We start from the raw sequence: 57,671 nt of genomic DNA on the forward strand, positions 1-57,671 counted from the left end.
GGTTCGGCGTCACTCCATCCCTAGAGGGTAAGGCTTTCACTTACATCCCATCACAGTTATCTGTTGAGCTATTTATCAGGCGACCTCAACAGACTCTAGGCTATGGATTTACCTAGAAACGAGTCGCACGCTTCCATCCTCAACTTACCTAATGTTTCTAAATATCGTTGTTTTAGATTCTCTCCTTATTTCTTCTGGTTGTTCTGGTGTTGGTTGTTCTGGTGTAGTTTCTTTTGGCGTTAGTTTTTCTAGCATATTTCCCCCCAATTTTAGCGATCGCACAAAATTTAGCATTTATATTAGACTATAGTCCTTGCCCTGTAATTAATTCCGGAGTTAAAACTTAGTAAAATTCTTCATCAGCATACACAGCAAATCGAGCAAAGTTTGTGTTAGAGACTTTCACTGGCTCAAAATCATTAAGCAAAAATGATAGCGTCACATCATCTTCTTCCAATGTAAAACCATAGATATTTTCATATTTATTTCCGGTTTCCCAACAAAGATCCTCAGCATTTTTTACTAGGTATTCTCTAATATCCAAATCTTCATATACCTGTATTTTTGCATATAACATATCTGGTGTTACCCGCTCTAGCAAATTATTTTCATTATTTTGTGGTTCGGCAAAAATGAAGACTTGTTGACCGATGACTTCATCTAATCTGGATTTGAAACAATAATTATGGCAGCGATTATTATTGGAAGACTCCAAGCACCAATAAAGCTCCATGCACCAGCGAACATTTTTGTATGAGAAAAGACTCTGGGTATGAGTGTAACAGGAATAGCTTTTAACGCACCGGCGCAAAGGTATCGACAAGCATTTGCTCCTGTACTGCCGAGGACTTTTAGAGCAGTTGCGGTTGTTGCATAGGCGAGCGCACTTACCCCAGCGGTTGATAATCCTGACAAGCTAAATGAGGATAGAAGCATGGTAGCGATCGCCTTTATCATAGCAACTGTTCCCATAACAGAAGGAATAACAGAAGTTGCTACGGTCGGAACCAAAACAATTGCACGCGAATGAACTAAACTTTCTATGTTTGCAAATTGTGTAGATCTTCCACTTCTTGATTGTCCTAAAACGTTAGTAATATTTCTTATTAGCCTTTGTGTTTTTCGTTTAATTCTTCCTGTTTCGTTTTCGACTCTACTTCTTGCTTATTGCAGCATTTGATTCAAACGATTAACTGCATTTTCTTCCCATTGCGCCATTTGCTCTCTTGCGCTTATAATTCCTTGCATTGCTGGTAAAATTATCTGTTAAAATATTGATAATTTTCTACCGATTTTTAGAGAATCTTTGTTGTTAAATCCTAAAGTTTTTCTATAAATTATTACTTCATCATTACTAACTCGCAAGCGTGTTAGTTGACTATTTCCAGTGCCGGTTGGATTTGGGTGAACCTTTGAATTAAATGCTCTATTTATGGCGTGCGCTGTTTCAATAAAACTTTTAAGCGTATCTAAAATTGTTCCGCTCATTCCCAAGAGTTCTTGACCACTTTCTGTAGCGTGAACCCGAAGGTCTTCAAAAGCATGTCTGATCCCAACAACGCTCTCAATTAAATCTCTAACTACTGGTATTCCCAAAAACCACTGTTCAGGGCTTCCAGTTGCATTAAGCAGCCACTGTGGAAGCTGAAATACATCCTTTCCTACCCATGTTCCGTGTTGAATTTGTTGTAAAAAACTCATATGTAAGTCGGGAATAATTTTCCAATACTATAGTAACATCGCTAAATGTTTAACTCGCATCAGAGCGATCGCAGCTTGTAGCGGTACAATCGACCTTGCAGTTAAATTGATCGCCTCTCTTCTACCATTTAATTTCATTCCAACTCCCGAAGAACGCGGAGCTAAATTTCGTTTCCACCACTCTGAAAAAGACAATCCAGCCAGGTATCTGGAAAGGCCATCATCCAAAGACAAAGCTTGGGATTTAGTTTGGCTTGGGTACTCAAGCGACCTTGCGATCGCAATGTGGTTTCTAATTTGGTCAGACCACTCGCACCACCCTTTCCGCTGCTTAATGCATAAGTTGTCGGCGTAGGCAATAATAAAAATTCGGTTTCTTCTATGGGGCGCTCCAAGCTCCGCCGCCGAGATAATTTCAATTTCTGTTTGATATCCTGCCAAGTGGAGTCCGGCAACAACCGCTCGAAGTCCTCGGTTGACAATACCTTCAGGTTGTTCCACAACCACAAACTTTGGCCTTCCAAAAATGATGCATCGCAGTGATTCATACCATAAATTTGATTCTGGATGTTCGAGGCCATTTCGCTTTCCTGCGATCGATGTACCTGTGCAAGGAAAGGAAATTAAATAGATGTCTGCTTCACTTGGTACTGGTTGGTAGTTTCTGATATCTGAGTGAATTGGAATGTCGGGGTAATGCGATCGCAATACATGAAATGCAAAAGGGTTAATTTCAATAAACTTAATTGTGTTAAATTGAACAAGATAATTTATGTTTACTAAATCAATAGCTAATTCCCACGCTCCTATCCCAGCCAAATAATCTATGCATCTTAGTTTCATTTTTAATGGGTAATGGGTAATGGGTAATTAGTAATTGTTAATTAGTAATTGGTAATTGGTAATTGGTAATTGGTAATTGGTAATTGGTAACGGGTAATGGGTAATTAGTAACAGGTAATTGGTAATAGTTAACTGGTAATTGGTAATTAGTATTAACAGGCCACGAGTGCGGGCCGAGTTCAATCGCGGCTGTTACGACACCCCAGGAGAACCTGGGAATGCCTTCAACTACCTTGGATAAATTTGTCCGTGCGGGTATTGATACCTGATGGCATTTACGGTTTCAGGTGGTAGCGATGGCGTTTGTCGTATCGGCTGACCCCAAAGAGCGCGATCGCCCCAATTATCCCAATGTGTGTTTGGCCTTTCAATGGGTGGGGTAGCAATTGTGCTTGTAATGCCTGAATAGACTACTTCTAGTTCAAAAGTTGGTGATTCCATGATCGTTGGGATAAAGAGTAAAAGTTGCGCGCGCTATTGGTTGCGCGCTTTTATAAGGAGCGATCGCGTAACAAACCTGCGTTTTATCGCAAATGGTTAAGCAATTCTGAAAGCGATACTACGAGCGTTACGAATATTCACCCAAACTTCAGAATTTATTTCGTGTTGAGCAAGTTGTCCCATACCACCTGCCGCCAAAACACCAATATCTGAACTTGATTCCGCTGCTACTCCGCCATCTCTGGAACAAATTATGCGTTTAACTAAATCTCTTGTTCCACCGAAGTTTACGCCATTTGGAAAGCCTTCTGGGAAAAAGGAGAAGTCAGCGAAAGAGGGGCCATAAGAATTTCCTGGCAAACACCGCAAGCTATTAACATCCGTTCCGGTTGCTGCAAAAGCAAACAAAGATGTTTCGTTCCACCACTGAGATTTTTTAGCTGGGAATATAAACCCAGCGTTTCCTAATCCCTGCTGATTGTCTGCGCGATGCCAAGCCACTAGCTTAACTTCCGGCGATGAAAGTGAAACAAACTTAATTGGGAATGACTCATTTGAACCATATCCAATATTGTTTGTCGAACCGTGTGCGTCGGACATTACACTAGCCGAGCCCTTGCAAATTATTTCCGTTTACTTCATCCCCCTGCCACACTTGGGTTTTGATATTTGTGCCGCTTGATTGTTCTACCAACAGTCTCAAAAGTGCCGAGTCTTTTTGTGTTGAACTGTTTGGCGCTTTTATGCTGAATATTAAATCGTTGCCTGCTGCTACTACTTGAGAGTATCCGACATTAATTAATCGCGATACTAGGGCGGATCTGAATTTATCTGCGTTCCAGTTATCTGCTACTATTTCTTCCTTGAATCCTACTGGCATACATTCTCCTTTTGTGGTTGGAACTGTGAGATTTTTGTATGGACTGTGCTGGTGGTTGAGAGCTTCACCTCACACAGCGATCGCCTATTTGATTATAAACCAACGATCGCCAAATTTATCGGTGAACTATCCATCGATAAATCATCAACTTGCAAAAACATTTTTTGCTTTGATGTTACTACTTGAGGCGTTAATGAAAAATCCAAATCAGATTTTTTATTTACTCCCAATACCAGATAAAATAAAATTCCTCCACCGTTGTATTCGCTTTGAACTGGGTATACAAATGTGGGTCGATTTGCATCTTCTAACCGACTTTTGGCTGAAAGGTATCCTCTAATTCTGGCTGGTTTATTGATCGAAATTCTTTGAACCACAATTAAAGGATTTTCTAGATCAACTTCTCCTCCAGAAACCATTTGGTGTAATATTACTTTTTCCTCAATACTCCCGCCAAGGGTTCCTGGTTCACCGCGATCGCCCTTTTCACCCTTGGAGCCTGGTTCACCTTTTTCGCCGCTTAAGCCTTTTAAGTTAGTGGAAACACCCCACGTCCCATCTGGGTTTTTGAATTGTAAAGATGTTCCGTCCCACCGATGCTCTGGGATTGGGGAGTCGTCGTTAACTATAACTAAAGAAGCTGTGGTTATATTTCCTGGAGCCGCACCACCTGTATAGCTTCCCAAAGATAGCGGAATAAATTCATTCCCTTCTACTAAATCATCGTTAAGAATTCTAAATTCGCAAAATTTTATTCCCGATTCCCCTGATGCCCAATTCAAAACCTGACCCGTTCCTGTTGAAGAAGTTGGGTTAATTGGTTCAAAGTCTAATTTTCTAGTTGCTCGTCCTGGAGTTGAACTGTTTGAGGAATTGGTTACCCTGACGCTTACTGCACCAGTTGTTCCCTCAGTCCGTATTACACCTACTTTTTGGGTTAACCATTCTCCTGATTCTCTTACCCTATATTCCGTTGATCTAAAGCTTAGTTTTCCTGCGGACATATTTTCCCCTGGTTTTTCGGCTTTGTTCCAGTTAATTACCCGACTGCAAGTGCGAGTATGATGAAAGTTTTAACCCTTAAATGTTACCAGGTTTTACCAAATATTATCAACGATTAAGCGGATTTTTTGAGCCTTTGATAAAGATTTTTTGGCTTGCAGTATTGGTATAGGAATAAAGCCTTCTGGCGGTATTGCCCACCATTCATGATTTATCAACTCTGGATCTGTGTAGCCGTTTTTTTGACACCAGTTTTCAACAAATTCCCTTGACAGCATTAGACCTCTTAAAAGTTTGTTTTATCCGAAAGGATTGGACGCTACCGCTATTTGAAGTTGATGTTTCCAACGGATTCGATATGAAACTCGCAACTTCTGTTTCTTTGACCGTAGAGCAAATTAATGCAATTCTCATGGAATCGAGAATTTTCAGCATTCATTCAATCTCACGCGATGGAAATATCATCGTTCTTTGTGACGATGATTTGCTACGCGCCGTTACTTTTCAAGGATATACCTTGATTTGGCTTGATAGTTAGACGTTGCGTAACGTCAAAACACTAACGAAAAAACCTTGGAATAACCAAGGTTTTTTTACTTAACCGTTCTTCCGTTTAACCCAATTTTACCATGAACATTAACTTCTGCGGCCTTGAAGGAAAAATAATTGAAAGTTCCCCCCACGGCAATTACCTTGTTGTTGAATTGAGCGATCGCATTACCATTTGCGGGACTTTTAGCAACCAGTTTTACTGGCAAGAATCACCGGATGAGGATTCTGGATTCATTAGCTTTATCACTTACATTGGATTGCGATCGCATAGCGAAGCCAATAAGTTTCGCCAATGGATTGCTAGCAACGGTGGTTACTTTCACAAAGGGGAAGGTAATCCACGTCGTACCAAGCGCGTTACTAAGTTTCCTTTGGAAATCAAAATCAGGGGGCTTAGTCCTGACTCTGTTCTTGAACTTCTGACTCTCCAATAGCAGATACCTTAATAAATAGCGCTACTCCAAAATAACGGAAATAGCGCTATTTGTTATCAATGAATGCAGTTGGTGGAAGACAAGAACAATTTTAACAAAACCAATAATGTTTTGGTTTACTTTTTTAATTAAATTGGATGCTATCGCTTTTAGAATTTGATGTACTTGGAAGAGATAAAAATGAGAGCTAACGGAATTAATATTTGGTCTGGCTGCAAAGAAATGAAGGGTTTAGGCGCAGCGTTAACAAACCCAACTGAACTGAGTTATCTTAAAAGGTCTGTTAAAAACCTTTATCCCGTCACATTTCGCGGCAGTGTTTTCGCTGATGCCGAGGAAGCCTATCAGGCGTTCAAATCAAACCATCTCAAGCACGATATGCAATTGATGATAGAAATTTTAACAGCAAAACTCTTTCAGTATCCAACACTGTTTAATGCAATCGCAAACAATGGCGGTGTTGCTTGGTTAGAAAAATGTCAACACATTGTTACAGGAAATCCGGGATCAAGGTGGGAAGGAGTGGGCAGAAAGAGCAATTTTATTCTCTGTCTAATAGGTGCTTTTGAATTAGTTTCAAAAATTAAGCAAATAGACAGTTAGCGCAACCTTTCCCATTTACGCGATCGCGTGGACGGCTGCGATACGCCAAGGGCTAGCTGCGCGAACGCCCTTTAGTCCAACATAGTTGGTTGCTAACGCATATTGAAGTTGATGTTTATGAAAATCTTAGTTATGAAAAAAACTGGATCGATTAGCGTTGCCAATGGCAAAAAAATAGGATTTATTGCCTCTGATGCGATTTATGTAGGTAGAAAACACGTTGGCTACAGATTATCCCAAAGTCCTTTAGCTAACCCTTATGTGATTGGTAAGGATGGCTCACGCTCTGAAGTGATTGAACTTTACCGGAAATGGCTGTGGCAACAGATCAAGTCTTGGCAAGAAGAGGGAACGGTTAATCCAGTAGTTGGTGAACTGCTAGCTATTCGCGATCGCCTTAACAAAGGAAAACATCTTGTTTTGACTTGTTGGTGTCATCCTCTGCCTTGCCATGCCGATGTAATTGTACGTTGCGTTAAATGGATAATGGAAAAAGAAAGATAGCGCTAAAGCCTCAGCAATAATGCTCTTGCTCTATTTTTTTGGGATGATCGTTAACATCACAGCCTTTTGGACGCTACCGCGTATTGAAGATGATGTTAAGAGGAAAATCCCATGATCCTTATCCAAAATGTCAAAGATCTTCACATTGGTATTAACAGCCAAACCGGATCGATCTTTGTTGATGGAAAACCATTAACTTTTGAACAGCAGCAACTGTTTATCAAGCTGAATAAGGTTATTGGTTATTGTGAAAGTAATATCCAATTAGCAAGCTGGGCTCGCAAGCAGTCCAAAGGTATATCTCCTTATAACCTTCCCGGTGAATCTGTAGAAGAAAAACGGAGGCTTCTTTGGCAATCCGTCCAGGAAAATGAGATCGATCGCTACTTGCTTAGTTTGATCAACACTGTCAAAGATGGCAACGAGGTCACTCTTTGGTATTTATCCAAGCATGATAAGCCGGTAGCAGAACTCATTAAGCGGTTTGTTGATTGGTATATTGCCAACAGTTAGTGGTTAAAGATCCTCAAATCTGCTAAAGATCTGGGGTTTTTTTATTTCTATTTGTGGCGATCGTTCACCGTTACAGAAAAAAAGGTTTGTAAGCAACAATCTCGATCGCTACCGCGTACTGAAACTGACGAGTTTGAATTCTCTATGAAGTACGGTTACTCCGATCGTCTTAAACTGGTAGGCCGAGTTGCAGAAAAGAAGATCTGCGGCAGTGGTGTAGGGATCGAGTTGCTAGCATGAATCCCGATGTTAGCAATTATGCTAAAGGCAGATACCGTCTTTGGTTATTTCACGAATGTAATTTAAAGACTGGTGAAATAACTAAAGCATACTACGACTCACGCATTTATCAGTTTAGCCAAAGGGTTTTTCCCGGCTGTAATATCGGATTGCTTACCTTTGGCGGCAAGCACAATGGTTTCACCAGTCATGGAAAGATCCTTCCTCACCGCGATCATAGTTATGCCATGCCGATCGCTAAAAATGTCAATTTGGGTAAAGCGATCTTTGGTTATGGCGATCGCGACCACAAGCAATACGAACTTAGTGATGGCGATATCGTTGAGTTTAACTGCAAAGTTTTTCACTCTGTTCCAAAGATACTAAGTCAAGAAATTAGTATTGTATTTTGGAAGTTGAACGAAGCAAAAGGTTATTTTCCTAAGCGATAGTTGTTTCCCCCAGATGCGCGGATCTGGGGGTTTTTTAATGCTTTGGTTAATAGCGTGCCTTTGGCATATCGCGGATCTTGGCGAACTATTGCGTTAAAGGGGATTCACAATTCAACCCTAATCAGAGATTTTGGTCGCTACCGCGATTTGAATTTGATGTTTTTTGGTTTCCTAACATGGCTATCAATATCCCTTCCAAAAAGGCTAAGCAAGAATCTCAAATTCGTGATGCACTGCGAATTCTTGCTTGGCAAGCGTACAAGGCGGAAAATCAGAATATTCGTGGGCTTGAAGGCTACGAACAATTTCTGGTAGAGTGGAACGAACATGAAGTTCAGAAGATGGATTTGCCAAAACTCACTAAACTAATTGGTGAGTTGGGGTACACTGTCAACGAACTTATTAACATTCGGAATGAGTATTATTCCGTCCGTCGTAGTCGTGATAACGGAGATAATGGGTTTGTTGAACAGTCTGATACGAATTCACCCGTTGTATTCTAGTTAAAAAAATCCCAGATCCTTTTAAGGATCTGGGATTTTTTTTATTGATTCAGGCTGCGTTCGCGCAGCTAGCCCTTGGCATATCGCTCAGCTATTCCTTGGCATATCGCGCACTTAGAGTCGAGTTCAATCGCATTAAAAAAAAGATCCCAAATCCTTTATGGATCTGGGATCTTTTGTCTAAAAGTCTACTTCTGGAAACTCATCAGGAAGAGCTAGAAGATTTATTTCTTCTAATGGCCCGTACTGAGCGATGAAATTATTAATCCAAGCGATCGCTAACGCAGTGGTTTCTCCCAAATCTTTTGTACCGGGAATCTGCATCTCGTCCACATCAAAGCAATAATGCCAAATCTTTTCATCACTCCAGGACTCCTGCCAAAAGTAAGCAGTAACCCCTTGGTATGAAAACGTTGCTTTCATGGCGAATAGTTGAACTCATCAACTTCAATACGCGGTAGCGTCCTTGATCTTTAATAAAAGAAAACAAAACAAAAGCTAACAAACAACTGTTAAACAATGCTATCGCTTTTTGAATTTGACCTTTCACCGTTTTTCTGTTATGCCATACAAAATAAATCAATGGGTTCAATGGGGCAACGCTTCTTATCCGGAATACATTTATGAGGAGGACGAAGTAGCAATGAATTCAACCCAAAAGCATGAAACAACCCCATTGCAAAATAAGCTAGCGATCGCTTACTCCAATTTACTAAGCGCACAATATCAGCTTAAAAACCTGAAAAACAATGTTGTGCCAAAAGAACAGCGGCTGAAATTTGCTGAATCCTTTTTAGAAAAGGCAATAGAAATTTTGAATGACGTCAGAAAAGAAATCTAGCTGACTCTTGAATAAACTGATGCCCGTTTGTTTAGTCAAACGGGCTTTTTTTGTCAACTTAAATTGAGTCAACCATGAAGGCGTTTTTTACTGGTCACAGATACCTTGTTAATTTATCTTCTAATCTTCAAGGAATTAACAACTTAATAGATCTAGCATTGGATAAAAACACCACAAACTTTCTGATTGGCATGGCACTAGGAGCAGATCAAATAGCTGCTGAAATATTGACTAAGCGCCATCTAAAATGGACTGCGATTGTCCCCTGTTTAGATCAATCAGAATTATGGAAACGTTGCGAGAAAGCCAAATACAAAAAGCTTTTAGATAAAGCCGACTCGGTTAAAGTGCTTTATCCAAAGTATTTTCCAGGCGTAATGAATCAACGAAATTTGTACATGGTTAAACACTCCGCTCTTTGTCTTGCCGTGTACAACGGGTCCAAAACTGGGGGAACTTTTCATGCAGTAAGTTTAGCGATCGCTCATAACTTACCCACAGTTATCTTCAATCCCAAAACCAAAAAGTTTTGCCTTAAACAACGCTATCAACAATTAAGTTTGTTTTAATCGGGGGCATCATGAAACCTAAAAAAGTAATCACTTCTCACATTCACTCTCGCATTACTTTGTTGGCAGCAGAGGCCATTAAACAAGGATTGGTTGTTCAGTGCGATCGCACCAACCAAAATACCTACTTAATTCGTAAACCAAACGAATCTGTAGCCACAGAGTTTACTCCAATTAGTGCTGGTACTTTCTTGCTGACACTATTAGGCAAAATAGAATAGCAGTTTTTGCACTGCTATTCACAGCAATTACCGGATAGCGCTATTTCAAAAATGCTATCTGGTAATTGGTGCTGTCGCTTGATGGTTTTGATCTTGAGATAAAATTTCATGAACAACGAAACAATTGCACTTTTTTTAGCATTGCTAAGTAAGGCTTACTGGGAAATCGATTATTATCGGTTTCTGGAAATTACAGGCTTTGTTGATGATTTGTATGCAATTGAAAAGTTTAAAACTTTTCAACTGGCTGTAAAACAACTGAACCAGTTTGATCCAGAAATAACGATCAGAATTATTTCCTCAGTTGCTACAGTTGCAGACTGCGCCAGCAGAAACTAAATAAAACAGCAGCTTTCATACACCCTCCTGAAAACTGCTGTAACGCCCAAATGGAAACAATAATCACCCTTCAAAGCATATCATAATGAGCTACCTTGAACAATTAGCCCTTTTGCGAGAAAAAATTTAGTTACTAATGGACGAAATTGAGGTAATTACGCCTGATGCGATCGCTATTGAAGTAAAATCCAACGGCAAGAAGAAAAACCAAATTGTTTACAACAACGGAAAAGCCAAAATTGTCCTGCATTTTCGCAAACGTTATAACGAGGATGAAACACTTTCTAGACTAGACCAGGAAATTCTAGGACTAACGGCTGAATTGGCTCGTAAAAATGCGATCGCTATTGCAGAAATTGAAACTGAAATCGATTTACATACCAACGCGATCGCACTCTTAGAATCAAAACAAGATAGTTTACTATCTTCACCACAGACAGATAAACTAAAAAGCGATTACGACAAGCACCGTGAGGAAAACTCTGAATTGGTTCCTGGTTTATCTGTGTATCTAAATCAGGTAAAATTAAATCAATCATCTGTTGATTGATCCAAGTGCTATCGCCCTTTGAATTTGAGAATTTAGGGAAGATAGAAATGAAGTTAAAACGTTACAGATTCAATCGAAAATATGGAAGGGTTTACCTAGAAAAGAAAAACGGATTAGTTGATGTTGGTGACTCGTTAAAGGTAATTCTTCTTTGGGCATCAACACCAACTTGGGGAAAGCCCTTTGCTCACATGCCAGCCCAACTGTGGGTTCAACTGTGCTTTCTAGATCAATCGGGAGACTGGTGCTATTCTGTACTCAACAATGGCACAACAAATGCCCTTTACCCGTGGACAGAATACAGAAAAAACATTGAGTCTGCCAAGCTGGAACTATTTGAGGTTATTACCACAATTAGTTTAGTTTCAGCAGACTTAAATCACGATTGCTTTGATTACTCTTTTTCCGGAATCAAAGGAAAACCTGGAATGGCGGACAGAATGCGTAATGCGATCGCTGAAAAAAATTACTCACTGATTGATTTGGATTTAGATTTGGATCTTTAACTTAATAAAAGGAAACCAGTGCTATCGCTTGTTGAAGTTGGTTTCCTTTTCAGGAGATAACCATGAAACCAAAGCAAAAAACTGAACTCACTGAAATAACTGAAACAACTGCACTAACCGGAGAAAGTGAAATGTCAAACACAATCAACGAAGAAATAACCTCTGAGTTTGAAATCGACCCTGAACTTTTGGGAGAAGAATTTAATGCACCGCGAATTCCCCGGTTGCCCTATGCGATCGTCATTAACGACAATCCTGCTGGAATATTTATTCCAGAGAAAAACCTGGTAAAGGCAGTCTGGATCGGCGAGCAAGAAATTGTTGAATTTGAATTGCCAAGTGGCAAAGAGAAAGGTATTTTCTTGAGCCAGGTACGAATGGTAATTCTTGGTTGTGTTCGCCCCTATATTCGGTACAAAAGTGCAGATGAATTGGGGGATTTAGCCCTATCAGCCATTGGCTGGTACGATGAAAATAAGCATCTGTTGGAAAAGAAAACAATGGATGCTGTTTCCGAGCATTTAGTAGTTTTTCTAAGCGATCGCAATGAACCACTGCACCAGCGCCCAATCCGAATTCGGTTCAAGAATGTAGCTCTTTGGAGCATCAAGGAAGCGCTTGATGAATTTTACAGCGCTATTGAATTAGTGTTTGCGAAATTCACTTCGAGTCGTGCAAGTGGAAAGAGCGATCGCTGGCGTAGTTTATGCGTGTTCGCCTGCGAATTCAAAGCAGTCAAAGAAGGTGAAGGTAGCAACAAATCATATTGCTGTAAAGTTGGTTCTTATGTACAGCCAACAGTTGAAAACTTCACGAGTTTGTTTCTCGGAAGCAAACATCAAAAGGATACAATTTGGGAACTGTTTGACATGAATAGTTCCTTCGCAATGTTAACTGCTGTGCCGGATGAACCGATAAAATCTGCACTGCCACCAGGTGAAGAACCTCAACTTTTACCACCAGCTAAAAGCTCGTTACTGAAGCCGAAACATTAGGCTATTAAAGAGTCAGGAGAAATCCTGGCTCTTTTTTTATGCTATCGCTTTTTGATGTTGAACTTTTGAACCCAAGGATTCGTATGAATTCAAAATTTACAGGTGAGATTGTTGTAGTTAGTCTCACAAAATCATTGGTAACGGTAATTTATCCGCTAGAAGCAAAAGGGTTAAGTGTTTCGCGAACGCAGTTTTACAGTCAGTTTATATCACCCAATACAAAGGAAGAAATGCTTGAAAAACTGAAGGCAATATCTGTTTGTCTAGAGCAACTTATAAATTATACACACTGGAAAAATATAATACAAGAAGCTTTAGATGATGGTGAACTTACTTTAGGAGATGCACTTCAAGCAATTAACTGGGTATTAAACACATTTAACGAATAGGAGAAAAAATCAATGAGTTTAATTCAATGGACGGATATGACAAGTAATCCAATTCACCTGGTTAAAAAAGACGGTTCACACGGTGGACATTGGTGTCGGAAAATCTCTGCTGGCTGCCAAAAATGTTATGCAGAAACACAGAACCAAAGTAATTACTTCAGTTTTGCTAGCCACTTGCCTTATACAGGTTCTGTTCCGAATAATCTAATACTTGATCGAGGTGTATTGGAATCATGGGTGAAACTAAAAAAGCCACATAAAATTTTTGTTTGTTCCATGACTGATTTATTCGGTGAATGGGTTAGCGATCGCTGGCTAGATGAAGTATTTGCTTATATGGCGATCGCAAAACAACACACTTTTCAAATCCTGACTAAACGCCCACAAAGAATGTTGGAATATTGCGCGAAGCCAAAAACAAAAATGAGAATCAATTTACTTGTACACAATCTTACCTGGCCTTTACCTAACGTTTGGTTAGGAACCACAGTCGAAAACCAATCAGCCGCTAATCAACGAATACCTTTGTTACTAGAAACCCCAGCCGCAATGCGATTTTTAAGCTGTGAACCAATGCTGGAACAAATCGATATTGAATCGTACTTGTACGAAGACCCAGAAGGTAAATTGTCACCCGGTATCAATTGGGTAATTGCAGGCGGCGAGTCAGGAAACAATGCTCGTCCATGTCATATTGAGTGGTTGCGATCGCTTGTCCATCAATGCGAAAATGCAAAAGTTCCTGTGTTTATCAAACAATTGGGAACTAATGCGTTCGCGCAGCGTGCGCGCCCTAGCATATCGCATCGAGACAACATCAATGGCGTAGCTGAATGCCATTACAAACTAAAACTTAAAAGCCGTAAAGGTGGTGCGATCGAAGAATTTCCTGACGATTTGAAACTTAGACAATTTCCACTTTAAACCATAAAGATCTACTATTATTTAACATCATAGTAGATCTTTACTTCACAAATTCTAGGAGGGTTTTTATGAAAGGTGTTCCAGTTAAAATAGAACTTGACTCAATCTTTGATTCAAACGATCCCCAAGAAGTAGGTAAAAAGCTAAGAGTTATTGTAAAGCATTCAATTTACTTTCACTCATTCAATCAACGCAGATTTCACAATCCCAGAAATTATTTACCTTGGGATGACTTTGTTACCTCAATGGCTCTTGACATCCTCCCCACCCTGTAGAGGGATGGGGATTCTTAAGAATCACTTCTTAGGCTTTCTGGTTACTCCCTTACGGGCTTTCGGCACTTGCCTAGACGTTTCCGCCCCCGGTAGTTCGCCTGCACAGACAGTTTCCATTCCCCGATTGTCCACGGGTACTAAATTGAGTCCACGCAATAACACCATCTCAGCCGCAGCATGATCTCGATGAGTTTGATAGCCACATTCAGGACAATGATGGTCTCTGACATCCAGAGACTTACGCACCGTTGCGCCGCAATGTGGGCAAGTTTGGGACGTACCGTTGGGGTTGACGCGCATAAAGAACGCGCCACGCTTCCAGCACACCCATTCGAGCAAATCGAGAAAAGCTCCGAACGACGCATCAATACAATCCTTGCGAAGCATTCCTCGATTCAGTCCAACTGTATTGAGGTCTTCTGCAAAGATTGTCTCTGCCTGGTCACAGAGTTTATGTGCCGTTTTGAGATGGAAGTCTTTACGGGTGTTGGCAATGTGATGATGCAACCGGGCTACCTTGATTTGTGCTTTTTCCCAATTGGCAGAACGCTTTTGTTTTCTAGCCGCTCGACCTTGCAGCAATTTCAGCTTGCGATGTTGAGACTTGAGAAACTTTGGGCGTTCAAAAAAGCTGCCATCAGAAACCGTTGCAAATCGCTCCAGTCCGAGGTCAATGCCGATAGCTCTCCCATGAAAGGGGACATCGGGAACGGACACATCAGACTGAATCGAAACCACCACATACCATTGCGTTCCACGAGCTTTCGACAAGACCCGAACTTGCTTCACCTTGAATCCATCAGGAATGGGACGAGACAAACTCATGGGGACTTTCCCAATCTTCGGCAGATTGATGATGTCACCCATGATGGGATCTGTTTTGAACTGTGGAAACACAAGCATACTTGAATTGTCCAACCTTTTTGAATCGTGGGAATCCATGCCCTCGTTCTTGAAAGGCTTCCCAAGTATCATGCAAGCGTCGAATCGTCGTTTGAAGTACTTGATAATGTACATTCTTAAGATCCGTCCAAGACTCTTTCAGTTTGGGCAGATCATTTTGCTGACGATGGTACGACGGAAACGGGACATCTGCTGGAATGATGTATTCCCGCTCGATAGAACACCGATCCGCCAGACACTTACGCGAACCCGTCCAATCCTTCAGTTCACGCAACGCACGGTTATAAACTTTGCGCGACGTTTCGAGCCATTGGAGCATGATTGCCGATTGGTGAAGGTCCAGATAAATGCGGTAGGTGTAGTTCATTGTCAGCATATCCATATTCTACCACAACTATTTGCAAGTGGTAGACGCTTACCCGAAAAGAGATTAGGGCTTACGCCCTGTCGCTATTCTCAAACTTTTAAATTATCGCAAGAGCATCAAACTCGATGCAGTCCGAGAACGCATTGGAGACGGGGACATTGGCGATCGCAACGAATCGGTGCCAATCAATCTCAAATTAAATCTAGTTGGATTGAACCAACTTTAATTAACGGGTAACATTCTTTGCCCAATAGCAAAAAACAAATTCTGCTATTCGATAGCGTAGCAGAATAACGCTATCTCCTCTGGAAAAAAGCCTCGCTCTAAGGCACTCTTAGTACTGCATCCAAAAAAAGTATTCCCAATCAAACCAAAAAGTTTCTAATAGCCGAAATAGATTACCCTTTTATTGGGACGGCGATCGCGGTGAATAAAGCCCCGATGACGCCCATCTCCAATACCGCCAGTAACTGCAACTGCTTTAATAATCTCATAAAGCTTGTTGAGAGAAATAGTACCAGGTTTTGGACATACATCAATTGCTAGCCCGTGAACATGCTGAGAAAACCTTGCTCCTCCAACAGCCCGATTGACAGCTGCTGGACGATAACCAGAAGTGATAACAAGTGGCACGCCAGCTTTATCCCTAATCTCACCAAATTCTTTAGTAATAACTTCAATATTGAAGACAATTTCTTTGGTAGCAGGAAAGCGGGTGCAATTTTTGGTCATCTCTCCCCAAGTAAGGGGGATTGATTCAATAATCAGTTGATTGGCATAAACAGTTTCGCCTGTTGGTAAGCGCATTGAATTGCCTGTATTAGATCCTTTTACGGTTAAAGAATCTGTTTTTACTGCTTCTTCCGTATCTTTGGGGTGATTTACTCCCGCAGCATCCAATAATTCTTGTGCAGTTGATGCCCCTAGAGTCAAGGGAAACTCTAAGTAATTATCTATTTTGAATCCTTGAAAAGCTATTGAAGTGCGATCGCCTAAAACTCCATCAACTTCATCGATCTTCAAATATCCAGCTTTAACTAAAACCGTCTGAATTTCTTTAATCCCGATCCCTGGGATTTCTTCTAATCGGTAAGACTTTTCAGAATTTAGGACTTCGCTGAGATATGGATACATAATAACCCCCAAATTAATGAACTAAACGGTAAAAGGAATTTGTCTAACAAACCTGTTGTTTCTTGAGCCAAACAGAAAGTAATTTGGTGACTGGCGACGTGGTAACTTAGCAGCGAGCGCATTTCTAAACTGCCGATAAGTTCCTCTGTAAGATCCTTGATTCCAAACTTCAATTAGTTTGGAAGTAAAAAGCCCGTTTTTTCCCACTTCCCATGCAACCTGATTATCTTTACACGCGGATATTAAAATACCAGAAGCCTGTACTTCTAACATTGACTTTTCTGCTATTCCTCTCGAAACCTTCTGCCTGGAAACACTTTCATTGACCTGATTAAATCTGGCTACAGTTCCGCTGTGGCAGGAATCAGAAATTACTAGGATTCTGACTCCGGGTGCAAATTTAGACCATAGCCTGTATAGTTCATCGTCGATCAATTGATCGTCGTACAGTACCCAAGTTTCATCTAAGCGATCGCTTTCATCACCATTTACATCAAACAACTGCGATCCATGACCGCTATAGGTTAGCAGAAAAATATCCCCCGATTTAAGCTGACTTGCGATATCCGCGATCGCACTGGTAACACACTGGTAAGTTGCACTTTCACTTTTCAGTACTACGGATTTGTACCCAACCTTTTTTGCGATCACCTGCATAGCTACGGCATCATTTTCACAAGCAAACAAATCTGGTACTTTTATGGGATAATAAGATTGTTGATTGACTTTATTAATCCCAATATGTAACGATATTCCCTTAAACATAACCATCATTTGGGCTTTATTAATCCAATTCTAATCCAACCAAAACCCCCTATTAAAACGGAAAAATATGGAAGTTATTGAAGTAAAGGTTAATTATGTTTTTGACGGAGATACTATTTTAGTTGTGCGGGAAAATGGTAGCAGCTTTAAATCACGGGCTAGGTGGATAGACGCACCTGAAATACGGAAACCCAGACAAAGATCTAACAACCCAGAATTAGTTAAGCATTGGGAATGGGGCGTGCTGTCGCGTCACTTTTTAACTAATTTAATTGGTGGCAAAAAGATTATTGTAGCTCAAAACGAACTAGATGCATTTGGTCGTAGAATCGGCGATTGGTATTTTGATTCACCAGATGTCGGAAACTCTATTGCAGTAATTCTCGCCAAAAATGGATTAGTAGCTAATTCACTACCTTTTCAGCAGTACGATTTTCCAAACAACGATTTAGATTTGTACATTGGTATTTTATCTGCATGTGCTGAGGCCAAAAAGCATAAGCTTGGCTTTTGGGCAGAAACCAATTTTTTGCTTCCTTACAAACTGAAAAAAAGCCAGCGCTCCTAGTTTTTATCAACTCAGTAGGCGAGATTTTTCTCAGAACACTGTTGTTTTTACTGAACATTTAACCGGACTTAATCAAAACTTTAGAATTAAAATCGGTATTTTTTACGATGCTAACAATAGGAAACTATACATAGTTTAAAAATAGTTAGTTTTAAGATGAAGGAATACAGTAATGGATCTTAAAGAAAAAATAGCGGAAGTTGAAACAATCGCTAATGAAAATTCATCAAAAATTAAGCAAATAGAAGACGCGATTGCGGCTAAAGAAACTTTGCTTTCTAGAATAATGACACTAGAAGTTAACCAAGATCGCTGTCTAAAAGATTTGTCAGAAGTTGAGGAAAAAATCGAGGTTTTAGATCGAGCCTACCAAAAAATTGAAATCATTGGAAAGGTTTGTGAAACGAGCGCAACTCCAACAATGATGAGATTGTTGATAGCGATCGCAATTTTTTTGCTGTTCCCAAAAGCAGAACCTTTAGTTAAAGAGATAATTCAAGAGATTGAACCAAGTCCTACTCCTAAAGAACAAGCGCTACTTTGACTGCCTGGTTTTTTTGGGTGCATCTATGCAACTTGTTACAATAGTAGCTTGTCAAGTAAGTTTTTTCGATGCCTAAAATTTTGGCTCGTGAGGTTTTATCAAATAAAAATCGTACTAAGGAAGAAGTGGATAAAGCGATAGATTTGCTCCAAAAAGATGTGGATTATGCAATTAAATCTCTAAGGTGGAATTTAGCCGCTGAAATCCAACCCTCAATTAGAGAATCCTTTAAACTTCTCGATCAGCTTAAAGACCTCCGCCGTTCTTATGAAAGTACGATGAAACCGCGATCGCAGAACTGATCGATGAAAAGCGTCAAACCATCCGCTTGCACTGGCATTCTCGAATTTATTCATTGATATTCGTTCCACTGTCTTAACCTGTCCTTTTGCTCGTGGTCTGGCACGAGGTCTTCCACGTCACGCAGTAAGCGGAAGGTATACGCACCCAAGCAAATCAACGCGCCACAGCCAGCTAATAAAGTATACTGAAGTGCCATCCCGGCTCCGGCTCCAGTACCGAACATGCCGCCCAATATTCCAGCTAGACTGCCGCCAGACATCATTGCTGGCTCGAAAATACGATCGGCTAATGGTCCGGCGATCGCCAGTCCCAGTGGTGAAGTAATCTGGGCAATCAGGTAGCGGCAGGCAAAAACTCGCCCCTGGACATGGGGTTCTACTTTCGATAACCAGATGGCTTGATTGCAGCTACCGAAAAAAGGTGAAAAGAATGCTTCAAAAAAGCCAGCTAGCATCCAAATTGATGGTATCCGCCCCAAACCTAGCATCACGCCGCTAATATCTCCTAATGCGCCGCCAAGCAATAGCCCGTGGATGCGACGACTTGGACCACCCCAAACGCTCAATACGGCGGCACCAACTAACCCACCTACACCAATGGCAAATTGCACGCTGGCAAACGCTGCTGCATCGTTGCCGCTCTTGGCTAAAATCATAGGCGCTGCGATCGCACCACCTGCGTTGGTGACTAAGTTAGAACTCAGCAAGAAAACAAGAATTGCCAGAAGGCTAGGACGCTTGATTATGTAGCGGAAACCAAAAGTTAGCTCTTGCCAAATATTGCCGCTGTTGATGTCTTTAATTTCGGTTGCTGTTGGTTGGGGAATATGCACAAATGAGATTGTACCCAGAGCGATCGCAAAGGTGACAATATCAATAACTAAAATTCCTTGCAAGCCAATAATGTAGTAGAGCGTCCCGGCTAATGCTGGTGCAACAATTGCAGAACCAGAATAGGAAATGTAGGATTCCATCGCGGTGGCTCGCGCGTAATGTTGCTTGGGAACGATCGTAGACATCGAGGCTGAGTAAGCCAATTCTTGGAAGTAACCAAACAGCCCTTTAATCGCTCCACTCACATATAAGTGCCATATTTCTAACTGGTTGGTTGCTAACAGTAAAAGGATGGCAATCGTAGAAATACCGGCTGCCATATCGCCGATCATCATCAACTGCTTGCGATTCCAACGATCGACTAACGGCCCCGCAAAGGCAGCAGCAATGACTCTGGGTGTCTGGACAAAAAAAACGATTAAAGCTAAAGGCGTTGCGTGACCTGTGAATTGCCAAGCCCAAATGGTCATGGCAAAATTCGTCATCTCTGAGCCTAAAATCGAAGCTACCTGTCCGCTCCAAATAATCAAGAAATTGTGCAGGTTGGTCGATTTGGTCATTATCTTTGGAACTTACTCGCTCGGTATTGGCTTGTCAAGGCGAATAACTTTGCCTTTCCTTAAGCGCAGAGCTTTAGCCTTTTTATGTCTGTACAGGTTAGTCACTTACGACAAACAAAGTAGAGATGACCAGCACTTTGCTCTACTGCCAAATCCCGTTCGGCATCATAGACACTAACTTCTGTGAAACCTACTGTTTCTAAAGCCGACTGAACTTCGGCGATCGCATAACATCTTTCTTCTACAGAAATGTCAGAACGCTGCCAGTTTCCTTCTACCAATTGGAATACCGTGAAATTAAGTCTGCCTATTTTCTCTTCGGGGTGATAGTTCGTTTGAACAGCCCAGGCATATTCCTGTTTGACATCGCCAGAAAGGCTACCGTTCCAATCTGACTGATACTCTTCTTCAGAATACATGTTGAATACGAACAGGCCGTTTTCTAGCAGCGCCGCATACACATTACGGAAAGCACAGGTTAATTCCTCAATTTTTATGAGATGGGCAAGAGAACCAGATATCGAAACAACTGCATTAAACGTAGGTGGCAACTCAAAGAAGCGTGCATCACTCAAAATAAATTCACTGCCTAGTGCATTCTCGCGAGCATAACCTAACATAGTTTCTGAGCCATCTAGTCCAGTCACTTGGTAACCTTTTGTTAGCAGATGTTGTGCCAGTTCTCCTGAACCACAACAGAGGTCGAGAATGTGCGCTTTTTCAGGAAGATGTGATAGCAGCAATTTTTCTAAAGGTGATAGTGCTTTCTCAAGCTGCTGATGACCAAAGTATTCTTTGTATACCCAAGCAATAGAATCGTAGTTGGAATAGCGAGGTGCTGAAGACATGAAATATTTCTCCTGGCTTGACTAACTGTTTTGAAATTACTTCGGTTAAACCAACCGATGATTTGGCTCTCTATACCCGAAACTGAGGGCTATTTAGTATGATTTATCTTTGCTCTTGCATTTGAGGAATTAGAAGAAAGGGCGGGCAAAAAACCTGCTGCTCGTAGTTCTGCTACGCTATCCTTCACAGCTTGAATGATGCAATCGATGTCTTCATTTGTATGAGCTGTGGATAAGTAACCACCTCCACCAAGTAGGAGAACTCCTCTGTACATCAAGTGGTATCGTAGTAAGTTTATACTCTGGGAGATAGCAGAATTCCCCGCTACACCGGAATGCCCTAATGTAGCGGGACCGAATAGGGAACCAAAATTCGCCATCCGAATTGGTACTTCATCTTCTTCAAAGTAAGCATTCAATGCTGCGACAAATTGTGATGTGCGGTGATTCAACTGTTGCTGAAGAGCGGGACCAGTAGTTTTTAAATGTTTAACTACTGCGCGTGAAGCAGCGATCGCTAACGGATGCTTGCAGAAAGTTCCGGCAAAAAATGTTGTTTTCGCTTCAGGATAGGATGCATCTCCATAATTCCACATACCGCCATCGATCGCATCCATATAAAGAGCCTTACCAGCGATGACTCCTATCGGCATTCCACCACCAACAATCTTTCCATAAGTTGCTATATCTGCCTCAACCTCAAACCATGCTTGCGCCCCACCTGGATGTATGCGGAAGCCAATCACCATTTCATCAAAAATCAATGTAATTCCTGACTCTTTTGTCAATTGCCTGAGTTGGTGAAGAAACATTTTAGGCTGTAAGTCGGGTCGCATTGTTTGCACGGGTACAACCAAAATAGCCGCTAATTCTTGCCGATGAGCTTCTATTATTTCTAGGGATTGAGGATTCCCGTAATCTAAAACTAAAACATCTTCAACAATATTTGGCGGTATTCCAGGTGCGATCGCTACACCACGAGGATTTCCATCTCCTGTTTGTGCTTTAACTAAAGTTCCATCAAAATGCCCGTGATAAGAACCTGAAAATAAGGCAATTTTGTTGCGACCTGTTGCAGTTCGTGCTAAACGGATTGCAGTCATCACGGCTTCTGTGCCTGTATTAGAAAAAGCTACTCGTTCCATTCCCGTCAGTTCGCAAATTAACTGAGCAACCTCACCAGCAAATTCAGATTGCGGCCCTAGTTGTATACCTTGCTCAAGTTGTTCTGCTAACGCTGCTTTAATAAAAGGCGGATTGTGACCAAAAAGATTTACTCCAAACCCCATCATCAGGTCTATATATTCGTTACCATCTATGTCCCATATCCTAGACCCCTGAGAACGCTTGCCAACGATGGGATAGCACATTTCCTTAAAAGGAAGATTGAATCCTTCTGAAACTCTTGGATCGGCTAGCACTGGGCGATAAGTTTGCGCGAGTTGTTTTGATGTTTTGGTTCGGTTGTTGTAGCTTGCAATGAAAGATTCCAGATACTGCTGGCAGGAATTTTCACTTTGGTTCGATTGGGTTTGAGCTTTTTGTAAGCTAGTTTCTGTGTGGTTCATAAAATTTATTTTTCCTTTTTTTGCGTGAATTCAGTCAACTCAGGACTTACGGATCGATCCCCCAACCCTATTTGTAGGGTGCTCTCTTCGATAGCGTCAACACCATCCACCATATCTATTTGTAGGGTGCGTTAGCTTTCTTCGTAACGCACCAACGACCATATCTATTTTTTAGGTATATCCAGGCTGGTGGCTAGGCTGGGGTGAATCTAGAAAACCACTTTGAATCAGGTATGAGAAGTAAGTACGAAGCAGCTTATCATCTATGGCTGGACAAACAATCGAGGTATTTGCAAGTCCATTAAGAGTATTTTGGCAGTCGATCTGTGGCTCTGGCAAGTTGGAATTTGAATCCTTGGGATTTTTTACCAAAAGAAGCACAAGTGAATGTAAGGCACTTTTAGCATTAAACTCAGTTTCATCAAGCGTTTTTGTTTGCCACTTATCCATCAGCATTGATTCCCAACTATTATAGGACATATGCTGAATATTGTAGCCAAAAGAGCGCATCCAACTGACAATTTCGCGCCAAGGGATAGGGTTAGGGTTGAATAGGTGAAAAGCTTTTCCTAGAGATTCTTTTTGCATCGATAGATGAGCGATCGCACGACTCACGAAGTCTACAGGAGTCATGTCTACCATCGTGTCGGAGTCTGGCGTACTTCCAAGTTCGATACAGCCTTTTAGCACTCGGTGAATGAAGTCATCTGTATTAGAAATGCCTGTTTTGCTATTCCCTGACATACGTCCAAGCCTGTAAATAGCAATTGGAATTCCTCGTTCCCGTGCGGTTGTTACTAACTTTTCTGCTACCCATTTACTTTGAACGTAGCCAATCTCAGGTACGGGAATATTATCCAGATTATTCACTTCCGGAATTTTCTCGACCACAGAGCGGTCAACTGATTCAAAAACGCTCAAGGTAGACATAAAATGCACGGGTTTCACTTTGACAAGACTTGCCAACCTTAAAATTTCCTGCGTTCCTAAAACGTTGGCAGCTTTGACTACAGAGTAGGGATAGACAAGATTTATGAATGCAGCATTGTGATAGATAACATCGATTTTATTTGCCAATACTTGAAACTGGTCATCGGAAAGACCTAACAGCGGCTGCGATAAATCTCCTACAACTGGAATAATTCGGTGGCTTAAAGATTCATTCCAGAGTAAATAAGATTCAAGGTGACTTTGCAGCCTTTTCTTTGCAGCCTCTATATTAGAAGCACGTACCAAGCAATAAATATCAGCAGTAGTTTGTTGCAAAAGTTCGTGGAGTAAAAAGGCTCCCACAAAGCCTGTTGCTCCTGTTACAAAGATAGCAGTTGGTTCGGTTTTAGGCTCGATAGGTATGTTGGGAGGACGAATTGTGGGGTCGAGAATAGAGTCAGCGTTCAGAGTGGCGATAAGTTCTGTACTGTTAGTGTTATCTTCCCTTGAGAAAGATTGAGAGCGAGAGATGAGCGTTTCCAGTTTATTGATAAAACTTTCAGCCAGTTTCTCAATTGTGGCTTGACGATGAATAGCCTTGCTGTACGTCCAACTGATTTCTAACTGACCTTTAACTACAATTGCGTTAATATCTAGCAGATAGCGGCGGTTTTCTCGCAAACTGTGGGTGAGTCCGCTAGATTCTTGGGCTGGTGCAAATAGAGACGCCTGGTGAAATATTTGGTCAGATTGTCCCAGGTAGTTAAATAACACCTCGGCTTGAGGTAAAGTTTGCATATTTTGGCTTAAATAGCGCAGCACACCATAGCCAATACCTCGATTGGGGATGTTACGCAATTGCTGTTTTACTGCGTTTAAAACAGCGCTTGGATCGGGTGTTTTTTCTAGTTTTAATATCACTGTAAAAATGGTGGTGAACCAGCCTACAGTACGCGATAAATCTACATCATCGAAGATTTCTTCCCGTCCGTGTCCTTCTAAATCTACTAGCAACAACGGTTGTTTTGTCCACTCGGCAAAAGCTTGTAATAGGGCTGCCAATAAGACATCGTTGATCTGGGTGTTAAAAGTCTTAGGAACTTGTTGTAGGAGGATTTGGGTTTGTTTCTGATTCAACGAGACGGATATGGTATTTGCCGTTGCGATCGCATTTTCTCCCCCACAATAGTCTACGGGTAGCCGAAAAACATGCGATCGCTCTTGTTCTAACCAATAATTCCGCTCTTGTTGCAATGCGGCTGACTGTGCGTACTCCTGCAAGCGCAACGCCCATTGTTTGAACGAAGTTGTTTTTGGCGGTAGCTGTATCGCCTCACCACGACAAAGTTGTTCGTAAATTGTCTGAAAATCTTCCAACAAAATTCGCCAAGAAACACCATCAACGGCAAGGTGGTGAATCACAATCAACAGGCGGCTTGTTTTTTGCGCTCCTAAATCAAATAAAGCAACCCGCACCAACGGCCCTTCTGATAAGTTTAAACTAACTTGTAGTTGACTTGCGGCTGCTTCAATTGCTGCTTTTTGTTCAATTTCTGGTAGCGCTGAAAAATCGAACCTAGTAAATGGTACAACTTCGTTGGGGCTAACGCTTATTTGCTCCCAGCTTGATTGATTTTGAATAAAACGCAGGCGGAGAGCATCGTGATGTTCGATTAAATGCTGCACCACTTTCTCCAACAACTTAGGATCGCATACTTGCCGCAATTCCAATAATAAAGCTTGATTCCAGTGGTGGGTATCTGGTTGATTCAACTCAAAAAACCAGTGTTGAATCGGAGTCAAAGGTAGCGTTCCAGTTACTAACCCTTGTTCGCCTTGAATAATGCGAATTGTGCTAGCTACGGCTGCCAATTCCGCAATCGTTTGATGAGCAAAAATTTGCTTGGGAGCGATCTGCAAACCAGCTTTGTTAGCTTTGGCTACAATCTGAATGCTCAGAATAGAATCCCCACCTAACTCAAAGAAGTTATCGTGGATACCTACGCGATCAATTTGCAATACTTCAGCCCAAATTTCTGCCAATACTTTCTCTATTGGGGTGTTTGGATCCACAAAAGTTTCTGATAATTCAGATCTGACTGTCTCTGGTGCTGGAAGTTTTTTGATGTCTACTTTGCCGTTGGGCATTAGCGGTAGGGCTTTCAGCCGAATAAAAACTGAAGGCACCATATACTCTGGCAATTTTTCCTGAAGGAATTCGCGCAACTCGCTAGATTTTGGATTAGTAATTTGCTCGTTATGTACGATGTAGGCTACCAGGCGCTTGTTGTCTGATTCATCCGATCTGGCTAAGATAACGACTTGCCGAATGGCTGGATGTTGACTCAGCACTGCTTCAATTTCGCCCAATTCGATCCGGAAACCGCGAATTTTTACTTGGTGGTCAATTCTGCCTAAAAACTCAATGTTTCCGTCGAGCAAATAGCGGCCTAAATCTCCGGTTTTGTACAGGCGATCTGAAGGATTAAAAGGATTGGGTATGAATTTTTCCGCAGTTAGATCGGGGCGATTGAGATATCCTCGTGCTAAGCCGTCGCCGCTAATATATAACTCGCCAGACACGCCTATGGGAACTGGACGTAAATGAGAGTCGAGTATATAGATTTGGGTGTTAGAAATAGGACGCCCGATAGGAACTTGCGATCTTCCCGCTTCCAGCGATTGGCAATTGTAAACGCTGCTCCAAACTGTTGCTTCTGTCGGCCCATATTCGTTAAAAAGAGATGTTTTTGCCAGCATTTTAAGGTGACGTGCAACTAATTCTCTCTTACAAGGCTCACCGGCTACGATGACAGTACGAAGTGAAGCTAGCTGTTCTGGTGCGGCTTGTTCTAATAGAAGAGCATACAGGGAGGGAAGGCTTAATAAATGGGAAATAGGATTGCGTTCGAGCAATTCTATAAGTTGTGGTATGTCTTTTTGTAGACCATCTTGAGGCAGAAAAAGAATTCCGCCAGAGCATAGCGTCCAAAAGATACCCGCTACTGAACTATCGAAAGCAAAGGACGAGAGCAATAAGAAGCTAGTAACAGGTTCTTGATAGTAATTAATCCGAGCGTAAGTTGAATGAACCAAGTTTTGATGGGTTACTAGCACTCCCTTTGGTTTACCAGTGGAGCCAGAGGTATAAATTAGGTAGGCTAAATTTTCAGCAGCGTTAGCATTGGCAGGATTTTCTCTACTTTGCCGAGCGATCGTTTCCCATTCTGTGTCTAAGCAGATGATATTTGCGTTAGATTCGGGTAAACTTTCTACCAATCGCTTCTGGGTTAATAATATGGGTGTTTGGGTATCCTCTAACATGAAGGATAATCGCTCTTTTGGATAAAGGGGGTCAAGGGGTACATAGGCTCCCCCTGCTTTCAAAATGCCCAAGATACCGATGACCATTTCAAGCGATCGCTCTACGCACAACCCCACGAATACTTCTGGTTTTACTCCCAAGTTTTGTAGGTAGTTCGCCAGTTGATTGGCGCGATCGTTTAGTTCAGTATAGGTCAACTGCTGCTCTGCAAAAACAACGGCTATTTTGTCTGGATTTTGTTTAACTTTTTCCTCAAATATGTGGTGAATGCACTGAGATTTTGGGTAATCGCTTCTGGTGCTATTGAAGTCAATTATTAGTCGATTTAATTCTTGGCTATCGAGTATTTCTAACTCGTCAATTGATGCTTCCGGTTGGGCGAGGGCGCTGTGGAACAATGTTTCAAATTGTCTCGCCAAACGCTTGATATACTCGGCTTCAAATAAATTAGCATCGTAGTGAAGCTCTACATCCAAACCATCCTGTTTTTGAATACAAGATAGTTTAACTTTGAACCGAGTAATGCAGGCGTAATGCTTAAAAATTGAGAAAGATACGTCACCCGCTGTTTCTTTGGCAATATCTGTCTCAAAATCAAAGCAGAAAGGGAAAAAATTAGCCTGGGTTTCTTCAGTATTATTACCAACAATTTGTTCCCAACTAAAACTTTCTTGCCATTTGTATACCTCGCGGAGAGATTCATTAACCTGTTCTAATATTTCGCTGAATTTACACCGATTTTCTAAATGTATTTTCAGCGGTAGATATTTGACAAATAGCCCTATTGCTGGCTCTAACTCCTCATATTTACGACCATCGCAGGCTGTAGCGATCGCTATCTCAGACTGTTCTGTAATCCGCCACAGTAGAACCTGCCAGCAAGTTAGCAAGAATGTATTGATAAAAGTCTTCGTTTTTGTAGCTAACGAATCGCTTTTAATCGTAAATTTCAAAGATTGAGGTTGAAATTCAAGCTTGACTTCAGGCCGATTTTCTAAAGGAAGATTTAAGTTCAAAATACTATCAATATCCAGTTTGCGCCAGTATTTTCTGCCAATTTCTGTCTCTTCTCCTTCTAGCAATTCATTCTGCCATTCAGCGATATCTGCATATTGCAGCAGTTCGTCATCTAGTTCTTCACCGCGCCTGCTAGCTGCGTAGCAACGGCTAATTTCGCCCATAATATTTTTCAGCGCAACCGTATCTGCAAGCATCGCAGGCAAGCTAATAATTAGCACAAACTTGTCAGGTGATAAGGTTATCAAAAATACCTGAAAAAGTGGCCCCTCCTCAAAGTTGAAAGGCATCTGGCTAACTTGAGCAAAAATTTCCTCAATTTTAGCTTTTTGTAGCTCCGGATTAACATCGCTAAAATTATGTTCGGAAAGCCACGCTAGATTGCCGTTAGTTATTACCTGAACTGGAATGTCCATCCCAGGTAAACACTCAAAGGTAGTGCGAAGAATTTCTTGTCGATTAACGACATTCTCTAAAGCTGTTTTGAGAATAGCTTTATTGAGATTTCCTTCGATCCCGATAGCGCACTGTACGCGATAAGGCTGCTTTTTCTCATCTCGCTGTAACAGCCACAGATCTTTTTGTTGCGGAGAAAGTCGAATCCCTTCAAGAGTAGCTTTTTGCATTTTTTTGTCCTATGGTGTTTTAGTTGACAAGTTGCTAATTGGTAATTGCTAATTGCTAATTGCTAATTGCTAATTGCGCTCGGAACGGTAATATAGTATTTTTCCTTTGATTAGCCATTAGCCATTAACCATTAGCCATTAGCCATTAACTATTAGCCGCACCTTCGAGATAAGTATTTGAGTTACTAAACGGTTCTGCCATTCCTACTACAACTTTTCGCGCTCCTACAAATGACTCGCGTCCGTGAGCAATTGACATATTATCGAGCAGCAATACATCTCCCAATTGCCAAGGGAAAGTTATTTTTTCTTGTTGATAAGCTGCGCGAAGTTCGTCTAAAACTGAGGGTTCAATCGGAGAGCCATCACCATAATAAGTGTTGTTGGGCAGATCTTCTTCTTTGAATTCTGCTAACAATGCCGATTTCATGGGTTCTTCTAGCGTTGAAATATGGAAAAAAGTAGCGTGATTGAACCAAATCATTTCCCCGGTTTTAGGGTGTTTGGCAACAGCTTGGCGAATTTGACGAGTTTTCAAGCGTTCGTTCTCTTTCCACTCAAAATCAATTTGATTGCGGCGGCAATATTCGTCTACAACATTTTTATCCTCTGTTTGAAATACTGTTTGCCAGGTTAGTCCAAATCCGTCGTTGTAGTTTCGCACATACAAAACTTTTTTTTCCATGAAACGCTCTCTAATTTTGGGGTCAATGCGTTGAAAAATATTTCGACAGTCAGCGATTGGCGTTTCCCCTCCCTGAGACGCTGCTGTTAGACAGCCAAAATAGATTTTTAAAGGCCAAGTTAGCCAGTATGTCCCCTCATTGTGTAAAAAGATTCTTTGTTCGGCAGGGTAATCGGTAGAGGTATAAATTTTGTTGCTAATCTCGTGGCGCGGCGATGAGCGATCGCGGTATTCCAGCAACTCCCCCGTAGAAGTGACTTTGATAAACTCGTTGAACAGATCTGTCGTATTGATGTGGAAATCGCGGAAAAGTAAGGATCTGTATTGTAACAAAAGTGTCTCTATCGTCTCTTGATTGTTCTGCGCCCACTTTAAAAGATTTAACCCCTCTACAACGGGTTTGATTACCACAGGGATATTTTTTCCTGGAAGTAGAGGCTGAACTTCAATCAATTCTGATTGGGAAACTTTAACTGTTTTGCGCTTAATTTTTCCCAAGTCTCCAAGGCTTTGTTTTTGGGTGATATTGTTCATAGCTTTTGAGATTTGCGTTTCAGGTTAGTTAATTTATGGCGCACGGTATTTTGATACTCTTGCTCTTTCATCAACTGTTGTTGCCTGTTTGATTCGTGGAAATTTTCTACAATCTGGTTGAGGGTAAGATCGGGATCTGCAACAACGGATTGCAAAAGCATTTTAAACCGTTCTGCCATAGATAAAATCGTCGAGGCTGCAAACAAATCTGTTTTGTACTCAAAGCAACCGCTGATGCCTTCGGGCTTTTCTGAAAGCAGAAGCGCTAAATCGAACGGAACAGTCGTCTTTTTAACCTCGAACGAGTTAAGAGTTAAATCGGGTAGAGAAACATCCACCGTCGAACTATTTTGCAGGGTGAACCAGACTTGAAACAGCGGGTTACTGTCTAAGTCTCGTTCTATTTGCAATTCCCCTACCAACTTCTCGAAAGGTAAATCTTGGTGTGCATAAGCTCCTAACGTGACTTGACGCACCCGACTGAGTAACTCTCGAAAACTGGGGTTGCCGGAAAGGTCAGTTCGCAGAACTAAAGTATTGATAAAAAATCCAATTAGTCCTTCAATTTCACGTCGATTTCGGTTGGCAATTGGCGAACCTACAAGAATGTCATCCTGCTGGGTATAGCAGTAAAGCAGCGCATTAAAAGCCGCTAGCAAACTCATAAAAATAGTAACGCCCTCGCGCTGGCTTAATGACTTCAGCGCCTCGCTCAATTCTTTGGGCAACACCAACGGCAGCATTTTCCCCTCAGAAGTTGGCTGCAAAGGTCGAGGTTTGTCGGCGGGTAATTTGAGTACGGTCAAAGCGCCGCTTAGCTGTTGCTTCCAATAAGTTTGCTCAGTTGCAAGTACCTCACCTTGCATCCATTGCCGCTGCCAAACTGCAAAGTCTGCGTACTGGATGGGCAGTTCCGACAGCGGTGAAGGCAAGTTATTGCAAAAAGCTTGATAAAGCGCTGCCAGTTCGCGGATGAGTATTGCCGCTGACCAGAGATCGGAGACGATATGGTGCATCGTCAACAGCAGTACGTATTCTGTCTCGTCAAGTTGCAACAAAACGATTCGTAACAATGGCCCTCGTGCTAGGTCGAAGGGTTTTTCAGCTTCCTCAACAGCCAAGTTTTGTGCTTTTTGTTCTCGTTGCACAGACGGCAACTCGCGCAGGTCAACGATGGGGAGGGTGAAAGTTGCAGGGGGAGCAATTTTTTGCATCGGCTGTCCGTCTAGTTCAACAAAGTAGGTTCGTAAGGCTTCGTGACGCCTAAAAACTTCGTTGAGGCTGCGTTCAAGTGCGGTCAAATTGAGCGACCCGGTTAACCTAACTGCACTGGGAATATTGTAGGTAATGTTGCCCGGATTTAAGCGATCGAGAAACCAAAGTCGCTGTTGGGCAAAGGAGAGAGGCAGGTTTTCATCCCGCGCTACAGGCACTATGGGTGGAGCGATTAATCCCAATCCAGCCTTCATTTTCGCTTCAATTTTAGAGGCTAGTTTGGCAATTGTTGGCGACTCAAATAAATAAGAGAGCGGGATTTCTACTTTAAAGGCTTCCCGTAAGCGGGAAATGACTTGAGTTGCTAGCAGCGAGTGTCCCCCCAACTCGAAGAAGTTGTCGTCGATACTAACTTGATTTAGACCAAGTATTTGAGTCCAAATTCCTGCCACTACTTCTTCAACTGGTGTACGCAAAGCTGGATAAACTTGTTTGGAAGTAGAGCGATCGCTTATCTTCAGTGGTCTGACTTTTGGGATTTGGTCTGTCGGTATTTTATCTAAAAGCATTCCTAGTTCCAAATGGCACTTACTACCGCGAGGCGGAGCCTCTACTATCTCGTTTAAGCGAGCCGGAGCCTCTACTATCTCGTTTAAGCGAGGCGGAGCCTCTAGGATCTCGTTCCCAGGCTGAGCCTGGGAACGAGGAGTAGGAGGCAGAGCCTCCGGTCTAAAGTAGGTGCTATTCATTCCTAGTTCAAACTCGGAAACAATGGTATTAAGCAAAACTAAAAAATGCTCCAGAATCAACTTGATGTCAGCACTCTCAAAGCGGCGGCGGTCGTAGACAAATTTCAATTGCACCGTTGAGTCAGCAGTTACCAGTAAGGTAAGGGCATATTTGGTTTGCGCCCCAATAGAGCGAGAATTACTGATATTGATGCTGAAATCTTCCGCTTGGAGTATCGCTAAATCGACCGGATAATTCTCGAACACTAAAATGCTTTCAAACAGTGGTAAAAAACCAGGCACTCCGCTCCATTCGTGAATTTGCCCTCCGTGGCTGTGTTCGTATTGCCGAAGAGCAAAGTTATCAGTTTGAATATCTTGGAGCCAGAACAATAGCTTTGTTTGAGGAGCGATTTTGACTCTTAGAGGTAAGGTATTAATAAATAGCCCTACCATCGATTCAATACCGGGTAAATCTGGCGGACGCCCGGAGACAGTAATCCCAAAAACTACATCTTTTTCACCGCTATAGCGGCTCAGAAGCAGCGCCCATATTCCTTGAACGATGGTGTTCAAAGTTAGGCGGTTAGCTTTGGCTAAAGACTTTAAAGCTGCTGTAATTTGTGCTGGTAAAAACCTACTTTCTTCCCCATACCGCTCTTTCTCGTTCCCAGGCTCAGCCTGGGAATGAGGAGTAGGAGGCTCAGCCTCCAAACAAGGAGTAGGAAACTCAGCCTCCAAAGCAGAAGTAGGAAACTCAGCCTGCTGATTTATTTTACCCAGGGGGGTTGGTTTGACGAAACCCTGTAGCGTTTTTTGCCAAAATGTTTCTATTTGAGATAAATCCTGTTTTTTCAGCCATGCGATGTACTTACTGTAGGAACAAACAGGCTCTAGCTGTAGAGGGCGATTTTTACTAAAAGCTTGGTAAAAAGAAAGGAATTCTTTAATTACTAAAGCGCCGCACCAACCGTCCATTAGGATATGATGGTGAGTCCAAACAAATTGATAGGTATCTAAAGCTAGATGAAAAAGTGCCAGACGCATCAGGGGTGGCTGGGATAGATTAAAATTGCGAGTGCGATCGCTCCTCAAATAACCTGCTAATTGCTCCTGTTGTTCAAGCAATTGATATCCGCGCCAATCTTGCTGCTCAAAAGGTACTTCCACTCGCCGCAGCACAACTTGCAGTGGCTGCTGTTGCTCTTTCCAAACAAAACCTGTTCTCAAAACAGAATGCCGTTCCACAATCCGTTCCCAGCCCTGCTTAAACGCCGAAATATTAATATTTCCGCGTAAAGTGCAGGTAAACTGCTCAACGTGCATTCCTGACTCTAAACCGTATAAAGTCTCGAACAGCATCCCCTGTTGCGGCGCAGAAAGCGGATAAATAGCTTCAATGTTTTTATTCTTCATCACATACTCCCGTTAACTAGCGCCTATTTCTGCAAGCAGATTTTCAAGTTGTTCTTGGTTAAGATCGACATCAGGAAAATCTGAAGGAGTGTAACCACCCGCATCGGGTGATTGACAGTGAACAATCAATTCCCGCAACACTTCCAGATAGGTTTGAGCTAAGTACTCAACTGTGGCTTTTTGGTAAAGATTTTTGCTGTACGTCCACGACAGCGATAGCTGTCCCCCATTCACCAATCCGTCAATTTCAAATAAATGACTCCGCGTACCTTGCAAACTGCGGCTATTACCAGTAGATTCCCTCGCAAAGCTAAACAAAGAAGACTCAGAAAGTGTCCGATCAAACTGACCTAAATAGTTGAAAATAACTTCAGCTTGGGGCAAATTTTTCAGTTGTTCGGCAATTTTATTATCGCCGAGATAGCGCAAAATTCCATAACCAATTCCCCGATTGGGAACGCCGCGCAGTTGTTCTTTAACTGCTTTCAAAGTTTCTCTCGGATTGGATTCTTGGTTTAAAATTATGGGAAACACACTTGTAAACCAACCTACGGTGCGCGATAAGTCTAGATTGTCAAAAATTTGTTCCCGTCCGTGACTTTCCAGGTCTACTAAAAGAGAGCGATCGCCCGTCCATTTAGCAAAAGCCATAACCAGCGCTGCAAGTAACACATCGTTAATCTGGGTGTTATAAGCTTTGGGAACTTCTTGTAGTAAGGCTTGGGTTTGTTCTGCGTTGAGTGCGATCGCTACTCGATCCGCAGAAGCAACGGTATTATCGCCCTCTGGATAGTCCACAGGTAAACGAGAAACTAAACTGCGAGACTCGGTTAGCCAATAGTTTTGCTCTTGTTGTAAACTGGCTGAGCGTGCATATTCTTGAAGACAGTTAGACCACTGCTGGAAGGAAGTTGTCTTGGGTGGTAAATCGATCGCCTCACCCCGACTCAAGTCTTCTAATAAAATTCGCCAAGAAACGCCATCAATTGCTAAGTGGTGAATGACGAACAGCAGGCGACTCGGTTTGTCAACACCAAAGTCGAAATAAGCAACTCGGATCAACGGTCCAACTGACAAGTTAAGACTCGACTGCAATTCATTAATAGCTGCTTCTAAGGCTGCTATTTGTTCTACCTCTGGTAGTGCGGAAAAATCCAACCGCGTCAATGGCACTTCTGCATCAGGATTGGCGATCTCCTGCTTCCAACCAAACTCTGTTTGCACAAAGCGCAGGCGAAGTGCATCGTGGTGTAATACCAACTGCTGTATTGTCTGCTGTAACAAAGCCAAGTCGCAATTTTGCTCGACTTGCAACAGCACAGCTTGGTTAAAATGATGCGGTTGTGGCAGATTTTGTTGGAAAAACCAGTGCTGAATCGGCGTTAGATGTACCTCTCCCGTCACCAAACCTTGTTGTGCCTCTGTAGTCTGGATTGTGCTTGCTACGGCTGCCAATTCAGCAATAGTTTGATGCTCGAATAGTTGCTTGGGAGTTAGCCGCAAACCTGCTTTGTTGGCTCTAGCGATCGCTTGAATGCTGAGAATCGAATCTCCACCCAATTCAAAGAAATTATCGTGAATTCCTACCTGTTCAATGCGAAGAACTTCAGCCCATATTTTCGCTAACACCCCCTCGATGGTTGTGGAAGGTTCGACAAATTTTGTTTCCGGTTCATGCGGCGTCAAATTCAAATGCAACAGAGCGTTCCTATCCACCTTACCGTTGGGTAACAGCGGTAAGATCTCCAGGATTACAAAACCGGACGGCACCATGTAATTGGGCAGTTTTTTTGTTAATAAATCTCGCATTTCAACCGTTGTGGTTGCTGTTTCTTTGGCGACAATATAAGCTACCAACCGTTTATGATTCGGCTTTTCGCTTTCTTCTTGGGCTAAAACTACCGCATCTCGAACCGCAGGATGTTGTTTTAAAATTGTTTCAATCTCTCCTAATTCAATGCGGAAGCCACGAATTTTCACTTGCGAGTCGATGCGTCCGATCAACTGGATATTTCCATCGGGAAGATAGCGAGCCAAATCCCCGGTTTTGTACAAGCGACTTGGTTTTAGAGATTGGGAATTAGCTCTCTCAAAGGGGTTTAATATAAACTTTTCGGCTGTCAGATACGGACGATTGAGATACCCTCTAGATAAGCTATCGCCGCCGATATAAATTTCACCAGTGACGCCGATGGGAACTGGTTGCAAATGAGAGTCGAGGATATAAATTTGCGTGTTAGCAATAGGACGACCAATAGGCACGCAGGAAAGTTGTCGATCCGAGGTAGTTAATTCATAAAGCGTGACACCGATTGTCGCTTCGGTTGGGCCGTAAGCATTAATCCAGCGAACGCGATTCCCTACCTGTTTTTCCCAAATAACCAGTTGTTCTGGTTGTACGGCTTCGGTTCCTACAATCGCTAAACGAAGTGTGGGAGGTAATTCGGTTTTTGAATCGACAAGATAAGACACCCACTCGTGCCAATAGGTAGTTGGTAAATTGACAACGGTAACTTTTTCTTGCGCCAAAAATTGCCCGAAGTTGGCAAAATCTAGAATTTCTTCTGGTCGGATAACAACTGTCGCGCCGCTTAACCAGGAGGGAAAAATTTCTTCTGCCGAAACATCGAAGCTAATAGAACCGAATTGGAGAATGCGATCGCTACTTTGAAGTTGATACGCTTTGGCAACGGCAATACTATGGTTTGTTAAGTCTTGGTGGGTGATTTCAACGCCTTTGGGTGTCCCTGTAGAACCCGAAGTATAGATAACATAAGCTAGGTTTTCCGCAGTTACATTGGTATGAGGATTCTCTTGGCTGTGCTGAGAAATTTCTTCCCAATCTGTATCCAAACACGCGATTTTCACTCTTGATTGAGGCAGTTTTTCTATTAAGTGCTGTTGAGTCAGCAGTATACCTATCCGAGCATCCTCCAACATAAAGGCTAACCTTTCTGAAGGGTAGGAAGAATCTAAGGGTAAGTAAGCCCCACCAGCTTTTAGGATGCCAAGAATTCCTACCATCATTTCTAGCGATCGCTCTACACACACCCCCACCAGTTGTTCTGGTTTCACTCCCAAGGAACGCAGATAGTGCGCCAATTGATTTGCCTTAGCATTTAGCTGGCAATAAGTCAAGGTTTGGGCATCAAAGATTGCAGCAACAGCGTCGGGCGTCTGCTCTACTTGGGCTTCAAATAACTGATGAATGCAGCAGTCTTTGGGATAATCTGCAAACGTGTCATTCCAATCTACCAGCAATTGTTGTCGTTCTGACGCAGTTAAAATTGGTAAATCTGATAAACACCGATCCGGATTAGCAACAATACCTTCTAGCAAGGTTTCAAAATGCTTTAGCATTCGGGCAATCGTGGCGGCTTCAAACAAATCGGTGCTGTATTCTACCTCCGCGATCGCTCCTTGTGAATTCTCCACGATTGCCAAGCTTAAATCGAACTGCGCCCTGTTAGTTTCAACGTTTAAAGTATCGATAGTCAATCCTTCTAACGCAATCTCTGGCATGGGGGCATTCTGAAGCGCGAACATCACCTGAAACAGTGGATTTCGACTCAAATCCCGTTGCGGCTGTAATTCCTCTACTAGCTTCTCAAACGGTAAATCTTGGTGACTATAAGCTGCTAATGCAACTTCGCGCACTCGACCCAGCAGTTCCCGAAAAGTGGGATTACCCGCAAGATCGGTACGCAGCACCAAAGTGTTTACAAATACCCCGAGAGACCCCTCAATTTCAACTCGGTTGCGATTAGCAATTGGCGAACCGACGCAGATATCTGCTTGATTTGTATATCGGTATAACAATGTTTGGAACGCTGCTAGTAGCGTTACGAACAAGGTAGCGTTTTCCTGCTGGCTGAGTTTTTTCAGCGCTGGGGTTAAATTTTTGGTTAATAATAAAGATTGCCGCGCTCCTTTAAAGGTTTGAACTGGGGGTCGAGGTCGGTCTGTGGGAAGTTGGAGAACGGGTAAATTGCCGCTTAATTGTTGTTTCCAATAAGTTATTTGAGAAGCGATCGCTTCCTTTTGCGATCGCTGCCAAACAGCAAAGTCTGCATACTGAATCGTCACTTCCGCAAGCGGTGAAGGTTTTCCAGCGCCATAAGCTTTATAAAGCGCTACCATCTCGCGGATCAATACCCCCATTGACCAACCATCCGAAATGATATGGTGCATTACGAGCAGCATTACGTATTCTGATTCGCCCACATGCAGTAAGCTAACCCGCAGCAACGGCAACTGCGTTAAATCAAACGGTTGGTTGGCTGACTGGGCGATTAATTGCTGTACCGTTTGTTGCTGCTCAATTGGGGGAAGTTGTCGCAAATCTTGCACGTTCAAAGTCAATTTTAAGTTTGGCTCAATCACCTGAACGGGTTGTCCATCTACTGTGGCAAAGCTAGTCCTTAAAATTTCATGCCGCCTGATAACCTCGTTGAGACTTTGTTCAAGTGCCGCAAGATTGAGACTGCCTTTTAGTAGCAAAGCACTGGAAATGTTATAGAAAGGTTTGCCCGGTTCTAACTGGTCGAGAAACCACAACCTAGCTTGTGCAAAAGATAAGGGAAAACAGTTAACGTCTCGATTTTGGGGTGTAATTGGCGATGTGCCATTTGGCACGCTGCGCGATCGCGTGACTTTTGCTGTTTTCTGATAAAGCTGTTGTACAAGCATCTGGCGTTTTTCGGGAGAAAGTGCGGCGATGCGTTCGTTATTGTTGCTCATTGATTTACTTGGTGAATTTCTTGTTCGGATAGCTGCTCTAGTTCTGCTAACATCTGAGTCAGCATTTCATCATCAGCTTGCTCGATCAGGTTTTGTGCGATCGCTACAGCTAATTCGGCTACAGTAGGAGATTCAAACAGTTGGCGTAAGGGCAACTCAACATTGAATGCAGCCCGTAGCCGAGAAATTGCTTGGGTGGCTAGTAGCGAATGTCCTCCCAAATCAAAAAAGTTGTCGTGGATGCCTACTTGCTCGATATTAAGAACTTCAGCCCAGATTTTGGCTATTTCTTCTTCTACTGCTGTGCGGGGAGGCGCAAATAGTTTTTCTAACTCAGGTCTACTTGTTTCAGGTGTCGGAAGACTGCGCCTATCCACTTTACCATTAGGCGTTAAAGGTAAAACTTCCAGCATCACAAACGCATTTGGCACCATATAATCGGGCAGCAATTCTTCTAAGTAACGGCGCAATTCCCCCGATTTTAAATTCACCGATTTAGAGACAATATACGCCACTAAACGCTTATTACCCGGCTCATCCTCTCTCAGTACAACCACGCTCTCACCCACCTCTGGATGAGTATTAAGTTTCGCCTCAATCTCTAATAATTCAATCCTCCTTCCCCGCAATTTTACCTGAAAATCTCTCCGCCCCAAATACTCGATTCTGCCATCAGGAAGATAACGCGCCAAATCTCCAGTTTTGTATACTCGACTATCACCGACTTCAAACGGATGGGAAATAAAACGCTCAACTGTTAAATCAGGCCGATTGAGATATCCTTTTGCTACACCTGCACCACCAATGTAAAGTTCTCCTATTACTCCCACTGGCACTGGTTTTAAATCTGGGTCGAGGATATAAATTTGCGTATTGGCAATTGGACGACCAATCGAAATTACACTATCCGACGGTGAAACTCGATCGATAACTGACCAAATTGTTGTTTCTGTTGGGCCGTATAAATTCCACACTTGCTCGCCCCTCAAGAGCAATTCATTAGCGAGTTTTGGCTCGATCGCTTCCCCACCACAAAGTATTTTTAACCCCGGACTATTTTGCCATCCGGCTGCTAATAGTAGCCTCCATGTAGCGGGTGTGGCTTGCATTACTGTCACGCCCAAATCTTGCAGTTGCTTTAATAACTCAGTACCATCGGTAGCAACTTGGCGGCTGGCGATCGCTAAACGCGCTCCTACTATCAACGGTAAGAATATCTCCAACGCGGCAATATCAAACGATAAAGTAGTCACACTCAGCAGAATATCTTTTTCGCTCAATCCTGGCGATTGACGCATCGCAGTTAAAAAGTTAACTAATGCGCTATGGGGTATTTGCACGCCTTTGGGTGTTCCTGTCGAACCCGAGGTATAAATTACATAGGCTAAGTTGTCTGGGGTAACGGTACTGTTGGGATTGTGGGCGTCGTTCTGGTTAATTTGTTCGGAGTCGGTATCCAAACAGACAGCGATCGCATTATGTAAAGGTAATGCTGGGACTAATTGCGATTGAGTTACTAAAAGGGATACTTGGGCATCTTCTAGCATGAAGGCAATGCGCGATTTTGGGTAGGCTGGATCTAGGGGGACATAGGCCGAACCTGCTTTGAGAATGCCCAGCAGTGCTATTACCATGTCGAGCGATCGCTCTACACAAATGCCGACCAAACTATTAGGCTTGACTCCTAATTTTATCAGATGATGTGCTAAAAGATTAGCTTTTTGATTAAGTTGGCTATAAGTGAGTTGTTGGTCTTCAAACACCACCGCCACAGAATCGGGAGTGCGTTCCACCTGCGCCTCAAATAGCTGATGCAGGCATAAATGCGGGTAATCTATTTTGGTGTTATTCCAATCAACTAATACCTGTTGTCGCTCAGATTCTGTTAACAGGGGCAATTGCGACAGACGCCGATCCAGATCGGTCATCATGCCTTCTAGCAAAGTTTGGAAATGACCCAGCATTCGGCTAATCGTAGCGCTATCAAAGCGGGTGCGATCGCACAAAATTTGTAGCGACACTTGCGAACCTACTTCGACTATCAGCGTCAAAGGATAATTTGTTTGTTCAACAACTGCAATCTCGCGCACTCCCAGAATCTCTCTGTATTGGGGTAAAGAAGAATCTACAGGATAGTTCTCAAAGATGACGAGAGTCTCGAACAAAGGCACGCCTCGCGGTACGTCACTCCATCGGTGAACTTCCACTAAAGGACTATATTCATATTGCCGTGCCTCAGATTGTTGAGCCTGAATTTCGCGCAGCCAAGGTATTAAAAATTGATCGCGATCGACTTGTACGCGCACGGGTAGAGTATTGATAAAAAGTCCTACCATAGATTCGGTTTCTGCTAATTCCGCCGGACGACCAGAAACAGTGGCTCCAAAAACAACATCTGATTCCCCGCTATAACGACTTAAAAGCAGCGCCCACGTCCCCTGTATCAGGGTATTAAGCGTCAGTTGATGCTTTCGAGCTAAAGAATAAAGTGCTGTTGTTGTTGTTTCCGATAGCTGGATTTGCTGCTTACCGTTACCCTTTACTTCATCGCCCAAATTTCCGCCTACATTAGAGTTCGACCATATCTCTTGTGGGATAGGCGTCTCGCCTGTCAAAGAGTTTGTTTTTTGCAGAAGTCCATTTAACATTGTGGGAGCAGTAAAACCTTTAAGTAACTGTCTCCAGAATGTTTCGGCAACAGATAAATCTTGCTGCTGTAGCCAAGCAATATAGTCTCCGTAGGAACGACAACGAACTGAGAGAAAATCTTGACCTTGAGACAGCGCTGTGTAAGCATCCAGCACTTCTTTAAGAATTAATGCGGTAGACCAACCATCTAAAATTAAATGGTGTTTGCTCCAGACAAATTGGTAGGTATTATCGTCTAGGCGGATCAGCGTCAAGCGCATCAGCGGTGCTTGGGAAAAATCGAAGTCTTGCTCTCGATCTGCCTGTAGAAACGCTTCGATTTGCTGTTGTTGTTCGCTGGGTGTAATTAAGCGCCAATCGTACTGTTCTAGAGGTAGTTGGACTTGCCGATAAACTATTTGTAGCGATCGATCCAGGTTTTCCCAATGGAAAGAAGTCCGCAAAACCGCATGTCGATCTATAATTTGCTGCCAAGCTTGCTCAAAGGCAGAAACATTCAGATTGCAATGCAAGACATAGCTCATTTGTACGAAATACATCCCTGCTTTGGGATCGTACAAACTGTGAAATAAAATGCCTTGCTGTGCTGGCGATAGGGGATAAATATCTTCGATGTTTTGCGGTTGAGATTTGATTTGGGTAAGCAGCAAATTGAGGGCTGTTTGGCTTAAGCGTGCTTTCGGGAAATCAGTTGTGGTGTAGCTTGCTGCATCGGGGGAATGAGATTGGAGAATGAGCGATCGCATTACCGCCACAAACTCCAAGGCTAAATTCTCAATCCTATCTCGACTATGAATTTGTTCGCTGTACGTCCAATCGAATTGCAGCCGACCTGCGACAACAATGGCGTTAATATCTAACAGATAGCTGCGATTTCCCCGCAAGCTACGATCGGCGCCGATAGATTCTGGCGCCAGTTGGAATAAAGACGAATTCTGAAATACCTGGTCTGATTGACCCAAATAATTAAATCTTACCTCTGCCTTTGGCAAGGTTTGCAGTTGTTCGGCATTGCTGAGATAGCGCAGCACAGAGTAGCCGATACCTCGATGGGGAATAGCACGCAATTGCTCTTTTACTGCTTTTAATACCTCTTCTTTCCGAGTAGATTCGCCCAACTTTAATACCACTGGGAAGATAGTAGTAAACCAGCCGACTGTACGCGACAAATCTACATTTTCCACAACGTCTTCCCGCCCGTGACCCTCTAAATCTACCAGCAACATTTGCGAACCTGTCCACCGGGAAAAAACTTGCAATAGGGCGGCGAGCGATGCGTCTTCGATCCCGCCTCGCAGCAAGGCGCGGGTTTCTTCCACACTAAGATTAACCGACACGGTGCGAGCCGACGCAACCGTATTAATTCCGTTTGCCAAGTCCACTGGTAAGCGGGTTTCTTGCTGACAGAAACAACTAACCCAGTACTTTTGCTCTCGATCCAATTGTGCTGAGAGAGCATACTGGTGCAAACTTTCAGACCACTGCTTAAACGAGGTTGTTTTGGGCGATAACTTAATAGTTTCACCCCGGCTGAGTTGTTGGTAAGCGATCTCAAAGTCTTCCAACAAAATCCGCCAAGAAACGCCATCTACAGCCAAGTGGTGAATTGTTAAAAGCAGGCGAGTAGGCTTGCGATCGCCTAAATTAAACAAAGCTACCCGCACCAGCGGCCCTTGTGATAAATTCAAACTTGCTTGCAATTGGGATGCCGTTGCTTCCATTGCAGCTTTTTGTTGAGTTTCTGGCAATGCCGATAAATCTACATAGGAAAATGGTATTTCTTCCCCATCAGCGTTGCTCAGAAATTGCTGCCAGCCAGACTCAATTTGCACAAATCGCAGACGCAGTGCATCGTGGTGTTGCAATAAATGCTCTACTACTCGTTCTAATAACTTTGGATCGAGAGATTGTCGCACTTCTAGCACAATAGTTTGGTTCCAGTGATGAACATCGGGAAGATTTTGCTCAAAGAACCAATGTTGAATCGGTGTCAGGGATACTTCTCCTGTGACCAAATCTTGCTCAGCTTGAACCACAGTTGCATTCGGCGAAGTTGTGGTGCGGGCATTTGCTGCTAATTGTGCGATCGTTGGGTACTCAAACATCTGCTTGGGAGTGAGTTGCACGCCTGCTTGATTGGCTCTAGCAACGATCTGCATACTGAAAATAGAGTCTCCGCCCAACTCGAAAAAATTATCGTGAATGCCGACTTGTTTGAGTCCTAAAACTTGCGCCCAAATCTTAGCTAATACTTCCTCAACGGGGGTACGAGGTGCGACAAAAGTTTCTTCATCGGATCTCGATGTGTCTGGTGCTGGTAGTGCTTGAATATCCACCTTACCGTTAGGCGACAGCGGCAAAGTTTTTAGCCGCACAAACGCAGACGGTATCATGTACTCTGGCAACTTCTCCTGAAGGAATTGACGCAATTGGTTAGTTGTAGCAAATGTATTTTGGTTGAAAACTATATAAGCAACCAAACGCTTGTTACCCGCTTCATCTTCTCGCCCTAAAATAACAGCTTCCCGAATCGCTGGATGCTCGCGTAGTACAACTTCAATTTCAGTAAGTTCGATGCGGAAACCGCGAATTTTTACTTGATGATCGATCCGCCCCAAAAACTCAATGTTTCCGTCTGGCATGTAGCGAGCTAAATCGCCTGTTTTGTAGAGGCGACCTGATTTTAAATTATTAGGTTGTTCTTGAAGAGGACGCGGGGACACGGGGACACCCAGACGCGGGGATGGCTTTACAAAACTCTCCGCTCTCCCTTGTCTCCCCCTCTCCGCGTCCTCCCCAGCCGCGTCTTCTTGGTCAGAATTCGTACCCCCCAAATTAAAATCTAATACCTTAAATTTCTCGGCAGTTAGTTCGGGCTGATTTAAATAACCTCTAGCTACGCTAGCACCACCAATGTGCAATTCCCCCGGTACGCCAATCGGAACTGGCTGTCCGTACCGATCGAGCAAGTAAATCTGTGCGTTAGCAATTGGACGACCGATGGGAACCGTCTGTGCATCGCTTGTTAAAATATTTTCTACCTCAAAGGTCAACACGCCTACGGTGGTTTCTGTAGGGCCGTAGTGGTTAAGAATTCGGCAATTAGGAGCGTACTTGCGAATCTGCTCGATTAACTTCCATCTAACAGCTTCCCCCCCCAAAACTAATCGCTGCCGGGGTAAAATTTGTTCGCCATAGGAAGATGTCAGCAAAGCTGCTAGGTGGGAAGGAACGATCTTCAGACAGTCGATTGGATGGCGGCGACAGTATTCTGCAATAGCTTTGGCATCCCAGGCTCTTTCTTGGGAAATTATATGAAGAGATCCTCCCGTACATAAGGCGGGAAAAATAGCCGTGTTGCCTAAGTCTGCTGCAAAGGTGGAAACAGTCGCAAAGCTGACACCCGCAGGAAGATCGAGTTTTTCCAAGATACCGTTGAGGTAGTTGATGAGTTGTCGATGCTCAATTGCGACGCCTTTGGGCTGACCTGTTGAGCCAGAGGTGTAGATAACGTATGCTAAATTTTCAGGCTTGGTTTCGCTGTTTAAATTTTCGTTGCTTTCTTGTGAGATTGCATCCCAGTCAGTGTCTAGTTGCACTACTTGCGTTGCATAATCTGGCAGAATTGCGACTAATTTCTGTTGTGTCAACAGTACCGATACCCGCGCATCCTCCAACATAAAACCTAAACGCTGTTTTGGTAGTTCTGGATCTAGTGGGAGATATGCTCCACCAGCTTTTAAAATGCCCAGCAATGCCACAATTAGATTCAGGGAGCGTTCGAGACAAATTCCTACCAAAACTTCTGGTTTTACGCCTAAATGCTGTAGGTGACGAGCGAGTTGATTGGCTCGTGCGTTAAGTTCGGCGTAGGTTAGTTGCTCCTCCTCTGCGACAACTGCAATATTGTCAGGTGTCTCTGCAACTTGTGCTTCAAATAAGTGGTGAATACAAGATTCGGTTTGAGGTTTTTGGTTTTGGTTAAACTCGACTAGCAGTTGATAAAGGTCGCCTGGTTTGAGGATTTGAAGCGTTGCGATCGCCTCCTCTGGTTTTTCAATTGCGTTCTCTAACAATGTCTGATATTGAATTGCCAATTCCTCAATATCTTCTGGTTTAAAATAGTTGTAATCATAATGAAAATCTGCAACTATACCATCCTCCCTACTAATGCAGGAAAGTTTGATTTTAAACCGCTCCAAACAAGCGTAACTCTCTTCAATTGAAAACGATACGTCAGCACCAGAAACTTTAAAAGGCAGTTGTTCAAAATCGAAACAAACAGGATTATTATTAGCATTTATTTTTACCCTATGCTTCTGCATGACTTCCGCCCAGGCAAAATATTCTTGCCATTGGGAAGCTTCCCGCATTGATGCTTCAATCTGCTGCACAGTTTGGCTGAATTGAAGGTTGGCTTCTAAATGACCTGTCAGCGGTAAATATTTGGCAAATAAACCTAGTGCTGATTCTAACTCTTCATGGGTGCGACCATCGTAACAGACGCCAATTGTAATGTCTGAATTTCCGGTAATTCGCCAGAGAATAATCTGCCAGATAGTTAGCATTATTGCGGAAATTGAACTGTTATATTTTTGAGCGATCGCTTTGATTTTTCCCGAACTACCAGGGAGGTTTAAACGATAAACTTGAGGGTTAAAATTCCCTTTTTCCAAACGATTTTCATAAGGAAGTTTCAGATTAAAAAATCCAGAAAGTTCCTGCTGACGCCAATAGGAAGTTCCAACTGCTGCTGACTCTCCTTCAAATAGTTCATTTTGCCATTCAGCGATATCGACATACTGCAATGGTTCGTCAGATAGATCTTCCCCCTGCAAGCAAGCTGCGTAAGCATTGCTAATTGCGATCGCTAGATTTTTAAGAGTTACCCTATCGGCATATAATGCAGGCAAGCATATCGGTAATAAATGCTTTTCTGCTGAAAGAATAACTAGCGAAATTTCCCCAAATGGACTTTGTTGAAAATCAAAATATTTCCGCCGATTATCCTCGATTATTTCCTCGATTTTTTCCGATTGCTCTTGGCTATTTAAATGACTAATATCGCGATAATTGAATGCTACTTTACTTGACTCGTTGATGACTTGAAGCGGCATCGTCATCCCGTCTAAAAAGCAAAAAATAGTGCGGAAAATTTCATATCTATCTACGACATGCTGTAAAGCAGATTCCCAAATATTTTTTTTCAGTTTTCCCTCAATATAAATAGCACATCCAACCCGGTAATGCTGGTTATAACTAGCTTGCTGCAACAGCCACAAATGCTTCTGCTGCGGTGAAAGTTGAAACCCTTCTATAACTCGCTTTTGCATATTTTTCTCTTCCTTTTCTGACGCTAAATATTTTAAAAAATGTTAGTTTCAGCCATCCCAACTACAACTTTTCTCGAACCCGTAAATGGTTGACGACCGTGGGATGCGAGCATATTGTCTAACATCAATACATCCCCATCTTGCCAAGGAAAAATTATCGCTTCCTGCTGATAAATTTCCCGAATTTCATCTAATACAGCAGTCTCAATCGGAGAGCCATCACCGTAATAAGCATTGCGCGGCAATTCTTCCTCTTTAAACGCTGCCAGCAATGATTCGCGTATTTCCGATTTCAAGCTGGATACATGGAACAAATGAGCTTGGTTAAACCACACCATTTCACCAGTTTTTGGATGGGCGGCTACAGCTTGACAGACTTGACGTGTTGTTAAACTATCCTCGCTAGTCCAAGCCAACTCAATTTCAGCTTGACGGCAATAATTCTCTACTTCTGATTTGTTAGTTGTCTGAAAAACATTATGCCATGAAAGGTCTAGTTTGTCATCATAGTTTCGCACATACATCACCTTTTTTTCCATAAATTTTTCTTTGATTTCTGCTGGAATGCGTTCAAAAATTTTCCGACTGTCAGCAATGGGGGTTTCGCCGCCTTGTTCGGCAGATTTGAGGCAAAAAAACCAGATTTTCAGAGGCCAGTTGCGGGAGTAAGCCATCTCGTTGTGCAGGGGTATAGATTGAGTGGCAGGGTATTCAGTTGAAGTGTATATTTTGCCGCTAATTTGGTGGCGCGGTGTTGAACGATAAGAGTAGTCTAGCAAGTTTCCAGAAATTGTCTTAATGCACTGCTCAAACTCTCCTATTCCATCGATCTGGAAATTCCGAAACAGAATGCCGCCGTATTTCAATAGTTGTGTTTCCAGCCATTCTCGATTGCTAGCGATCCAAGTTAGTAGCTTGACCCCATCGATAGCAGGCTCTAGCACCAATGGCAAAGGTTTTTCTGGGTAAATGAAGTTTGATTTAACTAATTCGGATGATGATAGGCTGATGGGTTTTCGTCGGGCGGGGTTTAAGTTGAGAGGTTTCATATTGTTTCTGAATGATTGAACCGCAAAAGACGCAGAGGACGCAGAGGAAGAGAAAAGGTTCTGGTTGGCTCGGTAGTGTATATTTTCAGGTTGTGTAGGGGCGGGTTTTACCAAAAATTTATGACGCTAACAGATCAATTTTATAAACCCGCCCCGGCTTATACAGCACCGATACTACCTGACAAAATCTCAGATATAAACGTATTTGATATCGTGATTTATCTTCCTGTTTCAACAATAAGTTTGCGCTTGATGGTTGTTAGTTTCTGGCGTTGCATTTCTTTGTGTGGGTTCGGGTCAAAATGTTGGGAGGATTCCTGGGGATTTTTAGCCATTGCTGCGAGGATTTGGGCATAGCAGCTACCAATTTCTTCTGCTTGATCGTGGCAGATTTTGCAATTTACTGAAAGTTGAATTTGGGATGAGTTCACGTCTAAACTAAAGTTGGCTAACAAAACAAAGTCTGTGAAACCAAATTCGCGGATACCTAAAACTTCCAGACTGCTTAATTTGTAAAGACGTTGGGAAATGTGAAAGTGAGTAAAGTTAAAGGATACTTCAAACAGGCGTTGTTGACCTAAATCTCTTTGGATCTGGGGTAGGGGATAGCGTCGGTGTGGCAGTAATTCTCGTTCGGCGTCAAAAGTTTGCCGTACTAAATCTAGCCAAGTGCCTGCTTTTAGTTTGAAGCGAAATGGTAAGGTGTTAAGGAACAAACCTAATATGCGATCGCCATCGGTTGTTTCTGGTCTGCTATTCGATGAAAGTCCCGTCACTACGTCCGACTGTCCGCTGAGCAAGCTTAATACCCGCAGATGAGCAGCGAGCAAAACGCTTTTGAGCGGAACGTTTGCCGATACCGCTAGCTGTTTTAGATTGTGGGAAACTTCTGGCGATATTGGCACTCGAATTGCTGCGACGCCAGTACTTTGAGCGGTAAAATTCCAGCGGGGTAGCTGGGTGATTGTACTGGAATGCAACTTTTCCATCCAGAAGCAGCGGTGTTCTTGGGATGCGATCGCTTGTCGCTGCAACGCCACAAATTCCCGGTATGCGATCGCAGGCGATGCTAAGGTGGAATCAATTTGTTCTCCCAACAAATAAAAATAGTGATGAAACAACTCGTTGAGCAGAGATACCATACTCCATCCATCGAGAATGGCGTGGTGAAAACTCAATGCAAATTGAAATGTTTCTTCGCTAAGGCGATGAACTTGAAAGCGTAATAATGGTGGCTGTGTCCAGTCAAATTTGTGGCACTTTTCGCTTTCCATCCAGACAGCCAAAACTTTCTCTTGCGCGTTAGGTGCAAGGTGGCGAAGATCTTCCACTTGCAATGGAATACACGCTGTTGGGTGGACTAACTGCAAAGGTTCGCTAAAATTACTCAGATCGAATGAAGTCCGAAGTACGGGATGTCGAGTTGCTAACTGTTGTACAGATGCTTGCAACGCTGGCAAATCGAAAGTAGCTTTTAGGTGGAAGCTGAAAACATCGTGGTAAACATTAGAGTCTACGCTGTACGCGCTGTGGAAAAGCATCCCCGTTTGCAGCATAGCCAAGGGATAGGCATCTTCTATATCATTAGATAACTTCTCTCGGTCTGCTACAGTAATGAGACTGAAGGGTTGAACTTGCTCGCAATTTGCATTGTTGGCTTCGTGACGTTGAATTTCTTGCGCTAATTTGTGAATGGTTTGATATTGAAACAACTGCGACACGGAAAAGTTTAAGCCTTGTTCTTGAGCGCGATAGAGAATTTGAATACTTCTGATTGAATCTCCGCCCAAGGCAAAAAAGTTGTCGTGGATACCTACTTTTTCCAGATTGAGAACTTGCGCCCAAACTTGGGCTAGTACCTTCTCAATAGGAGTGGAAGGTGCTGTATAAACGGCTTCTAATTCAGGTCTTGTTGTGTCGGGTGCTGGAAGACTTCGCCGATCTATTTTACCGTTGGGTGTTAGGGGTAAAGTTTCCAGGATTACAAAAGCGGAAGGAATAAAATATTCTGGTAGTTTCGCCTGCAAGTAACTACGCAATTGCGGTACTAGATCTGGATTTACGCAGGTGTTAGGTAATTGGGTGGTTTCAGGCGTTTCTGATCCCCCCAACCCCCCCTTCATAAGGGGGGCTTTAGGAACAACATAGGCGACCAAACGTCGATTTCCTGGCTCATCTTCGCGCAGTACAACCGCAGTTTCTCGCACCTCCGGATGTTGATTGAGCGTTGCCTCAATTTCTAACAGTTCAATCCTAAAACCTCGCAGTTTTACTTGAAAATCGCTTCTTCCCAAATACTCGATATTGCCGTTAGGAAGATAACGCGCTAAATCTCCAGTTTTGTACACCCGACTATCACCGATTTCAAACGGGTTTGAAATGAAACGCTCCGCTGTTAATTCAGAACGGTTAAGATATCCTTTTGCTACACCTGCACCGCCGATGTAAAGTTCTCCTATTACTCCCACTGGCACTGGTTGTAAATTTGGATCGAGAATATAAATTTGGGTATTGCCTATTGGACGACCAATTGCGATCGCACCAGCCTCAACTCGATCGATAATTGACCAAATTGTAGTTTCTGTTGGGCCATATAAGTTCCACACTTGCTCGCCCCTCAAGCGCAATTCATCGGCGAGTTTGGTATCAAGCGCTTCACCACCACAAAGGATTTTTAACCCCGGACTACCTTGCCATCCGGCTGCTAATAGTAGCCTCCAGGTAGCGGGTGTGGCTTGCATCACCGTAATATTTTTTTCAAGTAGTTGCTTTAATAACTCAGTACCATCCGTAGCTACTTGGCGGCTGGCGATCGCTACTCGCGCCCCAACAATCAAGGGTAAAAACAGTTCCAGCGCTGCAATATCAAACGACAAAGTAGTTACGCCAAGCAGGATATCTTGTTCGTTTAACCCTAGTGTTTGGCGCATCGCAGTTAAAAAGTTAACTAATGCACCAAAGGGAATTTGTACGCCTTTGGGTGTTCCTGTGGAGCCGGAGGTATAAATTACATAGGCTAAGTTTTCTGGGGTAAATGTATTGTTAGGATTGTGGGCGTCGCCCTGGTTAATTTGTTCGGAGTCGGTATCCAAACAGACAACGATCGCATTATGTGAAGGTAATGCTGGGACTAATTGGGATTGAGTTACTAAAAGGGCTACTTGGGCATCTTCTAGCATGAAGGCGATGCGGGAGGAAGGATAAGCCGGATCGAGGGGGACATAGGCAAAACCTGCTTTGAGAATGCCCAGCAGTGCTATTACCATGTCGAGCGATCGCTCTACACAAATGCCGACTAAACTATTAGGAGCGACTCCTAGTTTTTGCAAGTAATGCGCCAGTTGATTCGCTCGCTCGTTCAGTTGCCGATAAGTGAGTTGTTCGTTTTGGAAGACTACAGCAACAGCATCTGGTGTCGCTTCTACCTGTGCCTCAAATAGCTGGTGAACGCCTTGGTCATCGGGATAGTCTGTCTTTGTGTCATTCCACTTTACTAGCAGATTATGCCGTTCTGCTGCGGTTAAAATTGGTAAGTTTGAAATGCGCTGAGACGGGTTGGCAATAATGGTTTCTAGCAAAGTTTGGAAATGTCCGACCATGCGGCGGATTGTGGCAGCATCAAACAATGCTGTACTGTATTCAAACCAACCATTAAGACCCTCTGCCGTGTCGAATAGGTAAAGCGATAAATCAAACTTTGACGTTTTGTTGTCAATTTCTTGGACGTTCAAGGTGAGGTTGCCAACCTGCAAGGGCGGCATTGGGGCATTATTCAAAGTCAGCGATACTTGAAATAGCGGGTTGTAGGTTAAATTGCGTTCCTGCTGCAATTCCACCAGCATTTCAAACGGTACATCTTGATGCGCGTAAGCACCCAAAGTTACTTCTTTTACCCGACTCAGCAAGTTGAGAAAACTGGGATTTTCAGCAAGATTAGTCCGCAAGACTAACATATTGATGAAAAACCCGATCGCTCCCTCAATTTCAGCTTGGTTGCGACTAGCGATCGATGAGCCTATAACTATATCTTCCAATCCTGTATAGCGGTACAGCAATATCTTGAATGCCGCCACCAGGGTCATAAATAGCGTCACTCCCTGCTGTTGGCTGAGGGTGTTAAGAGCCTCCTTTAAAGTAGTCGATAACACCACGGGTTCCCAAGCACCCTCAAAGGTGGGGGTTGTTGGTCGGGGTCGATCGGTGGGCAGGTGTAAAATGGGCAGGTTGTTAAGCTGCTGTTTCCAGTAGGAAAGCTGTTTTTCTAATAATTCAGGTTGCGATCGCTCTCGTTGCCAAATTGCAAAGTCGCCATATTGAATCGGCAATTCAGGTAGTGGTGAAGGACGCCCAGAAGCAAACGCTTCGTACAGCGCCGCCACTTCCCGAATTAGCACGCCTTTCGACCAACCATCGCTGACAATATGGTGCATTGTTAAAAGCATCGCGTGTTTTGTCTCGCTTAGCTGTAAAAGATGCACTCGCAGCAGGGGTGCTTGTGTCAAATCAAAAGGCTGTTGAGCTTGCCGAGTTGCCAAGCGATCGATTTCTTGCTCTTGTTCGGTTGCGGGTAATTTTCTCAGATCTGTTATTGGTATGGTGAGAAACTGAACAGGGGCAATTAGCTGAATAGGTTGTCCTTCTACTGTAGGAAAAGTAGTTCGCAATATTTCATGGCGTCTGATAATTTCGTTAAAAGTTTGCTCTAAAACCGCTACGTTCAGTAAACCCTCAAGACGCACAATCGCAGCAAGATTGTAAAAGGGATTACCAGGCTGCACCTGGTCGAGAAACCACAGTCTAGCTTGTGAAAAAGACAGCGGTAAGCAATTAGCTACTTTTCTCTTAGGAATTACTTGAGTTTGTAGATTATTCAAGCCCTTTTTCTTGAGTTGCCGTTCAAACAAAATCCGCTGTTCGGGTGAAAGGGCTGCAATTCGTTTGGCAATGCTATCCATTTGATTTAAAACCAACGAGTCGAAAAAGTTCAAGTTTAATTAATTGGCCAGTTGGGCTTGGATCTCATCTGGCGAGAGATTTTCTACTTCTTGTAATAGCCGAGCTATTTCGTCAATTTCTTCTGGTCGAGGTTGTTTTTCTGCAATGAGTTCAGCTAGTCCGGCTACTGTAGGAGTGTCAAAAATTAGGTTACGCAGAGGTAAGTCTACTTGGAAAATTTCACGGATGCGGGAAACAGTCTGGACGGCAAGTAAGGAGTGTCCTCCCAACTCGAAAAAGTTGTCATAAATGCCGACTTTTTCAATTCCAAGTAGTTCTTGCCAAAGATTGGCGATCGCTTGCTCAATCTCATTGCTAGGCGCTGCGTAAGCATTGGGCAAATTCCCTCTCGGATGGAGCAAAGAATCTGCCTGTTTTAAAGGTTCTGTTTGGCGGATAAATTTTAGTTCTTGCTGGTTAATTCTAGCTCGCAGATCTGTAGTGCAAACAACTATTCGCTCTACTTGACCGATGGATAAAAACTTTTGAAAAGCTTCTACACCTTCTTTAGGTAGTAGCGCCCATTCTGCTGTTGTTCCAGTCGGTGTCATTTGTCTTTCTTCCCAAAACTGCCAGCCTTCCCAGTTAATACTTATCCAAGGGATAGAGTTGGTTTGGTTGTGTTTGCGAACAAAGGCATCCATAAAGATGTTGGCGGCACAATGGGCAAAGAATCCGCCTACAAGAGAGGATATAGAAGATTGCAATACACAAAAATCAAGCTTGATTCCCTGCAATACTTTTTCTAAAACGAACAGTCCATTCGCTTTGGCTTGAAAGTGCCATTGGCATTCATTGATGGTTGTTTGTTGAATTGGGCGAAATGATTTTTCGTCATTTTTTTCGGCGGCGTAAATAACACCGTGAATCTCGCCAAAGCGCTCTAAGCTTAATGCGATCGCATGTTGCATTTGTGCTTCATTCGCAACGTCGGCGCCAATAAATAAAACTTCTGGACTTAACTGCTCAATCGCTTGGATTTTGCGTTGTCCCCATTCGTCTCTATCGGGAAAATCTGGATGCTCGATCAAGATTAATTTGGCACGTACAGTTTGCGCCAAATATTCTCCTAACATCAGACTAACATCGCCGAGCGCTCCGGCAATCAAGTAAACTCCTTGTTCCCTTAACTTGGCTGTTCCATCAATTGTTTGATTCAACCTCGCTGGTTCAAATGTTTCCACCCATCGATGTTTTCCTCGGTAAGCAACTATTGTTTCTGGTGCTTGTGCGGTTAGTTCTACTATTAGTTGGTCTGCCAGTTTGTTCGCTGCAATATCGTCGGAAATCGCAACATCAATAACTCGGCAGCGGATGTTTTGATATTCTTGGGGAATTACCTTACAGGTTGCTAGCACTGTAGCTTTTTCTGGACACAAATTTTCCTCGCCTGTTACGTCGTGTACGTTGTTTGTTACGACTGTAATTTGCAGCGGATGAGTCATTTTTTGTTGACTTAACGCTTGTGTCAAGTAAAGCAAACTGTAAAGCCCAAGATGCTGACATTGTTCAAAAAACTGCTGGGGCGATCGCGTCTGCGCGTTTGGTATGAGACTCCATAGATGAGCAATTGCATTTGGCACTTTACCCAGCATTTGCAGTTCCTTGAGTAAGGCTTCCCAATCATCCCGGTTTTGGGGATTAATTGTATAGAGATGCTGGCTAATTCTGTTAAACTGTTCTCCCACCATTACTGTAACAACATCGTGGCCTTGTTGTTCCAGCCGGGTTACAATTTGCGAACCCAGCCCAGATTCATCCACAAATACTAACCAGCACAACTGTTGTAAAGGTTGTTCGGTTTGTAAAAGTTCAATTCGTTTCCAGGAAGGTAGGTAAAACCAATCATAAACGTCAGGTTTTTTGCTGATTTTGGCGAGCAAATTACTGGAATTATTAGTTTTTTCTTTGGGTTCGATCCAGTAACGCTGACGTTCAAATGGATAAGTTGGTAATGGGACGCGGTAACGACGTTCTTTGGCATAAAAAGCAGACCAATCTATCTGCACGCCAGCCAACCAAAGCCGACCTAAAGTATTGAGCAAAAAGGCCAGATCCGATTGTAAATCTTGGGGATGGCGCATCGAGGTTAATACTATCTGTCCCTGACTCTGATGCTGTTTAGCAAAGGTACTCAACGTCCGTCCAGGGCCAATTTCTAGTAATATGCGCTCTGGCTGTTTGAGCAATTCGGCGATACCTGCTGCGAAGCGTACTGTTTGTCGTAGATGTTGACCCCAATAGTTGGGGTCAACTGCTTCTGCTGCGGTAATCCAAGTCCCGGTAACGTTAGAAATAAACGGAATTTTAGGAGATTTTAGGTTAACTTTTTTCACCTCTTCTGCGAATGTTTCGAGGATGGGATTCATCATCGCAGAATGAAAGGCATGGGAGGTATGTAACTGGCGACAGTTGATGTTTTGTGAGGTGAGACGATCTTGTAGGCGAGCGATCGCATGTTCTGCACCGGAAACCACGCACAAGCGATCGCTATTAATGGCAGCGATCGCAAGTTCATCTCCCAACAGCGGTTTTACTTCCGACTCTGAAAGCGAAATCGAGAGCATTTTTCCCGTCGGCAATTGTTGCATCAGTTGCCCGCGAATTGCTACTAACTTTAACGCTTCTTCTAGGGTGAAAACACCTGCAATAGTGGCAGCTACATACTCTCCAATACTGTGACCGATCAGTGCTTGGGGATGCACGCCCCACGCCATCCATAACTGAGCCAAAGCATATTCAATCGCAAACAGTGCAGGTTGAGTAATGGAAGTTTGTTTAAGTTGCTCAATAGCAGCTTCACTCTGTTCTTCGTTGGGGTACAATATGTGCCGCAGATCGAGTTTTAAGTGCGGTTTAAGCAATTCTGCACAGCGATCAATTTGCGCTTTAAATATCGGTTGGTTCTGGTAAAGTTCCCGACCCATATTAACGTACTGAGAACCTTGACCAGAGAACATAAATGCGATGGGACGCTTTATCTGTTCGTTAATTTGAGTCAAGATGCGTTGAGCATCCAAGGTTGAGATCGCCTTAACTGCATCGTCAATATTTTCGCAAACAAGTATCTGGCGATGCTCAAACATTTGGCGACCAACTTGAAGCGTGTAAGCGACATCAGCTAAGTTTAAATCGGGATGCTGTTGCAGGTAAGCAGCCAAATTTGCCGTTGCTGTTGCTAATGCCGAGCTTGTTCGAGCCGAGAGTATTAATAAGTGGTGTTTTCTCTCCTCTGGTTTTGGAGTTTCCTGCTGTTTTACTATCGGACTTTCTTCAAGAATAACGTGGGCATTAGTACCGCCAATCCCGAAAGAACTCACACCCGCGCGTCGGGGGGTGCCGTTTCTTTTCCATTCTGAGAGTTTGGTATTGACGTAAAAAGGACTGTTGGTGAAATTAATTTTAGGATTGGGTTGTTCAAAATGTAAACTGGGGGGAATTTGTTCGTTTTTGAGCGCGAGGACTGTTTTGATCAAACCCGTTACGCCTGCTGCTGCATCCAAATGTCCGATGTTAGTTTTCACCGAACCAATCGCACAAAATCCTCGTTTATTAGTGCTAGTACGAAACGCTTGGGTTAAAGCGGCAATTTCAATTGGATCGCCTAAAGTTGTTGCAGTTCCGTGAGTTTCAATATATGCGATCGCTTCCGGTTCAATCCCAGCTAAGGCGAGTGCTTGTGCGATCGCTGCACTTTGACCATCCACGCTGGGTGCTGTGTACCCCACTTTCCCTGCACCATCGTTATTGATGGCGAAACCTTTGATGACTGCATCAATGCGATCGCCATCTGCTAAAGCATCTTCTAACCGCTTTAAAACTACAATACCCGCACCATTACCAATTACAGTACCCCCAGCTTTAGCATCAAAGGCGCGGCAATGTCCGTCAGGAGATAAAATTCCCCCTTCTTGATAGAAATAACCAGCTTTGTGCGGCACAAATACGCTAACGCCACCCGCTAAAGCCATGTCGCATTGATAGTTCAATAAGCTTTGGCAAGCTGTACTAATAGCCACTAAAGAGGTCGAACAAGCGGTTTGAATATTAATACTCGGTCCAGTCAGGTTTAATTTGTAAGCAACTCGCGTTGCCAGAAAATCTTTATCGTTACCAATCAAAGTTTGATAACCACCAACTGATTCAACAAATTCGGGGTTTGAATGCAGGTTGTTAAACAGATAGCTGCTCCATCCCGTGCCAGCGTAAGTCCCAATTTGACCTGTATAAGTTTCGCTATTGTAGCCAGCATCTTCTAAAGCTTCCCAGGCGCACTCCAAAAACAGTCGATGTTGCGGATCTGTCATTGCAGCTTCTCTGGGATTAAAGCCAAAAAAAGCTGCATCAAACCACTCGATATCTTCTAAAATCGCCCCTGCTTTTACGTAATTTGGTTGATTCAAAACCTCCCGCTCTATCCCAGAAGCCACTAACTCTTCATCATAAAAACTAGAAATTGACTCGATGCCTTCTCGCAAATTATGCCAAAATTTGTCAATATTTTTCGCTCCGGGAAAGCGTCCCGCCATCCCGATAATAGCTATCCCTTCTATCTCTTGATTATTTTCCGTTCTACTCATTTTCTTTCTCTATAAATAGAAATTAACGCTACACCAAAGCAAGCTACATGCCTATTTCAGAAATAAGTTTCCGAGCTTTCATTAGTTGCTTTTGTTGATTGATTGCTGCTTTTTGTTTGTTAGATCTGGTGCGACTTTGTTCGAGGAAATGCTGTTCTTCATGCTTCTGGCTTAAATATTTCGCCAAAGAGCTAATTGTTGGATATTTAAATAATTCAACAATCTCTATATCTTCTTGCCAGATTTCTTCTAGTTTATTATGAACCTGAACCAGAAGTAAAGAATGACCGCCGAGATCGAAAAAGTTGTCATAAATTCCTACTTTTTCTAGGTGAAGTACTTCTTGCCACAAATTGGCGATGATTCGTTCTACTTGAGTTTGAGGCGACTCGTAAGCAACTGCCAATTCTGGGCGAATATTTTCTGGTATTGGTAGTGCTTGCCGATCTACCTTGCCGTTGATTGTGAGCGGCATCGCTGCCAAGGTCACAAAGGCAGAAGGTATCATATATTCGGGTAGTTTTTCCTTGAGAAAACTCCGCAATTCGCTAACAGAAATCGCCTCTTTTAACCGAGGAACAATATATGCAACCAAACGCCGATCGCCGGGAGAATCTTCTCTTGCTGCGATCGCTACTTCCTGCACTGCTGGATGTTGACCCAATACTGCTTCAATCTCTCCTAGTTCAACGCGGAAGCCGCGAATTTTCACCCCGTGGTCGATCCTTCCCAAACACTCTATTGTCCCATCTGGCAGGTAGCGAGCTAAATCCCCCGTTTTGTATAACCGCGCTCCTTCTTTTTCGCTAAAAGGATTAGTAATAAATCGCTCACTTGTCAAATCGGGACGATTGAGATATCCCCTCGCTACACCTGCACCACCGATATATAATTCGCCAGTAACTCCAATCGGTACAGGTCGCAGTTTTTGATCCAAAATATAAAGCTGAGTATTGGCAATTGGACGACCAATCGGAATCCACCCTGACTGATGCTGGTTTAATGGTACCCAATAAACACAACATCCAACTACGGTTTCTGTTGGTCCGTATTCATTCACCAACAAGGTTTCAGGAGCAGCATTTTGCCAAAAAGTAAGGAGCGACGCTGATAAATTTTCACCCCCGATAATGAAGGCTCTAGTTTTACCCGCCGCTGCTTCAGGAGATAATTGTTGACTGAGCAACTCTAATTGAGCAG

The 57,671-nt window shown here is 43.0% G+C and carries 46 protein-coding genes (1 of these 46 running past the window's edge); 20 read left to right on the top strand and 26 right to left on the bottom strand.

The annotated features are described in order from the left end of the window. Positions 1-144: 144 nt before the first annotated feature. The 9 genes from ACE1CM_RS45720 to ACE1CM_RS45760 form a co-directional block, all read right to left on the bottom strand. Positions 145-294, bottom strand: coding sequence for a hypothetical protein (locus ACE1CM_RS45720; protein ID WP_374886252.1), 150 nt, complete (start codon positions 292-294; stop codon positions 145-147). Positions 295-343: 49 nt separating this feature from the next. Beyond that, complete coding sequence (locus ACE1CM_RS45725) at positions 344-715, bottom strand: hypothetical protein (RefSeq protein ID WP_374886253.1); 372 nt, start codon at positions 713-715, stop codon at positions 344-346. Further along, positions 661-1,011, bottom strand: coding sequence for a hypothetical protein (locus ACE1CM_RS45730; protein WP_374886255.1), 351 nt, complete (start codon positions 1,009-1,011; stop codon positions 661-663). The genes ACE1CM_RS45725 and ACE1CM_RS45730 overlap by 55 nt, the downstream gene beginning before the upstream one ends. 255 nt (positions 1,012-1,266) lie before the next feature. Then, positions 1,267-1,701 carry a hypothetical protein gene (locus tag ACE1CM_RS45735; RefSeq protein ID WP_374886256.1) on the bottom strand — a complete coding sequence of 145 codons (435 nt, stop codon included), beginning with the start codon at positions 1,699-1,701 and terminating at the stop codon, positions 1,267-1,269. A 27-nt stretch (positions 1,702-1,728) separates the two neighbouring features. Then, positions 1,729-2,544, bottom strand: coding sequence for a DNA cytosine methyltransferase (locus ACE1CM_RS45740; protein WP_374886257.1), 816 nt, complete (start codon positions 2,542-2,544; stop codon positions 1,729-1,731). Between the two features lie 537 nt (positions 2,545-3,081). Continuing rightward, the gene (locus ACE1CM_RS45745) at positions 3,082-3,585 is read right to left on the bottom strand and encodes a hypothetical protein (protein ID WP_374886259.1); all 504 of its coding nucleotides are present in this window, start codon (positions 3,583-3,585) and stop codon (positions 3,082-3,084) included. Between the two features lie 4 nt (positions 3,586-3,589). Further along, entirely contained in the window at positions 3,590-3,865 is a 276-nt protein-coding gene (locus tag ACE1CM_RS45750; RefSeq protein ID WP_374886261.1) for a hypothetical protein, read from the bottom strand. A gap of 92 nt (positions 3,866-3,957) precedes the next feature. Further along, positions 3,958-4,869, bottom strand: coding sequence for a hypothetical protein (locus ACE1CM_RS45755; RefSeq protein ID WP_374886263.1), 912 nt, complete (start codon positions 4,867-4,869; stop codon positions 3,958-3,960). A 93-nt stretch (positions 4,870-4,962) separates the two neighbouring features. Then, positions 4,963-5,145 carry a hypothetical protein gene (locus ACE1CM_RS45760; protein WP_374886265.1) on the bottom strand — a complete coding sequence of 61 codons (183 nt, stop codon included), beginning with the start codon at positions 5,143-5,145 and terminating at the stop codon, positions 4,963-4,965. Between ACE1CM_RS45760 and ACE1CM_RS45765 the strand changes: the two genes are divergently transcribed. The 7 genes from ACE1CM_RS45765 (at position 5,136) to ACE1CM_RS45795 (ending at position 8,647) form a co-directional block, all read left to right on the top strand. Next, a complete protein-coding gene (locus tag ACE1CM_RS45765) occupies positions 5,136-5,405 on the top strand; it encodes a hypothetical protein (protein WP_374886267.1) in 270 nt (89 codons plus the stop codon). The genes ACE1CM_RS45760 and ACE1CM_RS45765 overlap by 10 nt on opposite strands. 91 nt (positions 5,406-5,496) lie before the next feature. Further along, entirely contained in the window at positions 5,497-5,853 is a 357-nt protein-coding gene (locus ACE1CM_RS45770; protein WP_374886269.1) for a hypothetical protein, read from the top strand. A 180-nt stretch (positions 5,854-6,033) separates the two neighbouring features. Beyond that, positions 6,034-6,456, top strand: a complete 423-nt coding sequence (locus ACE1CM_RS45775) for a hypothetical protein (RefSeq protein ID WP_374886271.1) — start codon at positions 6,034-6,036, stop codon at positions 6,454-6,456. Between the two features lie 117 nt (positions 6,457-6,573). Continuing rightward, positions 6,574-6,960, top strand: coding sequence for a DUF4326 domain-containing protein (locus tag ACE1CM_RS45780; protein WP_374886273.1), 387 nt, complete (start codon positions 6,574-6,576; stop codon positions 6,958-6,960). Between the two features lie 111 nt (positions 6,961-7,071). Further along, positions 7,072-7,473, top strand: coding sequence for a hypothetical protein (locus ACE1CM_RS45785; protein ID WP_374886275.1), 402 nt, complete (start codon positions 7,072-7,074; stop codon positions 7,471-7,473). Between the two features lie 236 nt (positions 7,474-7,709). After that, positions 7,710-8,144 carry a hypothetical protein gene (locus ACE1CM_RS45790; RefSeq protein ID WP_374886277.1) on the top strand — a complete coding sequence of 145 codons (435 nt, stop codon included), beginning with the start codon at positions 7,710-7,712 and terminating at the stop codon, positions 8,142-8,144. Positions 8,145-8,320: 176 nt separating this feature from the next. Continuing rightward, entirely contained in the window at positions 8,321-8,647 is a 327-nt protein-coding gene (locus tag ACE1CM_RS45795; RefSeq protein WP_374886279.1) for a hypothetical protein, read from the top strand. Between the two features lie 180 nt (positions 8,648-8,827). Here the strand turns inward: ACE1CM_RS45795 and ACE1CM_RS45800 are convergent, their stop codons facing one another. Beyond that, positions 8,828-9,070, bottom strand: a complete 243-nt coding sequence (locus tag ACE1CM_RS45800; protein WP_374886281.1) for a hypothetical protein — start codon at positions 9,068-9,070, stop codon at positions 8,828-8,830. A 139-nt stretch (positions 9,071-9,209) separates the two neighbouring features. Here ACE1CM_RS45800 and ACE1CM_RS45805 point away from each other — a divergent pair, with 139 nt between their 5' ends. The 10 genes from ACE1CM_RS45805 (at position 9,210) to ACE1CM_RS45850 (ending at position 14,256) form a co-directional block, all read left to right on the top strand. Beyond that, entirely contained in the window at positions 9,210-9,488 is a 279-nt protein-coding gene (locus ACE1CM_RS45805) for a hypothetical protein (protein WP_374886283.1), read from the top strand. 74 nt (positions 9,489-9,562) lie between these two features. Then, positions 9,563-10,057 (top strand): SLOG family protein, encoded by a 495-nt coding sequence (locus ACE1CM_RS45810; protein WP_374886284.1) that lies wholly within the window; start codon positions 9,563-9,565, stop codon positions 10,055-10,057. Positions 10,058-10,068: 11 nt separating this feature from the next. Next, complete coding sequence (locus ACE1CM_RS45815) at positions 10,069-10,278, top strand: hypothetical protein (protein ID WP_374886285.1); 210 nt, start codon at positions 10,069-10,071, stop codon at positions 10,276-10,278. A gap of 108 nt (positions 10,279-10,386) precedes the next feature. After that, complete coding sequence (locus tag ACE1CM_RS45820) at positions 10,387-10,617, top strand: hypothetical protein (protein ID WP_374886287.1); 231 nt, start codon at positions 10,387-10,389, stop codon at positions 10,615-10,617. A 136-nt stretch (positions 10,618-10,753) separates the two neighbouring features. Then, positions 10,754-11,167, top strand: coding sequence for a hypothetical protein (locus ACE1CM_RS45825; RefSeq protein ID WP_374886288.1), 414 nt, complete (start codon positions 10,754-10,756; stop codon positions 11,165-11,167). 47 nt (positions 11,168-11,214) lie between these two features. Beyond that, positions 11,215-11,673, top strand: a complete 459-nt coding sequence (locus ACE1CM_RS45830; RefSeq protein WP_374886289.1) for a hypothetical protein — start codon at positions 11,215-11,217, stop codon at positions 11,671-11,673. 62 nt (positions 11,674-11,735) lie between these two features. Beyond that, on the top strand, positions 11,736-12,668 hold the full coding sequence (locus tag ACE1CM_RS45835) for a DUF5895 domain-containing protein (protein WP_374886290.1): 933 nt from the start codon (positions 11,736-11,738) through the stop codon (positions 12,666-12,668). Between the two features lie 38 nt (positions 12,669-12,706). Beyond that, positions 12,707-13,057, top strand: a complete 351-nt coding sequence (locus ACE1CM_RS45840) for a hypothetical protein (protein ID WP_374886291.1) — start codon at positions 12,707-12,709, stop codon at positions 13,055-13,057. A 12-nt stretch (positions 13,058-13,069) separates the two neighbouring features. Further along, positions 13,070-13,981: a DUF5131 family protein gene (locus tag ACE1CM_RS45845; protein WP_374886293.1), complete on the top strand. Its 912-nt coding sequence runs from the start codon at positions 13,070-13,072 to the stop codon at positions 13,979-13,981. A 68-nt stretch (positions 13,982-14,049) separates the two neighbouring features. Then, the gene (locus ACE1CM_RS45850; protein WP_374886295.1) at positions 14,050-14,256 is read left to right on the top strand and encodes a hypothetical protein; all 207 of its coding nucleotides are present in this window, start codon (positions 14,050-14,052) and stop codon (positions 14,254-14,256) included. Between the two features lie 21 nt (positions 14,257-14,277). Here ACE1CM_RS45850 and ACE1CM_RS45855 read toward each other — a convergent pair whose 3' ends face one another. The 4 genes from ACE1CM_RS45855 to ACE1CM_RS45870 form a co-directional block, all read right to left on the bottom strand. Next, positions 14,278-15,159 carry an RNA-guided endonuclease InsQ/TnpB family protein gene (locus ACE1CM_RS45855; protein WP_374886296.1) on the bottom strand — a complete coding sequence of 294 codons (882 nt, stop codon included), beginning with the start codon at positions 15,157-15,159 and terminating at the stop codon, positions 14,278-14,280. Further along, the gene (locus ACE1CM_RS45860; RefSeq protein WP_374886298.1) at positions 15,116-15,478 is read right to left on the bottom strand and encodes a hypothetical protein; all 363 of its coding nucleotides are present in this window, start codon (positions 15,476-15,478) and stop codon (positions 15,116-15,118) included. Before ACE1CM_RS45860 ends, ACE1CM_RS45855 begins: the two co-directional genes overlap by 44 nt. Before the next feature lie 429 nt (positions 15,479-15,907). Further along, on the bottom strand, positions 15,908-16,660 hold the full coding sequence (locus tag ACE1CM_RS45865) for a D-Ala-D-Ala carboxypeptidase family metallohydrolase (RefSeq protein ID WP_374886299.1): 753 nt from the start codon (positions 16,658-16,660) through the stop codon (positions 15,908-15,910). 21 nt (positions 16,661-16,681) lie between these two features. Then, on the bottom strand, positions 16,682-17,434 hold the full coding sequence (locus tag ACE1CM_RS45870; RefSeq protein WP_374886301.1) for a caspase domain-containing protein: 753 nt from the start codon (positions 17,432-17,434) through the stop codon (positions 16,682-16,684). 58 nt (positions 17,435-17,492) lie between these two features. Between ACE1CM_RS45870 and ACE1CM_RS45875 the strand changes: the two genes are divergently transcribed. The 3 genes from ACE1CM_RS45875 (at position 17,493) to ACE1CM_RS45885 (ending at position 18,839) form a co-directional block, all read left to right on the top strand. Beyond that, positions 17,493-17,993: a thermonuclease family protein gene (locus ACE1CM_RS45875; RefSeq protein ID WP_374886303.1), complete on the top strand. Its 501-nt coding sequence runs from the start codon at positions 17,493-17,495 to the stop codon at positions 17,991-17,993. A 172-nt stretch (positions 17,994-18,165) separates the two neighbouring features. Continuing rightward, positions 18,166-18,537, top strand: coding sequence for a hypothetical protein (locus tag ACE1CM_RS45880; protein ID WP_374886305.1), 372 nt, complete (start codon positions 18,166-18,168; stop codon positions 18,535-18,537). 68 nt (positions 18,538-18,605) lie between these two features. After that, the gene (locus tag ACE1CM_RS45885) at positions 18,606-18,839 is read left to right on the top strand and encodes a hypothetical protein (RefSeq protein ID WP_374886307.1); all 234 of its coding nucleotides are present in this window, start codon (positions 18,606-18,608) and stop codon (positions 18,837-18,839) included. 50 nt (positions 18,840-18,889) lie between these two features. On the opposite strand, the gene ACE1CM_RS45890 is transcribed toward ACE1CM_RS45885, so the two are convergent. From ACE1CM_RS45890 to ACE1CM_RS45945, 12 genes are all read right to left on the bottom strand, one after another. After that, positions 18,890-20,233 (bottom strand): MFS transporter, encoded by a 1,344-nt coding sequence (locus ACE1CM_RS45890; RefSeq protein ID WP_374886308.1) that lies wholly within the window; start codon positions 20,231-20,233, stop codon positions 18,890-18,892. A gap of 101 nt (positions 20,234-20,334) precedes the next feature. Next, complete coding sequence (locus ACE1CM_RS45895; protein ID WP_374886309.1) at positions 20,335-21,081, bottom strand: class I SAM-dependent DNA methyltransferase; 747 nt, start codon at positions 21,079-21,081, stop codon at positions 20,335-20,337. A gap of 89 nt (positions 21,082-21,170) precedes the next feature. Then, complete coding sequence (locus tag ACE1CM_RS45900; protein WP_374886310.1) at positions 21,171-22,649, bottom strand: aspartate aminotransferase family protein; 1,479 nt, start codon at positions 22,647-22,649, stop codon at positions 21,171-21,173. Between the two features lie 171 nt (positions 22,650-22,820). Further along, on the bottom strand, positions 22,821-28,547 hold the full coding sequence (locus tag ACE1CM_RS45905) for an amino acid adenylation domain-containing protein (protein ID WP_374886311.1): 5,727 nt from the start codon (positions 28,545-28,547) through the stop codon (positions 22,821-22,823). 145 nt (positions 28,548-28,692) lie between these two features. Continuing rightward, a complete protein-coding gene (locus ACE1CM_RS45910) occupies positions 28,693-29,766 on the bottom strand; it encodes a TauD/TfdA family dioxygenase (protein ID WP_374886312.1) in 1,074 nt (357 codons plus the stop codon). After that, a complete protein-coding gene (locus ACE1CM_RS45915; RefSeq protein ID WP_374886313.1) occupies positions 29,763-33,125 on the bottom strand; it encodes a condensation domain-containing protein in 3,363 nt (1,120 codons plus the stop codon). The genes ACE1CM_RS45910 and ACE1CM_RS45915 overlap by 4 nt, the downstream gene beginning before the upstream one ends. Positions 33,126-33,137: 12 nt before the next feature. Next, on the bottom strand, positions 33,138-37,865 hold the full coding sequence (locus tag ACE1CM_RS45920) for an amino acid adenylation domain-containing protein (protein WP_374886314.1): 4,728 nt from the start codon (positions 37,863-37,865) through the stop codon (positions 33,138-33,140). Continuing rightward, positions 37,862-45,847, bottom strand: a complete 7,986-nt coding sequence (locus ACE1CM_RS45925) for an amino acid adenylation domain-containing protein (protein WP_374886315.1) — start codon at positions 45,845-45,847, stop codon at positions 37,862-37,864. The genes ACE1CM_RS45920 and ACE1CM_RS45925 overlap by 4 nt, the downstream gene beginning before the upstream one ends. A gap of 32 nt (positions 45,848-45,879) precedes the next feature. After that, entirely contained in the window at positions 45,880-46,896 is a 1,017-nt protein-coding gene (locus ACE1CM_RS45930; RefSeq protein WP_374886316.1) for a TauD/TfdA family dioxygenase, read from the bottom strand. A gap of 218 nt (positions 46,897-47,114) precedes the next feature. After that, positions 47,115-51,851, bottom strand: coding sequence for an amino acid adenylation domain-containing protein (locus tag ACE1CM_RS45935; protein ID WP_374886317.1), 4,737 nt, complete (start codon positions 51,849-51,851; stop codon positions 47,115-47,117). A 39-nt stretch (positions 51,852-51,890) separates the two neighbouring features. After that, positions 51,891-56,471: a beta-ketoacyl synthase N-terminal-like domain-containing protein gene (locus ACE1CM_RS45940; protein ID WP_374886318.1), complete on the bottom strand. Its 4,581-nt coding sequence runs from the start codon at positions 56,469-56,471 to the stop codon at positions 51,891-51,893. A gap of 43 nt (positions 56,472-56,514) precedes the next feature. Further along, a protein-coding gene (locus ACE1CM_RS45945) for an amino acid adenylation domain-containing protein (protein WP_374886319.1) crosses the window boundary here: on the bottom strand, positions 56,515-57,671 show its 3' portion. It continues 4,192 nt past the right edge of the window; 1,157 of the gene's 5,349 nt are visible here — the last part of the coding sequence; its start codon lies beyond the right edge, outside the window; its stop codon occupies positions 56,515-56,517.

This window comes from Microseira sp. BLCC-F43 (assembly GCF_041929235.1).
Classification (GTDB): Bacteria; Cyanobacteriota; Cyanobacteriia; order Cyanobacteriales; family Aerosakkonemataceae; genus Microseira.

Excerpts from the sequence above, each read along its gene's own strand:
- ACE1CM_RS45940 (WP_374886318.1), bottom strand. The coding sequence starts at position 56,471 with ATGAGTAGAACGGAAAATAATCAAGAGATAGAAGGGATAGCTATTATC.
- ACE1CM_RS45895 (WP_374886309.1), bottom strand. The coding sequence starts at position 21,081 with ATGTCTTCAGCACCTCGCTATTCCAACTACGATTCTATTGCTTGGGTA.
- ACE1CM_RS45930 (WP_374886316.1), bottom strand. The coding sequence starts at position 46,896 with ATGAAACCTCTCAACTTAAACCCCGCCCGACGAAAACCCATCAGCCTA.
- ACE1CM_RS45935 (WP_374886317.1), bottom strand. The coding sequence starts at position 51,851 with ATGGATAGCATTGCCAAACGAATTGCAGCCCTTTCACCCGAACAGCGG.
- ACE1CM_RS45880 (WP_374886305.1), top strand. The coding sequence starts at position 18,166 with ATGGATCTTAAAGAAAAAATAGCGGAAGTTGAAACAATCGCTAATGAA.
- ACE1CM_RS45830 (WP_374886289.1), top strand. The coding sequence starts at position 11,215 with ATGAAGTTAAAACGTTACAGATTCAATCGAAAATATGGAAGGGTTTAC.
- ACE1CM_RS45905 (WP_374886311.1), bottom strand. The coding sequence starts at position 28,547 with ATGCAAAAAGCTACTCTTGAAGGGATTCGACTTTCTCCGCAACAAAAA.
- ACE1CM_RS45890 (WP_374886308.1), bottom strand. The coding sequence starts at position 20,233 with ATGACCAAATCGACCAACCTGCACAATTTCTTGATTATTTGGAGCGGA.
- ACE1CM_RS45840 (WP_374886291.1), top strand. The coding sequence starts at position 12,707 with ATGCTATCGCTTTTTGATGTTGAACTTTTGAACCCAAGGATTCGTATG.
- ACE1CM_RS45760 (WP_374886265.1), bottom strand. The coding sequence starts at position 5,145 with ATGCTGTCAAGGGAATTTGTTGAAAACTGGTGTCAAAAAAACGGCTAC.
- ACE1CM_RS45875 (WP_374886303.1), top strand. The coding sequence starts at position 17,493 with ATGGAAGTTATTGAAGTAAAGGTTAATTATGTTTTTGACGGAGATACT.
- ACE1CM_RS45835 (WP_374886290.1), top strand. The coding sequence starts at position 11,736 with ATGAAACCAAAGCAAAAAACTGAACTCACTGAAATAACTGAAACAACT.
- ACE1CM_RS45925 (WP_374886315.1), bottom strand. The coding sequence starts at position 45,847 with ATGCAAAAGCGAGTTATAGAAGGGTTTCAACTTTCACCGCAGCAGAAG.
- ACE1CM_RS45900 (WP_374886310.1), bottom strand. The coding sequence starts at position 22,649 with ATGAACCACACAGAAACTAGCTTACAAAAAGCTCAAACCCAATCGAAC.
- ACE1CM_RS45740 (WP_374886257.1), bottom strand. The coding sequence starts at position 2,544 with ATGAAACTAAGATGCATAGATTATTTGGCTGGGATAGGAGCGTGGGAA.
- ACE1CM_RS45810 (WP_374886284.1), top strand. The coding sequence starts at position 9,563 with ATGAAGGCGTTTTTTACTGGTCACAGATACCTTGTTAATTTATCTTCT.
- ACE1CM_RS45800 (WP_374886281.1), bottom strand. The coding sequence starts at position 9,070 with ATGAAAGCAACGTTTTCATACCAAGGGGTTACTGCTTACTTTTGGCAG.
- ACE1CM_RS45780 (WP_374886273.1), top strand. The coding sequence starts at position 6,574 with ATGAAAATCTTAGTTATGAAAAAAACTGGATCGATTAGCGTTGCCAAT.
- ACE1CM_RS45850 (WP_374886295.1), top strand. The coding sequence starts at position 14,050 with ATGAAAGGTGTTCCAGTTAAAATAGAACTTGACTCAATCTTTGATTCA.
- ACE1CM_RS45865 (WP_374886299.1), bottom strand. The coding sequence starts at position 16,660 with ATGTATCCATATCTCAGCGAAGTCCTAAATTCTGAAAAGTCTTACCGA.
- ACE1CM_RS45775 (WP_374886271.1), top strand. The coding sequence starts at position 6,034 with ATGAGAGCTAACGGAATTAATATTTGGTCTGGCTGCAAAGAAATGAAG.
- ACE1CM_RS45795 (WP_374886279.1), top strand. The coding sequence starts at position 8,321 with ATGGCTATCAATATCCCTTCCAAAAAGGCTAAGCAAGAATCTCAAATT.
- ACE1CM_RS45770 (WP_374886269.1), top strand. The coding sequence starts at position 5,497 with ATGAACATTAACTTCTGCGGCCTTGAAGGAAAAATAATTGAAAGTTCC.
- ACE1CM_RS45745 (WP_374886259.1), bottom strand. The coding sequence starts at position 3,585 with ATGTCCGACGCACACGGTTCGACAAACAATATTGGATATGGTTCAAAT.
- ACE1CM_RS45755 (WP_374886263.1), bottom strand. The coding sequence starts at position 4,869 with ATGTCCGCAGGAAAACTAAGCTTTAGATCAACGGAATATAGGGTAAGA.
- ACE1CM_RS45790 (WP_374886277.1), top strand. The coding sequence starts at position 7,710 with ATGAATCCCGATGTTAGCAATTATGCTAAAGGCAGATACCGTCTTTGG.
- ACE1CM_RS45855 (WP_374886296.1), bottom strand. The coding sequence starts at position 15,159 with ATGCTTGTGTTTCCACAGTTCAAAACAGATCCCATCATGGGTGACATC.
- ACE1CM_RS45860 (WP_374886298.1), bottom strand. The coding sequence starts at position 15,478 with ATGCTCCAATGGCTCGAAACGTCGCGCAAAGTTTATAACCGTGCGTTG.
- ACE1CM_RS45785 (WP_374886275.1), top strand. The coding sequence starts at position 7,072 with ATGATCCTTATCCAAAATGTCAAAGATCTTCACATTGGTATTAACAGC.
- ACE1CM_RS45735 (WP_374886256.1), bottom strand. The coding sequence starts at position 1,701 with ATGAGTTTTTTACAACAAATTCAACACGGAACATGGGTAGGAAAGGAT.
- ACE1CM_RS45885 (WP_374886307.1), top strand. The coding sequence starts at position 18,606 with ATGCCTAAAATTTTGGCTCGTGAGGTTTTATCAAATAAAAATCGTACT.
- ACE1CM_RS45920 (WP_374886314.1), bottom strand. The coding sequence starts at position 37,865 with ATGAGCAACAATAACGAACGCATCGCCGCACTTTCTCCCGAAAAACGC.
- ACE1CM_RS45820 (WP_374886287.1), top strand. The coding sequence starts at position 10,387 with ATGAACAACGAAACAATTGCACTTTTTTTAGCATTGCTAAGTAAGGCT.
- ACE1CM_RS45845 (WP_374886293.1), top strand. The coding sequence starts at position 13,070 with ATGAGTTTAATTCAATGGACGGATATGACAAGTAATCCAATTCACCTG.
- ACE1CM_RS45805 (WP_374886283.1), top strand. The coding sequence starts at position 9,210 with ATGCCATACAAAATAAATCAATGGGTTCAATGGGGCAACGCTTCTTAT.
- ACE1CM_RS45825 (WP_374886288.1), top strand. The coding sequence starts at position 10,754 with ATGGACGAAATTGAGGTAATTACGCCTGATGCGATCGCTATTGAAGTA.
- ACE1CM_RS45910 (WP_374886312.1), bottom strand. The coding sequence starts at position 29,766 with ATGAACAATATCACCCAAAAACAAAGCCTTGGAGACTTGGGAAAAATT.
- ACE1CM_RS45915 (WP_374886313.1), bottom strand. The coding sequence starts at position 33,125 with ATGAAGAATAAAAACATTGAAGCTATTTATCCGCTTTCTGCGCCGCAA.
- ACE1CM_RS45750 (WP_374886261.1), bottom strand. The coding sequence starts at position 3,865 with ATGCCAGTAGGATTCAAGGAAGAAATAGTAGCAGATAACTGGAACGCA.
- ACE1CM_RS45720 (WP_374886252.1), bottom strand. The coding sequence starts at position 294 with ATGCTAAATTTTGTGCGATCGCTAAAATTGGGGGGAAATATGCTAGAA.
- ACE1CM_RS45815 (WP_374886285.1), top strand. The coding sequence starts at position 10,069 with ATGAAACCTAAAAAAGTAATCACTTCTCACATTCACTCTCGCATTACT.
- ACE1CM_RS45870 (WP_374886301.1), bottom strand. The coding sequence starts at position 17,434 with ATGATGGTTATGTTTAAGGGAATATCGTTACATATTGGGATTAATAAA.